This is a genomic window from Dysgonomonas sp. 520, from assembly GCF_010501095.1.
Taxonomy (GTDB): Bacteria; Bacteroidota; Bacteroidia; order Bacteroidales; family Dysgonomonadaceae; genus QVMP01.
Genome location: NZ_QVMP01000004.1, coordinates 115,343 through 156,255, shown reverse-complemented (window position 1 = coordinate 156,255; position 40,913 = coordinate 115,343). Strand labels below are relative to the sequence as shown.

37 protein-coding genes and 2 pseudogenes (1 of these 39 cut by a window edge) are annotated in these 40,913 nt (G+C 39.2%); 27 read left to right on the top strand and 12 right to left on the bottom strand.

Translation table 11 applies throughout. From position 1 onward, the window contains the following. Positions 1 to 112: 112 nt before the first annotated feature. The 12 genes and pseudogenes from D0T56_RS03700 to D0T56_RS03645 form a co-directional block, all read left to right on the top strand. A complete protein-coding gene (locus D0T56_RS03700; protein WP_163318780.1) occupies positions 113 to 508 on the top strand; it encodes a hypothetical protein in 396 nt (131 codons plus the stop codon). Beyond that, complete coding sequence (locus D0T56_RS03695) at positions 505 to 792, top strand: hypothetical protein (protein WP_163318779.1); 288 nt, start codon at positions 505 to 507, stop codon at positions 790 to 792. The genes D0T56_RS03700 and D0T56_RS03695 overlap by 4 nt, the downstream gene beginning before the upstream one ends. A gap of 4 nt (positions 793 to 796) precedes the next feature. After that, the gene (locus tag D0T56_RS03690) at positions 797 to 1,162 is read left to right on the top strand and encodes a hypothetical protein (protein WP_163318778.1); all 366 of its coding nucleotides are present in this window, start codon (positions 797 to 799) and stop codon (positions 1,160 to 1,162) included. Positions 1,163 to 1,166: 4 nt separating this feature from the next. Then, positions 1,167 to 1,448: a hypothetical protein gene (locus D0T56_RS03685; protein ID WP_163318777.1), complete on the top strand. Its 282-nt coding sequence runs from the start codon at positions 1,167 to 1,169 to the stop codon at positions 1,446 to 1,448. 2 nt (positions 1,449 to 1,450) lie between these two features. Then, positions 1,451 to 1,606 (top strand): hypothetical protein, encoded by a 156-nt coding sequence (locus D0T56_RS03680; protein ID WP_163318776.1) that lies wholly within the window; start codon positions 1,451 to 1,453, stop codon positions 1,604 to 1,606. 2 nt (positions 1,607 to 1,608) lie between these two features. Then, the gene (locus tag D0T56_RS03675; RefSeq protein WP_163318775.1) at positions 1,609 to 1,827 is read left to right on the top strand and encodes a hypothetical protein; all 219 of its coding nucleotides are present in this window, start codon (positions 1,609 to 1,611) and stop codon (positions 1,825 to 1,827) included. Beyond that, positions 1,824 to 2,297 (top strand): hypothetical protein, encoded by a 474-nt coding sequence (locus D0T56_RS03670; RefSeq protein ID WP_163318774.1) that lies wholly within the window; start codon positions 1,824 to 1,826, stop codon positions 2,295 to 2,297. The genes D0T56_RS03675 and D0T56_RS03670 overlap by 4 nt, the downstream gene beginning before the upstream one ends. After that, positions 2,284 to 2,814 carry a hypothetical protein gene (locus tag D0T56_RS03665; RefSeq protein WP_163318773.1) on the top strand — a complete coding sequence of 177 codons (531 nt, stop codon included), beginning with the start codon at positions 2,284 to 2,286 and terminating at the stop codon, positions 2,812 to 2,814. The genes D0T56_RS03670 and D0T56_RS03665 overlap by 14 nt, the downstream gene beginning before the upstream one ends. 5 nt (positions 2,815 to 2,819) lie before the next feature. Next, the gene (locus D0T56_RS03660; RefSeq protein ID WP_163318772.1) at positions 2,820 to 3,059 is read left to right on the top strand and encodes a hypothetical protein; all 240 of its coding nucleotides are present in this window, start codon (positions 2,820 to 2,822) and stop codon (positions 3,057 to 3,059) included. A 6-nt stretch (positions 3,060 to 3,065) separates the two neighbouring features. Beyond that, entirely contained in the window at positions 3,066 to 3,656 is a 591-nt protein-coding gene (locus D0T56_RS03655; protein ID WP_163318771.1) for a tyrosine-type recombinase/integrase, read from the top strand. Between the two features lie 130 nt (positions 3,657 to 3,786). Then, on the top strand, positions 3,787 to 4,410 hold the full coding sequence (locus D0T56_RS03650) for a hypothetical protein (RefSeq protein ID WP_163318770.1): 624 nt from the start codon (positions 3,787 to 3,789) through the stop codon (positions 4,408 to 4,410). After that, positions 4,410 to 4,709 (top strand): annotated as a pseudogene (locus D0T56_RS03645) (N-6 DNA methylase); the annotation flags it as partial. The gene D0T56_RS03650 and the pseudogene D0T56_RS03645, both read left to right, overlap by 1 nt. Positions 4,710 to 5,190: 481 nt before the next feature. Here D0T56_RS03645 and D0T56_RS03640 read toward each other — a convergent pair. Further along, positions 5,191 to 7,899, bottom strand: coding sequence for an FG-GAP-like repeat-containing protein (locus D0T56_RS03640; protein WP_163318769.1), 2,709 nt, complete (start codon positions 7,897 to 7,899; stop codon positions 5,191 to 5,193). A 187-nt stretch (positions 7,900 to 8,086) separates the two neighbouring features. On the opposite strand from D0T56_RS03640, the pseudogene D0T56_RS16875 reads away from it, so the two are divergent. From D0T56_RS16875 to D0T56_RS03600, 9 genes and pseudogenes are all read left to right on the top strand, one after another. Beyond that, a pseudogene (locus D0T56_RS16875) lies at positions 8,087 to 8,218 on the top strand (hypothetical protein); the annotation flags it as partial. 93 nt (positions 8,219 to 8,311) lie between these two features. Further along, positions 8,312 to 8,593, top strand: a complete 282-nt coding sequence (locus D0T56_RS16585; RefSeq protein WP_185153829.1) for a hypothetical protein — start codon at positions 8,312 to 8,314, stop codon at positions 8,591 to 8,593. 100 nt (positions 8,594 to 8,693) lie between these two features. Beyond that, positions 8,694 to 9,095, top strand: a complete 402-nt coding sequence (locus D0T56_RS03630; protein WP_163318768.1) for a hypothetical protein — start codon at positions 8,694 to 8,696, stop codon at positions 9,093 to 9,095. Continuing rightward, positions 9,092 to 9,448: a hypothetical protein gene (locus D0T56_RS03625; RefSeq protein WP_163318767.1), complete on the top strand. Its 357-nt coding sequence runs from the start codon at positions 9,092 to 9,094 to the stop codon at positions 9,446 to 9,448. Before D0T56_RS03630 ends, D0T56_RS03625 begins: the two co-directional genes overlap by 4 nt. A 2-nt stretch (positions 9,449 to 9,450) precedes the next feature. Continuing rightward, positions 9,451 to 10,101, top strand: a complete 651-nt coding sequence (locus D0T56_RS03620; RefSeq protein WP_255491020.1) for a hypothetical protein — start codon at positions 9,451 to 9,453, stop codon at positions 10,099 to 10,101. A gap of 173 nt (positions 10,102 to 10,274) precedes the next feature. After that, complete coding sequence (locus D0T56_RS16705) at positions 10,275 to 11,120, top strand: hypothetical protein (RefSeq protein WP_255491019.1); 846 nt, start codon at positions 10,275 to 10,277, stop codon at positions 11,118 to 11,120. A gap of 86 nt (positions 11,121 to 11,206) precedes the next feature. Beyond that, complete coding sequence (locus D0T56_RS03610; RefSeq protein WP_163318766.1) at positions 11,207 to 11,410, top strand: hypothetical protein; 204 nt, start codon at positions 11,207 to 11,209, stop codon at positions 11,408 to 11,410. After that, a complete protein-coding gene (locus D0T56_RS03605; RefSeq protein WP_370458782.1) occupies positions 11,403 to 12,176 on the top strand; it encodes an AbiH family protein in 774 nt (257 codons plus the stop codon). The genes D0T56_RS03610 and D0T56_RS03605 overlap by 8 nt, the downstream gene beginning before the upstream one ends. Positions 12,177 to 12,312: 136 nt before the next feature. Next, the gene (locus tag D0T56_RS03600; protein WP_163318764.1) at positions 12,313 to 13,083 is read left to right on the top strand and encodes an IS982 family transposase; all 771 of its coding nucleotides are present in this window, start codon (positions 12,313 to 12,315) and stop codon (positions 13,081 to 13,083) included. 82 nt (positions 13,084 to 13,165) lie between these two features. Here D0T56_RS03600 and D0T56_RS03595 read toward each other — a convergent pair whose 3' ends face one another. After that, entirely contained in the window at positions 13,166 to 14,584 is a 1,419-nt protein-coding gene (locus D0T56_RS03595; RefSeq protein ID WP_163318763.1) for a T9SS type A sorting domain-containing protein, read from the bottom strand. Positions 14,585 to 15,125: 541 nt separating this feature from the next. After that, complete coding sequence (gene bglX, locus D0T56_RS03590) at positions 15,126 to 17,327, bottom strand: beta-glucosidase BglX (RefSeq protein WP_255491026.1); 2,202 nt, start codon at positions 17,325 to 17,327, stop codon at positions 15,126 to 15,128. A 351-nt stretch (positions 17,328 to 17,678) separates the two neighbouring features. On the opposite strand from bglX, the gene D0T56_RS03585 reads away from it, so the two are divergent. The 6 genes from D0T56_RS03585 (at position 17,679) to D0T56_RS03560 (ending at position 26,032) form a co-directional block, all read left to right on the top strand. Then, complete coding sequence (locus tag D0T56_RS03585) at positions 17,679 to 20,564, top strand: triple tyrosine motif-containing protein (RefSeq protein WP_163318761.1); 2,886 nt, start codon at positions 17,679 to 17,681, stop codon at positions 20,562 to 20,564. A gap of 440 nt (positions 20,565 to 21,004) precedes the next feature. Further along, a complete protein-coding gene (locus tag D0T56_RS03580) occupies positions 21,005 to 21,490 on the top strand; it encodes a low molecular weight protein-tyrosine-phosphatase (RefSeq protein WP_163318760.1) in 486 nt (161 codons plus the stop codon). Positions 21,491 to 21,574: 84 nt separating this feature from the next. Then, the gene (locus tag D0T56_RS03575) at positions 21,575 to 22,219 is read left to right on the top strand and encodes a hypothetical protein (RefSeq protein WP_163318759.1); all 645 of its coding nucleotides are present in this window, start codon (positions 21,575 to 21,577) and stop codon (positions 22,217 to 22,219) included. Between the two features lie 3 nt (positions 22,220 to 22,222). Next, the gene (locus tag D0T56_RS03570; RefSeq protein WP_163318758.1) at positions 22,223 to 23,602 is read left to right on the top strand and encodes a DKNYY domain-containing protein; all 1,380 of its coding nucleotides are present in this window, start codon (positions 22,223 to 22,225) and stop codon (positions 23,600 to 23,602) included. 111 nt (positions 23,603 to 23,713) lie between these two features. Further along, on the top strand, positions 23,714 to 24,493 hold the full coding sequence (locus D0T56_RS03565; protein ID WP_163318757.1) for an SDR family oxidoreductase: 780 nt from the start codon (positions 23,714 to 23,716) through the stop codon (positions 24,491 to 24,493). A 36-nt stretch (positions 24,494 to 24,529) separates the two neighbouring features. Further along, positions 24,530 to 26,032 (top strand): O-antigen translocase, encoded by a 1,503-nt coding sequence (locus tag D0T56_RS03560; RefSeq protein WP_163318756.1) that lies wholly within the window; start codon positions 24,530 to 24,532, stop codon positions 26,030 to 26,032. Between the two features lie 16 nt (positions 26,033 to 26,048). Here D0T56_RS03560 and metH read toward each other — a convergent pair whose 3' ends face one another. From metH to D0T56_RS03515, 9 genes are all read right to left on the bottom strand, one after another. Continuing rightward, on the bottom strand, positions 26,049 to 29,750 hold the full coding sequence (metH, locus tag D0T56_RS03555) for a methionine synthase (protein WP_163318755.1): 3,702 nt from the start codon (positions 29,748 to 29,750) through the stop codon (positions 26,049 to 26,051). Next, entirely contained in the window at positions 29,740 to 31,152 is a 1,413-nt protein-coding gene (locus tag D0T56_RS03550) for a DUF6056 family protein (protein ID WP_163318754.1), read from the bottom strand. The genes metH and D0T56_RS03550 overlap by 11 nt, the downstream gene beginning before the upstream one ends. Positions 31,153 to 31,162: 10 nt before the next feature. Beyond that, positions 31,163 to 32,689: a DUF6056 family protein gene (locus tag D0T56_RS03545; RefSeq protein WP_255491025.1), complete on the bottom strand. Its 1,527-nt coding sequence runs from the start codon at positions 32,687 to 32,689 to the stop codon at positions 31,163 to 31,165. Positions 32,690 to 32,727: 38 nt separating this feature from the next. Beyond that, a complete protein-coding gene (locus tag D0T56_RS03540; protein WP_163318752.1) occupies positions 32,728 to 33,699 on the bottom strand; it encodes a family 16 glycosylhydrolase in 972 nt (323 codons plus the stop codon). A gap of 50 nt (positions 33,700 to 33,749) precedes the next feature. Beyond that, positions 33,750 to 35,048: a glycosyl hydrolase gene (locus D0T56_RS03535; protein ID WP_163318751.1), complete on the bottom strand. Its 1,299-nt coding sequence runs from the start codon at positions 35,046 to 35,048 to the stop codon at positions 33,750 to 33,752. Positions 35,049 to 35,098: 50 nt separating this feature from the next. Next, on the bottom strand, positions 35,099 to 36,145 hold the full coding sequence (locus tag D0T56_RS03530; RefSeq protein WP_163318750.1) for a family 16 glycosylhydrolase: 1,047 nt from the start codon (positions 36,143 to 36,145) through the stop codon (positions 35,099 to 35,101). Between the two features lie 180 nt (positions 36,146 to 36,325). Further along, positions 36,326 to 37,309, bottom strand: coding sequence for an Ig-like domain-containing protein (locus D0T56_RS03525; protein WP_163318749.1), 984 nt, complete (start codon positions 37,307 to 37,309; stop codon positions 36,326 to 36,328). Positions 37,310 to 37,363: 54 nt separating this feature from the next. Then, the gene (locus D0T56_RS03520) at positions 37,364 to 38,941 is read right to left on the bottom strand and encodes a RagB/SusD family nutrient uptake outer membrane protein (protein ID WP_163318748.1); all 1,578 of its coding nucleotides are present in this window, start codon (positions 38,939 to 38,941) and stop codon (positions 37,364 to 37,366) included. Positions 38,942 to 38,983: 42 nt separating this feature from the next. Further along, positions 38,984 to 40,913, bottom strand: the 3' portion of a protein-coding gene (locus D0T56_RS03515) for a TonB-dependent receptor (RefSeq protein WP_163318747.1). 1,244 nt of this gene lie beyond the right edge of the window; the window shows 1,930 of its 3,174 coding nt (coding positions 1,245–3,174); its start codon lies off the right edge, out of view; the stop codon is at positions 38,984 to 38,986.

Genomic DNA, 40,913 nt, shown 5'->3' with positions numbered 1-40,913 from the left:
TGGTTTTGACGATTTAGTCATGATTATTGCTTGCGGTCTGCATAATTTTAGAATTACAAATTCATTGATTTTTAATCATATATAATTTTATTGAATATAATGTCTAATGTATATGAAAGATATAATCAAAAAATTCATGCCTTCATTTCAGCAGGATATTATTTCTGAAAATGAGGATGCTTACCGGAGTGAACTTGATGATCTTGAAGAACAAATTCATCTGATACCAGATAAAGAGCAGTCCACAACAGTTCATGCACACTTTTTCTATGCCGGATGCGATTGGTTTATACTTAGCTGGAACCGTGATGATGATATACTCTATTGTTATGCAATCCTTAACTGTGATGTAGAAATGAGCGAGTTGGGCTATACCCTTCTTTCCGACTTGAAGGAACATGGTCGCATAGAATTGGATTTTTATTGGGAAAAAAAATCTCTGGCTCAGGCTAAATACGATAAATATCCGGAATACTTTCCAGAACCTAAAGAAAATGAAATAATATGAGACAGGCACTATTAAATGATATACATAAATATCTGAAGAGCAAAGAAGGGCGAACTCAGGAAGAGAATGACTTTCTAATGCGTATTGAAAATGAACTACCTTATTTCCACATCACCAGTGTTCATCGTGATGATCTTATACATAAAGGCTTTGATGTCTCGAATGTGCAAGATTGCGATATGGAGACGCTTGCCCGGAAAATGTCGAATGATTACTGCGAACAACTATTCTGGACAAGTCTGGAAATTATTGCTGAAGATGGCTTGGGAATACCCAAAATATAAGATAATGAGATATACAGGAGATAAAGCCCGTGAAGTGTTGAAATACCTTCTTGCGGAAGTCTGTTACAAGCCCGATACAGAATGGGATTTAGGCGAAGAGGGACGGACGGTTTACAGGACACTTGAATATTACCTGGAACACGGATATCCCCGAAAGCCCCGCTATCAATTGGCTGATGGTGATTATGCCGTAAACGAATACGGATTATGTGATGGGCATTATAAGGATAAAAATATGTTCATTGCTTTCGACAATACCTCGGGTAATTGTAATGTCGAGGAGTTCGAGTTTGAAGAAGATGCTCTTAAGTGGCTCAATAATGACTACGAAGGTCCCGAAGATTTCAAAGGTAAAACATCAACATGTTAAGATTATGGCAACATGGACAAAAACAAATGATTATTATAACCGCGAAGTGGTCAAAGAAGATGTATGGAGCCGGAAATGTCGCAGAGGAAGAATCTACGTTATCGACAAAACTCCCTTTACTTACACTTTCAGTTGTGGAGCAAACAGTGACTTTTCCCATACTGGCTGCTTCTTTAGGCATAGTAAAATAACTACGGTAGAACAAGCAATGAACGTGATAGATATCATTGCTGACCGTTGGCTTATAGGTCAAGAGTATTCAGCATTGTTAGAAAAATATAAATAAGTATGGTAACACTTCTATACGAGCCATTTTCCGAAGAACGAAGGATGGTTCGCCGGTGTTGGAATGAACAATATGATTTCATTTCAAATTGGCTTGATTATTTATACCTGATGACCGGACGTGCAGAAACCGGAGATTACAAACTAATTAATCTATAAATATGGAAATCGGCACTCTATTCCGCTACAACAAACATGTTCTGGAAGTTTGTCAGGCAAAAGAAAACGCTTGTTCCGGCTGTATCGGCCTGACCAGACAAGCATCCTGCAAAAAACTTCCATTTTGTATAAAAGGTAAATACTTCCGCCGGTTATCTCCTTTCGAAGTACGTAGAGCCATTAAAAATAAAACAGAAATTTTAGACAGTTATAAACGATGAAAACAAACATAGCCCTGCAGGAAGAGTTCCTGCAGCATCAAATAGAGGTTACAATAACCGAATCCGAAGAAAAGGCACCGGAGTTTATCCCCGACTGCATCAAAAATATAATAATGAACCGGTTGTCAGATGTGCCCGAAGGTCAATTCGAAGCAGAAGAAACAGGCGGTTATTCCGGAACATGGCGCATCATTAAGCCGTTCGATTACAAAACAATTCTACGTGTTGTTATGTGGAAATACAACCACAGTATTGACGAATCATTGACAGAGGAACTATTCATAAAATACTTCGGAGGTTGTGACGGCAGGCACTTCTATTCTAAATGGCGATATACCATCAAATTCGATTTCATGGAAATGATCGGATATTTCCGCAGCAATGGAAACAAAGGGCAGATATTCTGCAATATGGTGATGGAACAAATCAACAAATACGAAAACAGAGAAAGAAATTATGCAGGTAAATAACGAACCCCTCAGAATAAAAGAAGTTGAAGGAGACAGCATCGAACTGAAAATAACTCCCGGAGCATTTCCCATACTGTATCAGCGCAAAATGTATGAATTAGTACATTTATCCGGTATGACAGAACAGCAGGCAAAGGACTACCTCGAAAACAATGCCTTTATCCTCGAACTCTTCTCCGATATAGGAACAGGCATTTTTGCTGTAGAAGCAGAAGCTACTGCAATGACACCCATCCATAACCCTTATACCGGCATGATCGTTCCAAACGATAATCTTCCCGAAGTAGAACCGGACCCGCTTAAATTTCTGGACACATCAATAGGTTTGCTTCAGGATATGAGCGGAGACCTGAGAATCCAAGTATATGACAAGTACGATTTTTCAATTGACCACATGGGCTATCTTGAAGAAGCCATTGAACTTATTGACGAAACTGTCGATAAACTGAATGAAATCAACCTGACAGAAGAAAGGGAAAAACGGGAAAAATCTAAAGCTGAAACTGAACAAATATAATAAATATGCATACAATAATTGAAGAACATTATACCCACCGAATTGAAGCTAAATTCAGTTGTTCCAACCCTGATAAAGAAATCGAAGAAATCCCGTTTCCGGTATATGCATTGATTGTGAACCATCTTGCAGATAATATCCGGAAAGGTAGTTTTGAAGGCAAAGATTGCAGTGAAAATATAGATGACAAACAACGGCATTATTATTCCGGCTCGTGGCGTATTCTCAAACCCACATTAAATTAATTGCCTATGACACGAATCAAAGGACAACTTACAACGGCTGATTACTTACCGATAGAAGAATTCAACAAATTAACAGAAAGCCTGCATCATGACAGGCTTTTTTTGTGGGAACTCTATTGCCGCCTGTCATTTTGTACAGCGCTTAGAGCATCCGATGTGCGCGATCTTAAGTGGAAGGATTTTCTGAATAAGAATAAGCTGGTAAGGACCGAAATAAAAACCCGAAAGACCAGAGAAATAACCTTTCACCCCAGTGTACAGGAAAAACTATCGGAGTTATATGAGTTATTGGAAAATCCTGATGTGAACAATTATGCTATTCTTAACCCCATAACAGGTAAGGCTTATTCTCTGGAGTACATAAACCGGAAACTGAAAACCTTCCGCGTAAAATATAGGTTGCCAATCAAATCTTTTTCATCACATACCTTCAGGAAAACATTTGGGCGGTATGTCTATGAAAAGAATAACAAATCTGCTGAATCCCTGATTCTCTTAAGTACAATATTCCGCCACTCCAGTATTGAAACCACTAAAGTATATATCGGATTGAGGCAAGAAGAAATAAACGGAGTATATAATTCCATCCAGTTTTAATAATCATAGTCATCTAAAAATGAAGCCGTATTGACAAATTGTTGATGTGGCTTTTTTCATTTCCAGCAAACTTCAAACAGTGCTCTTCACTAATCTTTAATACTAATCAGAAATAATTAATAAAGTAAATATGAGTCTATTAATAGGAATAAAACAGACGGATAATATCCGCTATATATCAGTATCAAACGAATACCCCCAAAAGTTTGACAGAATAGTTGCAACCCTAAGAAATTTCTATAAAACATCGGAAAAAGTACAAACTCTCATCAGTCTGGGCAATCTGAACTGGCTCGGCCCCTCTCCACACTATAAAAGTAAAGGAGATGATGATGTCGTAAACTGTGAATCCAAGATTCGTGACAAGAAATTAAGCCCGGGAAAGCACGGTTCAATGACTGTTACAGGTGAAGAGGAGTTTGTCAAGAAGATTGACAAACAGGAACGCGGAAGCCTTAAGTGTTGTTTCCTGTTCGAAAACAATCAGTGGTACATTCTTGTAGGAGGACACAAAGAAAATATATGCACTATTGACCAATCGGTATTGAAAAAAGATAGATTGATGGAAGGCCTGGAAGTCTTCAAATACGATCCGAACTCTGATTATAGCCGATTATCGGCAGAAAAATTCCATTCATGGAACGAAGTAAAACAAAAAGCTGACGAAGCAAGTACCACCTATTATATTTTCCGTAGCGATAAATTACTTACCATTATTACTCCAACCCCTAAAATACCGGAAGCACAAGCATGATATATCCCATTTTAGAAAATAAAATAGCCCAATCAGAACGTGCCTCCATCAACGAAAAGATACTAAATGCAATACAGTGGCAAAAAAAGGATTTTTCCAAAGAAGAGATATACAATTCTTACACGGGTATCGGAGGATTGCATAACCTCAACATGGATGATTATGCCAACTATAATGAATATGCCGAAGCGAAACGGGAATTCGAGATGGGACAATTCTTCACACCTCACAAACTTTGCAGGACGATGGTTGAACTTGTTTCACCGGAACCATCCGAACTCATACTGGATATGTGTTGTGATACTCTTCGTCCGAAAAGTAGAAAGAGCAGGAACTTATCACAACACAATTACAATATGTAATAAAGGACGGAAGTTATATCCGACAATCTATCATGCTAATAGTTATTATGTAGAAAACGGGGATTGCCTAAACTGGAATGCCGAAAGGCTATGAGGTCGGCCTCTGAATATCTGGAACGGCAACGGAGCTTCCGTAGTAGTCCGAGCAAGGGAAAGCCTTGTACATGGCGAAGGGAAGCAGTTAATATTATTTTAATACGTTTAACGGACAATGTGAGAGACATTATGAGAAATCCAGAAAAAGTATTAAACAGTCTTGCTGAACACAGCGAAGATTTTGGGTTCAGTTATGAATGTTTTTACAAAATAAAAATACCGACTTAGATACCGCCCGGGCATAAAAAAGGCGGCAAGTTCAATGTTTTACCGCCTTTTAGCCTATTGTGTTTGTTTATTATAAAGTACAAGAAGGGTTTATTTATTTAACTATTACCTTATAATACTTATCGGCAATAACAACAATGTATATGCCTTTATTCATGGGTTCTTTTGTTTTACCTGCCTTTAGGTCGAGCTGCTTATAAAGCGAACCAACTACTGAATAAATGTATGCGCTTGCATCAGCATCGGTATTTATGTACAATGTATTTTCGCCAACCCAAACCGACGATTTATTAATTTTATAATCTCCGAAAATGCCCAATGTCAAGTCTTTTTCAAGCATAATTTTCCAGGGTTCCGTAATTTGGCTGATTGTATATTTATAGTATGCGTTACCATCTATAAGTTCGCCTACAAGCTCTTCTTCGTCCCCTGAATTTACACCCTCAGCCTTGGCTCTAAATAAATTATTTTCGAAATAAGGGGTGGTAAACGAAAAGTCGTTATTTTCTAACACATAATATACTCCCGGTTCGGGGTCGGTTGTTGCACCTTCCGAATAAAGTATTTCGATGGAGTGAACATTAAAATTTATTATATTATCGGTGTCATCGCATTCGGGCTGTACAGGGTAATTTGCACCATTATCGTTTACACGGATGGCAAAAGCAGTTGTCGCCGACATTAATGCGGCAGCATTATTTACTGTAATTGTTATGGGGGTAAATTCACCGGGATTTACATTTGCAGCAGACGAACCTGTTTCGATAAGGTTTTCGGGCAAACATATTTCGCTATAAAGCGATGCGTATACAGGCGTGGTAAGCACCGATTGTCCTTGATTGAAAACATTTATTGTTATAGTAAGCATGTCGGCAGGCGCATTGTGTGTAAAATCCATCACGCCGGGTGTAGCATTGGGGATCTGGACAAAAACATCTCCGTTTTGATTGATTATTGCTCCCTGCACCAAAAAATTATTATAGGGTTGTTTGTTGTTGGAAAATATGGCGGCAGGAGATACCGGATGCCTTGTAACAGTCATATCTTCGTTAATATTCGTCCCGTTGTATGGCCACTGGTTCCATACCTTGCGGGCGGATGGCCAGGGTTTGGCAGGGTCGCCGGTTTTATAAATACTTACCATACCCTGCAAATTGGAACCATTCCATGGTGCGAAAGCTCTGGTAAGAATAATTTCGGCTTGTCCGTCTTCATCAACATCGGCTACAATAGGGTATTCGGCAACAGTGCCCGAATATGCAATAATGGGGGTAATTAAGTCTTTGTAACTACTTCCATCTTCTTTCAGGCTTTTTATATATAAGTTCTTGTCGTTTCGGCACACAATATCGGCTTTTCCATCTTGGTTAAAATCAAACATAGTAAGCCCCACTGTTTCGGAAAGGTTCGACACAATAGATCTTTGTTTTATATTCCCCGGTTGGGTTGTGTCATACTGGTAAGACGTCATACCAACACCAGTACCTTGTTGATTAAAAACAAAATCGGGATAGCCATTATTATCCAAGTCGCCTACACAAGGAATGGAGATATACCCATTACTAGCCCAAGAAGGAGAGCAAGCAATAATTTTTTTGGTACTTGGGCTCCAAACATAAAATTGAACCCGAACCTGACTGGTTGCGGACAAAGACTGGTAACCAATAACACAAACATCCAACAAGCCATCGTTATCAAAGTCTGCCAGCACGGTAGGGCCATCCATATACCCATTAAAGGCTTCGGGTATATCGGTTGTGTTTGCTCTGATTGTGGTATAGCCCGAAAAATCGGCAGCGGGTTTATATATTATGCTTCCGGCAACTACCTCCTGATAGCCGTCGCCATCAACATCTCCTATGGCAGGCATAAAGTAGCAACCGTCATAGGCTAAATTAACACTTTTACCCAAACGATGTGGATTACCATATCCCGTTCCGCCTGCCTCAAAAAGCATGCGCAATAAAAGAGCCCCAGTTTTGGCATCAAAAATATAAGGACCGGCTATCAGTTCGGCGTTTCCATCGCCATTCAAATCTGCCAGTTGAATAATATAGTGCTCGTTTGTTGACGGAGTTACAGCAAAGCCTGATTTTGATGCACCATCCGGATTGTAGCAGTATATTTTGCTATCGTTGGCCGACTGAATAAATATTTCGCATTTCCCGTCACCGTCAACATCGGCAATTGCTATAGATTGACCATGCGATGCAAAGTTTACCGTATTTACTTCTCTAACCGTATTTTTCTTTACGTTTACAATTACCAATCCATTACACCCAAACGCCTCACTATTAGACTTGAGCCTTGGCACAATTATTTCGGGGCCATCGCCTGTTAGATTGGCAACTAAAGGAGTTGTCATACTGTGTACTCTACTACTTCCATAGTTGGAATGTTCCATTATCGAAAGTGTTTCGGACTCAACCGGGTTAACATAACAATCTGAATTGATAATGTTATCAGGTTTGCCAGAAACCTGAAGGGTTATATTGGCTGTCGACGTATTTCCGTCGCAATTAATTTGGTAGCTAAGCATATCTGCTCCTGTAAATCCGGTGTCGGATATGTAGCTTATTGTCATATCGCCGTTTATGCTAACCGTTCCGTTAGCAGGTTGGCTAATAATTGTAAGTGTTGGGGTAGCACATGGGTATGTGTCGTTTTTCAAAACATTTACAGGTGTCAGTATTTCGCTAATAGCATATGCAACATCATCAACTGCCAAAACTTGCGCAATTGTTTTCTGTACTGTAAATAAACATACCAACGAAAGAATTATAAAGGATAGTTTTATTTTCATAAATTATTCGATATTAAGGAATTGTAAATAGGGTCTAAATTTTACACAAAATAAGGAAGTACTAAGAGTTAAATATTATTGCAAAACAAAAGTAATATTTTCTGTTCAAAAATTACCGTAAATTTCAGAAAAGCGGACATGTCGTTTAAAATCAGCATCATATTGGCTAAATTGTATCAGGAAAAACCTTCATATTGTTAGAAAGATGAAGGACATTAAAGGAAAGAGTAAATGGGCGCAACACATGATTGCCCGCCGTAGGAAAACGATTGCCGTTTGTTTGGATTGTCATCAGAAAATCCATGACGGAAAGCTATAGACTGAAAATATTAATGGAGAGCCGTATACGCAGGAATGTGTACGTACGGTTCGGAGGCGAGTGCTTGGAAACCTGCTATAGAAATATAGTAAGGTGCTTAGCCTACGCAATAAAAATCAATTTGCCAGTGCAGCAAAAATTAGCCCCAAACAAATAGACGAATTAATCCGGTTGGAAGATGAATTCGGATGCACGATTAACCAGAAATGCGGACTTCAGCAGCTGATAGACAAAGGGAAAGCCTATACCGCGATTACGGAAGAACTGGCAGATTTAGCCATCGGCTACGATTACAATCTACCAATCATAATACCGGAATCTGAGTCATGGATACTTCCGGCGGGAGCATTCGGTGAAAGTTGTGGACCCTCCTAACAAATTAAAAACATTATTATTTCAATCAATCTATTCTTAATTGATATTGATTAGTTCCATTATAGACTAAGCATATTATATTACTAGCACCATAATCATTATGCAAATACAACAAATCATTTCTGGTTTTCAAGTAAAGCGGCAACAGCTATCCGTAATAGTAGACAAGGTTCAACGGGGTAAGTTCAGGAATGTGGAAAATATTCCACGGATAAAAACACCTTGTATCATTTCGGATTTATTGCAGCCCATCGTTAATGAGCTGATGTCCGGATTACCAGAACTCAACCTTGATCCAGCTAGTGCCATGAAACTCCATATAAGAGGTGGCTATTACAAAGTTTATAATAGAGAGAATAAAGTAATTGGCCGTTTCTCCTGCAAGTTTGGCAAAAGCGTCAAAGTATATTATGCAAACGCCGAAGGAAATATATTTGGCGAAAACAAAGAGGTCAACAATTTATCGGAATTGGCTGCAATCATCAAAAGTAAAGCCAAATGAAAAGGCCATTAGGTAAAGATGACCTGAAAATTCTATCCGGCATCTTAGGTATTGAGAACGATATATTGATCGGTTTATCCGATAAAGATTTATTGAAGCATTCTCAAGCGAAAGCGCTTCTTATCAAAACAGAATACGATAGGTTGGTACAAGAAGGTAAAAATAAAAAATGCCGTATAATGGCAGACCTGGCAACAAAGTATGGTGTCTCAAAAAGTTATATCGAGATCTTCATATACAATAAAGTAAACGGTAAATCATACTATTGTTCTTGTTGTGGTAGAAAAATTTCCCTTTATCAATCAAAGAAAAACAGTGGCAAATGTAATATTTGTACAAATAAAAACGATTAAGAATGAGTAATAAAGCACATAAAGCTGATCTGATAGCGTCCATCCTGATGTCAAACTGGTTGTGGGTAGTAATAATCCTGGTTATTATTATCGGAATAGTGAAAGCCTGTGTCGGCAGCGATATCGATCCGATGGATAACAGCATCGTCAAAAGCAGGGAAATCGTGGAGCACGTAATCGTAACAGATTCCACCTATAACGGTTTCAGGGTGGTGTATGCAACTAAGAATAGTGTTACACAGGAACGGCTGGCAGAAATAAAAAGCCGGAAAAATATCCGGGATGCATTTGGAAGGCTGAAAAACGATGCGCCTATTCATTTTGGCAGTCTGTTGGAAACTGACATATATGATTTTGCTGAATTTGCTATCCGTTACGATGTCGATCCCGATATACACCTTCACAATATATTCATTGAAGGAAAGGATAAGTGTGATTTATACATCGGCCCCAATCCAAGAATTGAAAATCCGGCTGTCTTTTTCAATGCCGGGACTGAACAGGGAGCACAATATATCAGTCACGAAGATATTTATTGCCGTAGAAGAAAAGAAGACAGAATATATCGCTATTGGAAATGCTATGGAATTCATACAACATCTTCTGTTGACGAACGTTACAGTCATTTTTCCGAAGATGAAAGAGTGTGGTGAAGCTGTTTATTCTCTATATATACCGATAATTATACACTAAAAAATAAAGCTGGTATTTTCTTGTTTCAATATAATTAATACTATAAATTTGCGTTCTTATTTTAAATAAACTGAATGATTATAAGATTATTAATTGACTTCGATATAGATTCCATCATGAAGTAAAAGAAATTATGGCATTGGAAAAGTCGCAAATAAAATTTGCGAAATCAGAGGAAACGGGAGAAATGATCGGTTTTGTCTCACGTCACTCTAAAACGAAGAAATTGAAGGGAGTCCGGGAGGATTCAATATTCGGGAAGAAAATATGCGTATTATCTGAAGACTTAAAAGGTACAGTAGTCCCCAATATTTTATATAATGTCGAACTGAAGAATATGCATCAAAGTAATGGGTATGTTGTAGTTTCTGCCATACCGGCATTGTTTAAAGCCAGAGTCGACACTGTTATTGTCACAAAGAGCATCTATCAGGTAAATGTTTCATTTGGAAATAAAACAATCTACTTCGATCCTCTATCCGGTAAATCACCATCCAGTAAAACCATCGAGGGCGTACTTGGCATTATAAATGAAAGGATGGATATTATTTCTCAAAAGAAAAAAAATGATCAGGACGAAAATTATCCTGATGCAGGAATTGCCACCGATTGTGCTCATTCCTCGAAATACGGATTAACCCGGTTTCGGGGAATAGATTTAAAAACAGGAGAACAGATCTTTCTGAAAGATATTGGCAATAAAACCGTTAATATCGGCGAGTTTTTAGGGGTAGTTACAGCCATCCAATACATTATAGAAAATGATTATTCACCCCGAATTATATATACGGACAGCATAACGGCAATCGCATGGGTCAGAGATAAAAAGACTGCCTCGAAGAAGAATTATCCTGCACTTAAAAAGGCAGAAATCTTGTTGAAAACCATGTCGGAGGAGGTTGATAAAATAGAAATCAGGTACTGGGAGAATGAACGGCTGGGAGAAATCCCTGCCGACTTCGGCAACAAGAAAAAATAGATTTAATACTACTGCTATTGGCATTCACAACCTTGCGGTTTGTTGTATCGGAAAATTTAAGCACTAAAACTTCATAAAGAGAGGTTATGGCAAAAAGAAAAACAGAACTTAATCAATATATCAGTTTACTTGAGAAAGATTATTTGACTTTATTAGAAGATCATTTGACATTACGAGCCCTTAAGCTTGCAGGAATTGAAAAGATGCCCATATATAAGGGAATAGATTCTATTATAAAAGACGGGAGGATTGAAATACATATGAAACCAATAAAAGGAAAATATAAGTAATATAGAACAAGTTGCTTCTTTTAAGAAATCATTGTATGGGACAAAAGCTAGAATTAGATTCAATATAGTGAATAAATTTTTGAAACATATCTCAAGGCTTTCATCAATAAATAATTGGGTAGATATTGAAAATGAATATTATAAATTTCTAAGTAACTTTATAAATCCTCACACAGATTATCTATGTGAAATATCCCAATTAAATTCTGATTTTTCAAAAATAAAAGAACTTTTAGAGTCATATTTACGAATTGTTATAGAGAATTCTAATATACATAAGGATAACAATATTGAAGCTATTATTTATTCGGAATTTGAATTAAAAGATTTTACGGAGACTGGATTTGATGAAATAGCTAAAGTTGAACATGATAAAATACAAAATTTAGGCAAAGAAGATTGGGATAAATTAGGGATATCCCCCTTAACGATGAAAGAAATAGATTTATATAATGATTTAAATCTGAATGAGTTCAAGAAACAATTCTCAAGACCTAACATTGCAAAAAATCATTTTAATTTAACTCCCAATAATACCCTGTTTTTAAATTTTAATTATACAAACACTGAAAAATTATATTTAAATTATAATATTGGAAATCAAGATGTCATCCATATTCATGGGGAACTAGGAAATAATAAAAATCCTATAATATTTGGTTATGGAGACGAATTAGGAAAAGAATATTTAGAAATTGAAAACCTAAATGATAATAGTTATTTGGAGAATATAAAATCAATAAAATATCTTGATACTAATAATTAATTTAAGTTGCTACTTAAAATTTTCTAATAAAAAAGGCCAATCCATTACTTTTGCGGTGCTAACACACAAAACAGGATTGACCATGGTTATAAAAACCGTTGCAATATACGTATTTTTTGATGATATACTCAAATCTATGAATCACAGAGAGCCTGAAAGTCGTAAAACCTGCGATGCTGAAATCATAACCGTAGTTTTGATCGCAGCTCAATATTTCAGTGGTAATATTGAGAAATCTCTTTGTTTTGTACGTTGTACAGGCCTCATGCCAGATATGCTTAGTAAAAGCCGGTTCAATCGAAGGCTGCATAAAATAGGAGAGCTCATTAGCGAACTTTTCTTTCATGTAGGTCAAGCAGTCAAGGAACTGAATATAGGAACGACCTATTGTATAGACAGTTTTCCGGTAAGCGTTTGCCAAAACATACGGATTATCAACTCCAAGCTTGTTAAAGGTAAAAAATATCATGGTTATTGTGCATCCAAACGTACGTATTTTTATGGTTTTAAAGTACATATGATTGTTACCTCGAATGGCACCCCTGTGGAATTTACTTTTACAACAGGCAATAAGCACGACCTGGATGGACTTAAACAACTGCCTGTTAATCTGCCAGAAGGAAGTGAATTGTTGGCTGATTGTGCCTACACGGATTACCTGTTGGAAGAAATGCTTGCTGATAATGGAGTAAACTTGCTAGCTGCCCGAAAGAATAATTCCAAACATCCGCACAATCCATGTACTGAGTATCTGATATCGATTGGAAGAAAAAGAGTGGAAACTGCTTTCTCCGATATTGCTAAGTATATGCCTAAAAAGATTCATGCGGTAACTGATACTGGGTTTTTGATTAAACTTATTGCTTTCATCTGGGCATATACATTCGATAAATTATACAAACTATAAATAGCAACTTGAATTATTTTACTAAAAAACAGGGTGTAACCTGTAACGGTTACACCCTATTGATAGATTTGATAGGAAGTTATTATTTAACTTGCAATTTAGCAGAAGATTGAGCTCCTGAACCATCAATTACACGAACAATATATAATCCGCTAGCCAAACCAGACACATCTACTGTGTTTGTTTTGCTGTTGGTCAATACTTGTTGTCCTTGCAAAGAGAAAATTGCGATTTCGTTTACATCACCCTCTACGTAAACTGTATCGACAGCAGGATTAGGGTAGATTTTTACTTCTGTATTGCTTACGGCATTTGCGATGCCTGTTGTTGTATCTGCCTTACAATCACATCCTACTGTATAAGATTGTATTGGATCAATAAAAGCATTAGTTTCAATAGCGTCTCCGGTAGTTGCATTATAAATCTGCCAAACAAAAGCAGCACCTTCAACTGTCAGAACATCACCTTTTTGTAGAGGACTGTTAAACACCAATGAGGTACTTGTTTCTCCATATTCTTTTTGGTAGTTTCCTGTTGCATCCACTCCATTTATTTTAACATTATTCAAAAGATAACCACTGTTAGCCCATCTTGTGTTTTCATTTTCGTTATAAGGAGCGATATCGAATGTAACAGTCTTTAAGTCAGAAGATGTAGTTGCAGTAGCATAAGCCAGGAATTGTGTTCCATTATTACCTTGAGAAATAATCTTGTTACAGAATTCAGAAAAACCAGTTGCTGTGATATCAATATCCTTATTATTGTTTACTAACATACCTCCACCTGAGATATTTAAATAAGGATTTGATGCTCCACCTTCCCATTTCACTGTTATTGTTTTATCGGTGATGCTTCCATCCGATTCCGGCGTAATAGTTGAAGGTGTAACTGTAAGTCCTTTTGAATAAGCAAGTACAATATCACTTGTCAGGTTTTCTCCTGAAAGTTTAAATGTTTGTACACCTTGCTCCGGACTGAAAGATATTGCATCAACTGTAGTTGTAATAGCTGGTACATTTTGGCAATTACTTCCATAAGTGTACTCAAACTTTATTGTTGGCCATAAATTGTCATCCATTGAAGTTTCATATTCCAAAACACCGTTAATAACAATTTTAGCTCCCTGAGCAATTGTTGCCAAAGGTTTCAATGTTATTTGAGATGCAGATCCATGTGCCTGTGGCGCTTGATCGGGATCTTCCGGTGTTCCGATTGTTCTTTCAAAATAAGGAGCTCCACTTGCATCCCCATCTACTGTAATATCATTGATTATACCATCAACCCATCCCGAATTTCTGAAGTAAGTATTATTGTCTCCATCATAAGGAGCAATACTAATAACAATATTACCTTCACTGTTTGTTTCAAAAGTAATATAAGCAGTTGCTTTAGGATTATTCTCAGGCTTAATCAGATACCCGCAATATTCAGAAGGTATTTGTGCCGACAAGTTTAATACTGTTGCTACAACAAATAGTAATAAAAAGTTAATTTTTTTCATAATCTAATTAATTTAAGTTAGTATTAAGATTGGTTTAGTGTTTTCTATTTTATAAAGTAATCTTGACTCTTTTGACTTTAAATATTCGCATTGAAAAAGTCAAGATTACTCTTATTTATTACTGATGTCAATCGGTAGTTGGGTTTATTATAACAAAATGTTCTTTTCTATTCGACCTGTTTTTACTGTCGCGCCTCCTGCAGATGCCGTCTCGACTGACGGGTTTAAACGTGACATTTGGCTGATTGACGGGGTACCCACACAGCGCAAATAAGCGACACGAACAAAAAGCTGTTTGAGCATAGCCGAACCATTCTGATTTTAACAGTCTTTTGGTGCGAGTTATTTTTTGTTCAGCTTATTAAGCTGTATAGTGGGTCGGCAAGAAGCCTCGGTCACAGAAAGCCTTTTTGATTCCTTTTGAGGCTTTGGTCAATTAACAATCGAGGAGCGTAGGCGACTCAAAAGGGATGCAAGGAATTTTAATTCCGCGCAGGGTATCATATAATATAAAAGAACACTTTTCAACTACTGATTCTCATTATTTATACCAGAACGAAACAGGTGTTCCCGATTGGCTGTCGGTTGAAACCCACACCTGAAATTCTCCAGCCTCGGCACGCTTAACCTTGTCGGCATTCCAAAAAGCTAACTGTTCGTTTGTTAATTCAAACTTGACTGTTTTTGTTTCGCCGGATTTCAATGTTATCTTTTGAAAATCCTTCAATTCACGTACCGGACGGACTAGAGAACCAACTTTATCACGTATATATAACTGAACCACTTCCTGTGCATCAATTTTCCCTGAGTTTGTCACATCACACTCTACTGTTAATGTTTCGTTTCCTGAGATAGTATTTTTTGATAATCTAACATCCGAATAATCGAATGTAGCATACGACAATCCAAAGCCGAATGGGAACAAAGGTTTATCCCCCGCATCAAGATGGTAACTTGTAAAACCAATTGAAGTTTGCAGTGCGCCAACAGGAATATCATCTATCAAGTCGATATTATTTGCCGGACGGCCTGTGTTTTTATGAGCATAATAAACAGGTATTTGTCCAACCATACGGGGAATAGTCACCGGCAATTTGCCCGAAGGAACTGCCTCGCCAAATATTAGGTCAGCCAAAGCGGGGCCTGCCATTATTCCGCCATGAAACGAGAACAACACTGCATCAGCCGTCGACACTTCGTTTCCAATAGTAAGCGGACGACCTGCCATAACAACCATAACAACTGGTTTTCCCGTAGCCTTCAGAGCTGAAATCAGTTCGCCCTGAGCACCCGGCAGACTGATATCCGCCCTGCTGCGAGCCTCTCCCGAAAGAACGGACTCTTCGCCTACGAAAGCTACTACAACATCTGCTTTTTGAGCTGCTTCCACAGCTTTCTTTATTCCTTCCGCACTTTTGTCACGGCTATAAGTCAACCCTTTTTCCGCTACGATATTGTATTTCTTACCATATTCCTTTTTAATTGCAGTGAGAGGAGTTACGCTATGCGCAGGTTCGCCGTCGAAACACCATGTGCCTAACTGGTCGGCTTGAGAATCTAATAACGGGCCCACTACCGCAACAGTTTTTACTCCGTTCAAAGGCAACACATTTTTATCATTTTTCAACAAAACGGCACTTTCAATAGCGGCGTGTTTTGCTTTCTGAAGAGCATCATCCGTGTAGAAAGGCAATTCGTCATATTCCGGTGTGTATGGATTATCAAATAATCCTAACCTGAATTTCAAGCGCAATATGTTACGAACAGCATCATCTACAATGGCTTCCGAAACATTACCCGAATTCACTAAGTCTTTCAAATAGTTTATGTAAGCAAAACTCATCATATCCATATCCACATAGGCATTGGCTGCTATCAGAGCTGCATCCTTCAAATCGGCTGAAAAGCCATGAGGTATCATTTGACCGATAGATTCCCAATCGCTCACCAAAACACCGTCATATTTCCACTCTTTACGCAGAACATCGTAGTTCAAAAATTTGCTGCCCGACGAAGGAACCCCGTTGATATCGTTGAACGAACACATAAATGTTGCTGCATTTGCTTTGATTGCAGCCTCAAACGGAGGAAAGTATACTTCTCTCAGTTGCAACTCCGGAATCCATGTTGTGTTATAATCTTTACCCGATTCGCTTGCTCCATAAGCTGCAAAATGCTTGGCACATGCCGCCATAGATGTTTGGCTGGACAAGTCGTTTCCTTGAAAGCCTTTGATCATTGCAGCACCTATCACCGAAGTCAGGTAAGGATCTTCTCCGCACGACTCGGCAATACGCCCCCAACGAGGATCGCGCGAAACATCAATCATAGGAGCAAACGTCCAGCGTATACCGGCTGCAGATGCTTCTATGGCTGCTACTCTGGCTCCATTTTCAGCCACCTGAGGATTCCAGCTGGCAGCTTGCCCCAACGGTATAGGGAAAATGGTTTTGAAACCGTGGATAACATCGCGGGCAAACACCAAAGGTATTCCCAAGCGAGTTTCCTCTACTGCAATACGTTGAAGTTTGTTTACTGTCTTGGCATCTATTTCGTTCAGAATTGATCCTACTTTTCCTCCACGAATAGAAGAAACCATGTCATCAGACAGTCCCAATCCTGTCAATTGGTTCATCTGACCAATCTTTTCATCCAATGTCATTTTCGACAACAATTCGTCTATTTTCTTTTCTGTCGGGTCTTTCTGTTGAGAAAAAGACAACAAGTGAGAAAATACTATCATTCCGAAAATGAAGATCTTTTTTGTAGTCATAGTTTTAAGTGATATTGTATTTTTTAGTTAAACTTTATTTGTTTCGAGACATATTCGGTTGAAGCAAAATTATTGAAGATCCATAAAACCAAGCCCAAAAACCCACACACAAAAACTCAATTCGGAGACAATAAAAACTCAACATGACCTCTACATACCCATTTTTATATACCTAATAATTAATACATTACAAATGTATCTGCTTTATAACATATTTCATCATGTGTTACACTCAGAAAAAAGACGTAAAATCGTATACGAAAATCGGGCTAAAAAAATCATTTTAACATTTAGTTAATACTAATATCAAAAAGCATTGATATGAAAAAGTTTGCCGTTATATGTTTGGTTATTATTCTATTTCCAATCAACATTTATGCTATCTATCCGTCGGTTCGCAATTTTGAAAAAAGAGACACAAAAGCAGGAACCCAAAGTTGGGACATAATACAATATCAGAACAATTGGATATATTTTGCGAATAATAACGGATTACTCGAGTTCGACGGAAACCGTTGGGCTATTTATCCGATAGGAAATCATACAAATGTCCGCACCTTGTATTATGACAAACAAGAAGACCGAATATATGCCGGAGCTCATAACGAGTTCGGCTATTATGCACGTAACGAATATGGTATATTGTCTTATCATTCGCTTGTGGATAAAATACCTTCTTCCGACAAAGAGTTCAGGGAAATATGGAAAATTCATAAAATAGACGATGCTGTTTTTTTCAGGGGAGAAAATGAAGTATTCTGCTACAAGGCAGACCAGATAAAACGGATAAACTATCCGAACAAAATAGATTGTTCGAACGTAATATATAATATATTGTGGATAGCAAGCGGTAATGACGGTGTATCTATGCTGAACGGAGACATCTTTTTGCCACTTCCGAATTCGGATATACTAAAGGGCAAAAGAATCTGTGCTATTTTGCCATACAGCAAGGACGACATACTCTTTGTTACCGATTTTCATGGCATATTCATTTTCGATGGAGAAAAGGTGATGCCTTTTCAGACCGATATTGATGAGTTTATGAAAGAAAATCAGGTTTTTTGCGCCGCCATCAACGATTCAAAATTGGCCATAGGGACGGTTATGAACGGACTGGTGGTAAAGGATTTGAAGAATAACAGCAATGTGTACTCCAATATACACTCCGGATTGCAAAACAACACCATACTCAGTCTCGCTTTCGACAGGCAAAACAATTTGTGGCTGGGATTGGACAAAGGCATTGACTATGTTATGATTAATTCTCCCATCTACGACCTTTTCGGAAACGATCAGCAATATGGTTCCGGATATGCCTCATTCATTAAGGGGAATACATTATACTTAGGTACGAATCAAGGTTTATATGCCACATCATACCCTTTAAGGACAACGCCCGAACCACTCAACGTACGATTAATAAACCGAATGCAAGGGCAAGTGTGGTGTCTGACCGAAATTGACAATACCCTGTTTTGCGGAACAGACCACGGCTTGTTTATTATAAACGGAAACGAAGCCAAACAATTGCATGGCATCAGCGGAACATGGGCCATAAAGGAACTTAAATCGCATCCGGGACATATAATCGGGTCTTCTTACCAGGGATTTTTCATTTTGAAAAAAGTGAACAACGAATGGAAATTCTCGAACAATATAAACAACTATACCGACAATGGCGGTATGTTCGAGATAGACAACGATGGCAGCATCTGGTTTAGCCACTGGCTGAAGGGCATATCGAAACTGCGATTGAACGATGCGCTGGATAGTGTCGAATCGGAAAGTTTCGGAACAAATAAGGGTTTGTATACAGACCGTGAAAATGCAGTATTCAAAATTGATAATAAAATAATAATATCCAGCAGCGGCGGTTTCTTCGAATATGACAAAACGAACAACAACCTGAAACACTCTGATAAAATGGAGAACCTTTTCAGTATACAGCCGAATTCGGTGAGGCTTTACGAATCTCCCAAAGGCGATATCTGGTGTGTGACCGCCAACTCGCTGAATGTAGCCAATAGGAAACCGAACGGAAACTTTGTTCTGAATACCAGCACATTTTCGTCTCTCAAAGAAAAATTGAATTCGGGATTCGAAAATTTCAACCAGATAAATGATTCAACAATGATTATCAGCACAACCGACGGGTTTGCGTGGCTCGATTTGAAAGGCAGAAGTTCCAATATACCCGACATGTTTAAGGTTGCGATACGAAATATCTTCATCACAAACGAAAACGACTCCATAGTCGGCGGGTATCAAATTGCTCAGAACGAAATACCTGAATTCAGTTACAGCCACAATTCTATCAGGTTTGAATTTGTTGCCCCTGAGTTCAGGAATGACAACTCGGTATCTTACAGCTTCATACTCGAAAATTATGATACAGACTGGTCGCAATACTCGTCTGTCAATGTCAAAGAATATACCAAATTGCCCAAAGGAACATATACATTCAGGGTTAGGGCACAAAGTCAGTTGGGGCAGGAAGTTGTGGAAACCGCTTTCGAGTTCACCATACTTCCGCCGTGGTACGAAAGTCCTCTGGCATTGTTCGTTTACGCTCTATTATCTCTGTTTTTGATTATCCTGTTGTTCCTGTTCGTAAAAAAGAAATCGGAAAAAGGCGCCCGGATGATGGAAGCTCAGAAACAAAAAGAAATGGATGAGCAAGAAGAACGTTTTTTGGAAGAACAAAGAGAGAAGGAAAAAGAAATAATTGCCCTCAAAAATCAGCGTTTGCAGTACGATTTACGGCATAAATCGCAGGAATTGGCAAGTTCGACCATGAATTTGATCCGAAAAAATGAGATTTTGCAAGAAATAAACGAAAATATCGACAAAATTTCTTCTGCGCTGAAAAATTCGGACGAATCGACCGACATAAAGAAGAAGCTGATAAAAATGCAGCATGACATAAAACTCAATATAGAAAGAGACGATAACTGGAAAAAATTTGAGGAAAACTTCGATATGGTTTACGAAAACTACCTGAAAAGGCTTAGCGAACGTTTTTCTTCCCTGACAGTAAATGACAAAAAACTTTGCGCATACCTGAAAATGGGACTAAGTTCGAAAGAGATCGCTCCTTTGTTGAATATGACTTTCAGAAGTGTGGAAATGAGCCGGTACAGGCTTCGCAAGAAGATGGACTTGGAGCGGGATGTGAATTTAACTGATTTTCTGCAAAATTTCTGATGTAGAATTGTTTTTTATCTAATGTCTGTATCTTTGTTTTTCAATTACTGATTGGCTTTAATTATGCTAATCTGTATTTGGATTTTCTATAATAAAAACGTTGGTTTACATTAGTCGTTGTAGGGGCAGGCTTCTAGTCTGCCCGAAAGTAGGGGCGTAAAATTTTACGCCCGAAAAGAAAAATATATACGGGCGAATGTTTATTCGCCCCTACAAAATATCGAAAATAATTCAACGTTTTAAGTAGCGAGAGCAGAAGCAAAATTTGTTTTGATTATGCCGAGTCACGACAACCAACGGTCACAGGAGCGAAGCGTATGTAAAACGACTAATGTAATTGATCGAAGGCAAACTTTCGAAGAAAGTGCGCCAGAAAGAACGTCGAATAAAAAAGATCCTATTTTAACTACTGATTTGCTTTAATTATAAAAAATAGTAAGATGTATCAAGACGAATCGAAACACAAAATCCTCTTTGTTTGCCTCGGCAATATATGCAGATCGCCGGCAGCCGAAGGCATAATGAAGTACCTGATCGAAAAAAACAACCTGAATGACAAGATCGAAATTGATTCGGCCGGAACATCAGGCTACCACAATGGCGAATTGCCCGATTCACGCATGCGCAAGCATGGAAGCAAAAGAGGGTATAAGTTCGACTCGCTTTCCAGAAAGTTCACCGCCAAAGACTTTGACGATTTCGATATGATCATCGCTATGGACGACAGCAACTACCACAACATTCTCCGCTTAGCACCCGATCTCGAATCGGAGAAGAAAGTCTTCCGTATGGTAGATTTTTCGATGAAGTATCAGCACGACCATATCCCCGACCCTTATTATTCGGGTGCGGATGGTTTTGAATTGGTGTTAGACCTGTTGGAAGACGCTTGCAATGGACTGATGAAAGAAATAGTTTCTTCATAAAAGGCCTCCTATCTTTTGCCTACACAAAAGTTCTTTCTATTTTTGTGTCTCGAACATATTTCTATACAATAACTTTACAAGACTATGGTATACGGGCACTATTACAAGACTTTAAAGCGAAAAGACTTACCCGGTGAAACCTGTCCCGGATGTGGCGCAAAAAACAATATGCGGCTTGAAATTGTATCAAAGGTAAGCCATATAATGTTCATCCCATCTTGGTCCGGCGCAAAAATACCTCTGGTATCCTGTGGGGTCTGCGAAAAAAAGTATTATGCTTCCGTGTTTCCCAATATTGCGGAAGAAGCGGAGAATTTACGAAAAAGCACCAATCGTAGGTTTTATCATTTCATAGGGACATTCCTTATTTTGGCGTTCTTCATGTCTATTGCTATATTAATATTCTCGGATTCGAGAGACAGGCAGGAGAGTCTTCTGACTAAAATAGAAAAAATAACAGAAGGGCAGGTAATTGTCTACAAACTCGACAACGGAGAAAAAACATGTATGTATGTGGATGGTGTAAGAGGTGATACTGTTCTTGTTCGTGAAAACCGCCTCTCTACAAATAAAAACGTATCTTACATTGATGAGCCGGAAAATTATACACACGGACAAACCTTCTATACGAAAGTCCAACTCCGGAAAATGCTGAAAGATGAAATTCTGACAAAAATCTATTTATCAACAACATATTATTACTATAACCCCGATTCAATACCCCGATAAATCATGAAAACATTTGAACTTAAAAGTTTTAACAAAAAGGCATTTGCAGCCATACTGATAACCGTTTTTATTATCTTGATACCCATTGCTACAGTTTCCGCTCCCTGGTTCATACAGGGCGGATATGGCACTTACGCACTTATTGCCCTCGGTCTGGTTTTAATTGTAGGAAGTGTTTTGTTAAAAAAGCTGCTTGCGAAAAAATATACAATCAACATCTCGGAAGATAAAATCTCAATATTGCAAAACAACAATTTGATAAATTCTTCTCCACTGAACCAGATTGTTATGCTGAAGAATCGCAAAGTGGTTGATGGTGACGAACTTATTTTTTTCGCATCAGGACAAAGCAATATTTTTGCCAAATTTTACGCAGTTGGACAGACTGAAACAATAACCGCCATAATTGAAGAAATTAAGAATCACCTGAATCTGGAAGTCACAAATAGAAGCGATAAAGCCGGAAATGCCTGGATAGAATATATCAATAAAGACCTTGCGCAAAACAATAGTCAGGAAATAAGAAAAGTACGAGACAGGGAGAAATCTTCGAAGAAGAAGACATCCCTGATTGTTGCCCTCATAGGTATTGTAGTTTTAGGAGCTCTGATACTGCCTTTTTTCATCAACCCGAAAGCATTTTACGAAAACAAGGAAGGTAAAATATATTTTGGTAGCACCGAATTGGTGGGTGTGAAGCCGGAAGAAGCGAGAACAATCAGCTATCATGTGTTGCTCGATTCAACCCATGTTTATTACAAAGACCAGATTCTGGAATGGGCAGACCGTGCAACATTTCAATGCCTGAGGGAACCTTTTTATATGGACAAGAACGGTGTCTATTTCGAGACTTCACACCTATACAAAAAGAACCGGATAGTACCACTGGAAGGAGACTACGACAAAGCAACGTTTCAGTCTGTGGGGAAATATACAACAACTTTCTTTAAGGATAAAAACAGCCTCTATCAGCTTGAAATTCAAATCATAGGAGGTGGCGATCCGCTGAAAAAGATAGAAGTACCGGGATTGGATATTGCATCGTTCGAAAATCTGGAGCATAACTATTGGTATGCCGATAAAAACACAATCTATTTCAGTCCGTGGGATAAAATCCGCCCTTGCCCTGATATTGACCGTGCCTCGTTCGAAATTTTATCATGGAATGTGGCGAAAGATAAAAATCATGTTTTCTATTTAACCCAAAACCTTAAATCGGATAACAAGGAAGCAACAAAAGAGGACGGATATGCGATATTGGAAGGTGCCCATGCCCCCACTTTCGTGAAAATTGACGAGAGAAACTATGCCGATAAGAATACAACTTGGGCTATCAGGAACGAAGGAGAAGAAGTGAACCGACGTGATGATATAAATTATTAATGCCAACGCATGCTGTGTTGGTATAAATTTTATTATACAGAATTTGCCCCCTAAGCTCTAAATGTACTATCGGTATCATATATAATACTTTATTGAAGAACCAAGAAGTATATGCAAATTGAGGGAAAAAACATAATTTTGACAGGAGCTTCTTCCGGAATAGGCAAGGAGCTTCTTTGCCTTTTGTCTTCGTACGAAAATGTGAAGATAATTGCGGTTGCACGACACATAGAAAAAATTCCGGTCATTGAAGATAAGATTATCCCTTTCTCTGCCGATATCGGCAACAAGGAGGGTGTTGACAGTTTATTCAACTTCTCGCAGAAAGTGTTTGGCAATACCGATATTTTCATCGCCAATGCAGGTTTTGCCTATTTGGAGAAACTAAATAAACCCGATTGGCAACACATCGAAACTATTTTTTCCGTCAACGTGTTTTCACCTGTCTATTCTTTAGAGAAATTTATGATGGAAGGAGATTTTCCGAAGACTTTTGTCAGCACCATATCGTGCGTAGCCATGATCTCTTTGCCTGCCTACTCTTTGTATTGTTCAACAAAAGCAGCTTTGCATCATTTCATGGAAACTTACAGGTACGAGCAAAGCAAGAATTTAAACCTCATAAGCGTTTATCCGATAGCAACCAAAACCGATTTTTTTGACAAGGCAACAGGGCAAGAGCAAACGCCTCTTCCTTATCCTGCACAGGGTGTAAATTCGGTGGCAAAAGCCATTGTTAAAGGAATAGAGAAAAACAAAAAGAAGATATTTCCATCCTTATTTTTCAGGTTCATTTATCCTATTGGTAGGGCATTTCCCTTATTCTTAAACATTTACTCGGCAAGAGAAAGAAAAAAGGTTTCGAAATGGCTCGATAAAATTCAGGATTAGTTTATCTTTGTTGTCAAGAAAGTACAATACCAAGTTTTGGATAAACAGAATTCTTCATATAAGCAAATTATAAAATCTACCAGTATATTTGGCGGGTCGCAGTTGATAAACATTATTATCGGATTTGCCAGATCGAAAATTATCGCATTACTGCTTGGCAGTACCGGAGTGGGGCTAATTGGTATATACCAGTCAATTGTTGATATGGTGCGCTCAATTGCTTGCATGGGTATAGACACGGGAGGTATTCGGGAGGTTGCTGCTATCAACAGTACGCACGACCGGACAAAGCTGGAAGAGTTGGTAGCCGTGATAAGATGGTGGATTCTGGGTGCATCCATTTTCGGTTCGCTTGTATGTATAATATTTTGCTACCCAATCAGCATTTGGGCTTTCGAATCGGGAGAATACACATTGCCGATAGCGCTATTGTCGATCGCCGTATTTTTTACCCTGCTAAATCTCGGACAAATAATTGTCATACAAGGCACGAGGCAAATACCGAGCCTTGTTAAAGCAAACATTATATCCAATACATCGAGCCTACTCTTATCTGTCCCCATCTATTACTTTCTAGGATTAAAGGGGATCGCCATATCCTTAGTGTTAGGCAGTATAGCAACTTTCCTGATAACACAAAGATACTATAACAAACTACGAATCAAACATATCCCTACCTCCTCAGCCATTGCTCTGAGGAAAGGAAAAAAGATTCTCAAACTCGGACTTTTTGTTGTTTCGGCAAGTGTATGCGCTACCGTGAGCATGTTTGTCATACGCTCTTTCATCAGCAACAACGTCAGCCTGGAAGCAGCCGGTCTGTTTCAGGCAGTATGGACAATTACAGGGGTTTATCTTATGCTCATACTCCGATCTATGGGTTCTGATTTTTTTCCACGGTTAAGTGGCATTATCAATAAAAATGTCGCCACCCGACGTCTTGTCAATGAGCAAACCTTCATAGTATTGATAGCCGCAACACCCCTTATCGTCGGAATGATCCTTTTCTCGAAACTTGCGTTGATAGCTTTGTATTCACACGAATTTGTATCTGCAACATCATTGTTGCAATGGCAAATTCTGGGCACTTTCCTTAAGGTTATATCATGGCCCATGGGTTTCATTTTGCTGGCCAAGACCAAAGGTACATGGTATCTTTATTCCGAAGTATTATTCTATATTGTATATCTGCTGGCGTCTTACCTGCTATATCCCCACTACGGACTTGATGCTGTGGGAATCGGATATTTACTGTCTTATGCTTTCTACCTGGTTTGTATGCTGATCATGTCGAACCGTTTGTGCCGATTCAGATGGACATCCGAAATATTGTCAATGTCATTAATAAGCTTCTCCTTCATCCTTGTCTCATTCTACATGATGCATCGTTTGGACGGGATTCCGGCTTACCTGACAACTTCGGTCATCTTTATCCTTTCCATCACATATTCCCTTTACAAGCTGAACAAAATAATCAATATAAAGGATATCTTGAAAGATATAAAACTACGTATTCCATTCGGCAGAAATAGAAATTAAATTCATTGAAGATACATCAATTCATCATATTTGCCGCAAGAAATTTCCGTGTTTTGTCGGGTGTTTCACCTCTGTTCTTAATATAAAATTCTGCCTGTTCGTCCGAAATCTGACCAATAGAAAAATATTTCGATTGAGGATGCGCAAAAATTAATCCGCTCACCGAAGCATTAGGATACATCACCCCGTTTTCGGTCAGTTCCACACCAATCTCCTTCGATTGCAAGAGGTCGTCATTCAGCAGGAAGTTGATAGACTGATCGGGGATGGACGGATAACCGACTGCAGGACGTATACCCTGATATTTCAAGGCAAACATTTCTGCAATTGTTATATCTTCATTGGCAGCAAAACCCCAATATTCTTTTCTTATTTTTGCGTGGAGATACTCCGTTGCCGCTTCCGCCAACCGATCGAGCACCGACTTAAGCAACAACACATTATACTCGTCTCCTTGTTGTTCATATTGGCTCAGCAATTCATTTGCTCCAACTCCGGCCGTAACAGTAAATCCTCCAACGAAATCGGTTTTTCCGCTACTTCTTGGCAAAACAAAATCACAAAGCGAAAGATATTCTCCTTTATCATTCTTCTTTTGCTGACGCAACATCGGGAAACAAAGGTCGTTGATGTATATACATTCGTTTTCCGAATATGCTTCGTATATCCCATACACAGCCCTGATGTATTCTGCTTTTTCGTGCACCAGCTTGTCGAGTAATAGCCTCGCATCTTTATACAACTGCATAGCTTCGGCTGCTTTCTCCCGCTCTTCTTCGGCAAAAGAACTCAGCCATGTAGTACGGCAAGCGGCACAGTCATCTACATGCTGAATGGTATGATAACGAGCCGATAAATTCCACGAATGGAAGAAGAATTTCCAGTCGATGTATGGAACAATCTCTTCAATCGGGATGTGTGGAATCACCTGTCTGCCTTGCTTGTTTGGCTTTGGTGCGACATAGTTCGTCCAATCTATTTTCAGAGAATTGTCAATAGCCTCTTTCAGGGGAACAAGCTCAACTTTCCGATCTTCCATCGAATTGCGAAGCCCCTGATATTCATCTTTTATTTCTTTTATATATTCTTCCTTAGACGATGGGCTGATTAGCTTTGCAACAGCCGCCGGAGCCTGCGAAGCATCTTTCACGTAAACCACCGAACCGCTGTTATATTTTGCATCGATCTTGATGGCAGTATGCAATTTAGAAGTTGTTGCACCGCCAATCATCAGGGGAATTGTAAATCCTGCTTTTTCCATTTCGTGAGCCACGATACTCATCTCTTCCAACGATGGTGTAATCAGTCCGCTCAGGCACAATATATCAGGTTTTTCTTCCTTCACTTTTTGTATGATAACTTCAGGCGGAACCATCACGCCCAAGTCGATCACTTCATAATTGTTACATGCCAGAATGATGGACACAATATTTTTACCAATATCATGCACATCGCCTTTCACGGTGGCGATAACCAATTTTCCGGCACTATTCGATCCTTTCGAAGAATCTTTTTGCGCTTCTAAAGTCGGCTGTAAGATTGCAACTGCCCGTTTCATCGTGCGGGCGGTTTTTACCACTTGGGGCAAAAACATCTTCCCCGAACCAAACAAATCGCCCACCTTATTCATTCCTGCCATGAGCGGCTTGTCGATGATATCCACTGCTTTCGGATAAACAGTCAGAGCCTCCGCCAAATCTTCCTCCAGATAATCGGCAATACCTTTCACCAAAGCATACTCTATCCGTTTTTCGAGTGGATATGTACGCCATTCTTCCACTTTGGTTTCTCCTTGTTGGTTCGATTTTTCGTCCTTAATGCGTTCGGCATATTCTATCAGTTGGTCGGTTGCTTCTTCTCGCCTGTTGAAAATAACATCTTCCACCAGATTTCTCAATTCGGAAGGAATATCTTCGTAAGTAACCGATTGTCCCGGATTCACAATTCCCATATCCATGCCTTTCTGAATAGCATAGTAAAGGAATACTGAGTGCATAGCTTCACGAACATAATCATTCCCTCTGAAAGAAAATGACAGATTACTAACACCTCCACTTATTTTTGCATGTGGCAGGTTTTTCTTTATCCAAACAATCGTATCAATGAAGTCTACTGCATAGTTGCGGTGTTCTTCAATCCCTGTGGCTATTGCCAATATATTGGGGTCGAAGATTATATCCAGAGGATTGAAGCCGTCGTTCACGAGCAGCTTGTATGCACGTTCGCAGATCTCGATTCTGCGGGCATAAGTATCAGCCTGACCAGTCTCGTCGAAAGCCATCACAATCACAGCCGCCCCATATTGACGGATCAAACGGGCTTGGCGGAGAAACTCTTCTTCCCCTCCTTTTAATGAGATGGAATTTACGATGGCTTTTCCTTGTACGCATTTCAATCCTGCCTCAAGTACTTCCCACTTAGAAGAGTCTATCATTACGGGCACTCTCGACACATCGGGATCGGACGCCATCAGATTGAGGAAAGTTGTCATTTCCTTCACTCCATCCAGCAAACCTTCATCCATATTGATGTCGATAACCTGAGCTCCGTCTTCAACCTGTTTACGGGCAATGGTAAGAGCTTCTTCGTAATTTTGCTCTTTTATCAGTCGCAAAAACTTTCGTGAGCCGGCAACGTTGCAACGTTCACCTATATTGATAAAGTTTATTTCGGGTTTTGCTTCCAACAATTCCAAACCCGAAAGCCACATATATTTTGCTTTTTCGGAAGGCTTGTGAGGAACAGCTCCTTCTACCAGGCTAACATATTGTGCTATATGATCGGGAGTAGTTCCGCAACATCCACCGAGAATATTGACCAAGCCTTCATCAATATATTCTTTTATCTGGCTTGCCATTATTTGGGGTGTTTCGTCGTATTCTCCAAATTGATTGGGTAAGCCGGCATTGGGATAAGCAGAAATAAACGACGGTGCAAGACGTCCTATTTCTTTCAGAAATGGTTTCATATCCGATGCTCCGAACGAACAGTTTAATCCTACGGAAAGGTAGTCTATATGATTCACCGATGCCAGAAACGCTCCGATTGTTTGCCCCGACAGTGTACGCCCTCCTTTGTCGGAAAGGGTAACGGAAATCATGACAGGTACATCTGCGTTTCTTTCCTTCTTCACTTCTTCGGCAGCAAAGAGTGCCGCCTTGGCATTCAATGTGTCAAATATTGTTTCTATCAACAGCAAGTCTACACCACCATCCAACAAACTCTCGATCTGCTCTTTATACACCTGATGCAAATCGTCGAAAGTCACTGCCCGATAGATTGGGTTTTCTACTTTCGGACTCATAGAGGCTGTTTTATTTGTCGGGCCTATCGAACCTGCCACAAAACGAGGCTTATCAGGATTTTGCTTTGTATATTCGTCCGCAACCTTTCTCGCCAATCGTGCCGATTCTACATTTATTTCCTTCACCAACCCCGACATGTTATAGTCATCCATCGAAATGGCATTGGCGTTGAAAGTGTTTGTTTCTATAATATCTGCCCCTGCGTCAAGATATTTGCGGTGGATAGCTTCAATCACATCGGGGCGAGTGATAGACAGCAGGTCGTTATTCCCTTTCAGCAATATTGTGGAATCCTTGAACCTGTTGCCTCTAAAATCATCTTCGGTGAGTTTATACCGTTGAATCATCGTGCCCATAGCACCATCCAGAATCAGTATTCTATTTTTTAATACTTCTTTTATGTTATTTCGCATGTGAATTTATAATCTTAAAGGATTCGATATCTTTATATTTTGAATAATTTTTATTTAGATAAAAATATTTTGAAGTAGAATCAGATGGAATTTCCATAAAATCCGAGAAATTAGTTTTCAGCATTATAGTTTCGTCGACAACAATATCACGGTTTCCGCTCGCTTTTTCCGCTTCTATCAGGGCATCTCTTCTCTCGTAAACTTTATAAACCCCATAATAAAGTTCTTTGGCCGAACTTATGTACGTAGAACCAAACCAAGCCAAACTGAAAATGACAACAGTATTTTTAATTGCTCTTACAAATCCATTATCTAAATTCAGAGAAGAATATAGCAACAATACCGCTACAATGAAAAAAGTTATAGACCCGAACCATGCCCGGTCGGGAAACTCGGGTGAAGCCAACATAACGAAAGCCGAAATGAAAGCCGAAATGATGAATAGGAAAGACAAATGTAGAACTTTCTTATTCGCATGTTTCGAAAAATAGAGATGTATAAGTATCAATATTGCACAAATAAAAAACAAGTTGAACAGCTGGCGATATATGCCCCCTAAAATGAACTTGAACCTATCGAATAAAATACCAAAATCTAAATTTGCCATAATACCGGAACTGCCCGTCGTATTTTCATACCTGACATAATTTCCCGGAGCTTTAATCATCAAAATATATCCGACAACGGCTCCCGCCAACCCCCACACACACCAATAGGGTATCTTTTCCTTGTTTTCTTTCTTCTTAAGTATTAGGATTGCAACAATCAGGCAGAGCATTCCAAAAGCCGTGTTCTCGTTGGTCCATCCGGCCAATATTCCTCCCAAAAACATATAAGTACATTTCCAATACGAATTATGCTTTTTATCTTCCAGATAGAAACGGCAATAAGGATATATAAAAAATAGGATTATCAATGTACTCCATAGATAATTAGCACTCCCTGTGATCCATAAAATGCAGGCTCCGAAAGAACTCTGAAAAAACCATATCATTATACTGACGAAAAAGAATAACGAGAGGTTATACTCAACCTTTCTATAATTACATATTCTATATATCTGATATATAAACACAGTGAATATCAGACTATTGAATATATCGCACCACGGGTAATTCAAATTCAGCAATATTTGGTCTATGGTATGAGCTACCGTGCGCCCCCCCCATGTCATATAATGAAAATATTGCGATTGGAACAAATCACTTACTCCTTTCAGCCTTTCATGCGTTTCGATATGAAAAATATAAGTCCAATCGTCAGCCCATACAGGATAAATCAAATTGAGAAAAAGGATCAAAGAAAAGACCATTCCTACAAGAAAAAAGAATATAACCTTTCTTGTTCCGGAATTTGATAAAAATCTGAATATACTATTATACTTATCTATAGCTTGCTTCACTTGTGTTATACTATCTTTTTATTGACCGTTCATTTTCAAATCTTACCGCATCCACCCCATGATACCGTTCGTATGCTTTATACATCCAATGGCTGGTATCTTGAGGAAAATCGTACATCTTGGGAAATATCAAGTCTAATCGCCGATGTGCTCTGTCTTCGAAGCGTTCGCCCGAAAATATTATCCTGCTTTTCCCTTCCGATTTTTGTTTCTTCAATTCGGCTTCACGATTATCTATTATCTGCCTTAAATGTACCAACTCTTCCCGACCTTCGACATAAGTATAAACAAACATACCGAACAGGAGCGTTATGCAACACCATTTCCCAATCCGGATATAGATTTTTGAAAAATTCAGGTTCGCATAGATTATTGATACGGCAACTATCATCAACGTAATAATTCCAAACCATGCCCTTGGCTCAAATGTAGGCGACGCCACCATGGCTGCACTTGCTATTAGAGAACCTCCGAAGAAAATGAAAGAAGACAATAGCACTTCTTTCCTGCCTTCTTTTTCGGTGTTGTACCAGAATACAAGTACCAATAAGAAATAGACAAAGACCAAAAGTAGCAGATACTCCATATATCCGTCAATCAGAGCCTGCAATCGTCCCCAATAATAATCAATGCCCAATTCGGCTTTGGTTAGTCCTTGCTCCTTCAGTTCCATGTTGTATCTCACATAGTTTCCCGGAGCCAACACCATTAAAGCAGCACCTATACATGCTCCTGAAAATCCGCTTATTGCCCATTTCTCAACAGATTTCTCTTTCCTCCAAACAAGAAATAAGAATACGGCAATCATACATAGCATAGCCACCACCATATTCTCATTCGTCCATCCGGCTATAACTCCGAAAAAGAAAAACAGTATTATTCTTCCCTTCGAGTCAATCTTTGTCCTTCCCGACCGTTCACGAAAATATTTATAGTAGAAATAAACAAAGACAAGTATGATTGTAGTTCCCCACATATAATTCACACTTCCGGTCAGCCAGATAAGCGTTTCGCCCACATCTGCCTGAAAAAACCATGTGAGCATAATGATCATAAAATAAAGAGACGGGCGAACCTTTCGTCCTATATTGGCAATAGAATAAACCACGGCGGTGAATAAAACAAACATTATGCTGTTCAGCAAATCGCTCCAGAATGGCCCCCACGACAACAATGTTTGCAAGATAACATGAACAACTGTTCTGCCTCCCCATTTCACATAATGGATTGTTTGGGAATAAACCGCATCAAAAAAGCCTCCGACAAGTTCCGACTGCCAATAAATGTAGCTATAATCCCAATCATCCAAATAGATGGGATACAGTACATTTAAAGAATAAATCATGGCAAAAGCAAGCAAAGTGACTGCAAACAAAATCACTTTTCTGCCGGTTGATGAGTTTATATGTTTTATTATTTTGAACGACAATTTATCTATACATTCCGGTTTGTAATTTGCAAAGATACAACAACTTTGCAAAATAATTATATTATGCGCTTTACCATTGTTAAGTAAAAAAATATCCCTGCCTCTCATCACGAGAAACAGGGACACATCAATCAATACTCACAACTCTATTTATTTGTCAATAAATTATCTTCAAATTCTTCTTTCTGATATACTCTAACATAATCGACATACATCTTTGCTTCGTATCCATTTTCTTCGTTCAGTGCGGTTACTTTGTTTATATCCCATATTTGAGTATAATTGCCTCCTACCGCCAGGTTGAACAGGATGAAGAAATCTTTGTTGAAGTAATGTCCGGGAGATGATTCCGTATCGAAACTATTTATTCCCATTTCGAAATATGGCTTCGCATCAGGATATTTGTCCTTATCCAAATACATTCTGATACTATCCCTATCCCAAGTCAGGGTATACAGATGAAAATCGTCATGCAACACATAAGAATTTTCAAATCCTTTGAAATAGTTTGGGTAAGCACCTCCGTTCCAGCTTTGCCCCCAATGGCATGCACCGTTTATAAAATAGTCTTGCACCATTTTACGAATGCCTTCGTCGCTGCCTATCTCCAATATATCCACTTCGCCACATTTGGGCCACCCCACAGACGGATAATCTGCGCCCATCATCCAGAATGCAGGCCATAGTCCATCCCCTGTTTTCGGAACCTTTATGCTGGCTTCAATCTTTCCATATTTGAATGTCTTTCGGTCAATTGAGTTGACACGTCCTGATGTGGCGGTTTTGTCCAGATAGTTTTCTTTTTTTGCCGTCAACACAAGGCATCTCTTTCCTGTATTGGGTTCAATATCTATCGACACATTTTCGGCTTTGTAAAACTGCAATTCCGCATTGCCTCCACCTTGGCCATTTACTTCAATATACCAATTATCAGGACTCAATTTGTCGCCATTGAACAGGTCTTGCCACACAAGTTTATAACCGTCAATTTCTCCCGAACCAACTTCCTTCGTGTTTTCGGCCGATTCGGCTGCAATGGCATCTCCACCGCCTATGCATCCCAAACAAAGTAATGGAAAACAAATTATGATAAACAACAAACATTTAGAGATTCTCATTTTATATAATTATTCGTTCTTCAACTGCTTTTCGTTAGTTAATTAGTTTTTTAGTAGATTTTCAGCCAATTCATATGAACTATACCCTTTGCCAATTTGAGGCGTATTTTATGTTTGCCTTTACCCAATTGCAAATCAGATGTTTCTGTTTTCCAGATATAATCTTCACCTGTGCTTGGCAATGAGATCGTACCTGCGCTTTTGCCGTCTACCTCGACTTCAAACTCCGAATCGGTGAAAGTTGCATAGCGTATATCAACTTTATATTGTTTTTTCTTTGACACTTCTACCTGATATTCTACCCATTGGTTTGTGTAGAAATTGCACAACTCAAGGGTTCCTCCCGACCCGTCGGTGGTTAGACGCATAGAAGGACCTGACACCCAGCCATTAGAGCCAACGCTTTCCGATATGCTGATCGAATTGTAGTGCTCCGCCTCAATTGTTTGCCCTTCTACATAATATGTATTCTTGTCGAGCGTAGACATATTTACAAATACCTCTCCTATTGCAGTCAACCGGGAAGGCAGACTTCTTTCCAGCAATTCCATATACGGTTTCTTCTCTCCTTTTGCCAACCTCGGAATAAACCAGGCATAGCGTTCAATATCAGGATCACACTCCATATAATTGATAATGTCGCACATATATTTCATTTGACCGTCAGGACTAACAGTGGCTCCTTCCCATGCGCAAAACTCTGTCATCCAAATAGGTTTGCCATATTTTTTGAACCGTTCTATGTATGACTTCGTGGCACTGGGATTTGTCATATAACAGTGAATGGAGATACCATCTATATCACTTAGAGGAACCAGTGTGAAAAACTCATCCAACCATTTAATCGGGTCACTGTAGCCTGCCAATGTTCCGTAGTTCATTGCCGGAGAGATGATTTTCATTCCCAACTCTGTGGCCAATGCCCTGAAAGCCGGCCAATATTCAGCTGCTTTCTGCGGGGTCATGTTGGCTTGGTCTGTAAGATTAGGCTCATTAAATGCTAAAATATACTTACACTCAGGATGCGCTGCCTTATAAGCCCTGATTCTGCTCGGACTATAGCCGCCGTTCCATGCCATAGGGAAATAATCTATATTATTGTTTTTGAAAGGCTCCGAATAACTTGCAGATTGATCCGGTCCCCAATTGTAAGACCATGAAATGGCGGGAGCAAGTAGCGTTATGTCTTCAAGCACCTGAAAATTGAAAGACACTCCTCTTTTCTGGCTTTTTCCTTGCGTCACAGGGTCTTTGCCGACACCCGAACCATTATCGTTATCTTTATCGTCATCGCTGCAGCTAAACCCTAATGCTATTGCAGCGAGTATCAATATAAATTTCTTCATCATTTTCATATTCTTTTTCTTCTATTTTTAAGAGTATACCTGAAATATAATTCCTATTGCAATTGATAGACTTTTACCCAATCCACTTTCATCTGAACAGGTTTGTCGAATATGCTGTCATCAACAGTGCCACCCCAAGATCCTCCGATGGCTACATTAAGAATTAGGAAAAATTCATTGTTGAACGGCCAGTCGGCTCTGTTGTCAATGCCCTGAAAGCATGTTGCGGTTTCCACTCCGTCTACAAAAAACTTAATGCAATCAAATCCCCTGTCTTCTTTTTCTATCCATTCTACTCCATAAGTATGAAAAGAGCCTTCCACTCCTTGAAAATAATCCTTGGAGTTCCAGTTTTTTCCGTTCATACCATTTCTGTTGGCTGTATGCAATGCGTGCGATATCATGGTTGGCTCTTTACCCACATGTTCCATGATGTCTATCTCGCCACATCCGGGCCAGCCGCCCCTTGTTCCCAGCATCCAGAACGCCGGCCATGTGCCGTTTCCACTTGGTAAGGATATACGCGCTTCCATTTTTCCGTACGTAAACTGAGCCTTGCCTTTGGTTATTATTCGCCCTGATGTATATTTATTGTTACCTTGATTTTCCTTTTTAGCTTCGATGATCAAATAACCATCTTCCAACCGCACATTATCTGTACGATCTGTATAGTATTGTAATTCCTGGTTTCCCCATCCGTTTCCACCAGTTTCATATCTCCATTTTTCAGTATTCAGTGCTGTCCCGTCAAAATCATCAGACCAAACCAATTTATATTCCTTTTGTGGAACAGTCACTACACACGACGCACTTATAGACCCAACTGTTGCTGTGATGGTTACCTCACCGCTGGTGATGGCTGTTACAATTCCATGGAATACGGTTGCTACATATTCGTCGCTCGACGTCCATACAACGGGTTCGGTGGTTGATGTAGAAAGAGTTGCTACCAAAGTTTCGGTACCACCTATTTCTATTGTTGTTTCTGTTTTGTTTAATGTGATTTTTGCCACTACTTCTTCTTCCTTGTCCGAGTCGGAACAAGAAAGAACAGAAACCAAGCTGATTAGAATAGCCGCTAATAAATACTTATAATTCATGATATCATCTTTGAGATGTTTGTTTCTTCGATCGAAATACGATCATCTTTTTTCTTATAATTTTATTTCTCCTCTCCCATAATTTCTTTATTCCAAATATTATTACAATAGTGTTTAACACTTTGGGAGAGGAGAAATAAAATGTGATTTATGAATGAACTTTACCTATTCTCTTTTCATTTATTTTTTTGGTTTGTAAATGAACAGCGCATCCACTTCAACAGTAGTGCCTGCTACTCCGCCCCCAAGAATTGCTAATACATTCTCGTCAGTCATAGGTTCTCTGTAATATAGTCCCTGACTATTTTGGAAATAAGACATTGGAACATCAAATGCATGCCATTCATTGTCACGAGGGAAGTCTGCATAAGGAGCTATTCCGTCTACAGCATCTTTACCAAGTACTAATTTAGCTCCGTTACTTTTCTTTTTATCATATAATACAAAAGTGTAAGTACTGAAAGTCTGAGCACTCTTAACAGCAACGTGCAAATAATAATCATCTATATTCTTTGTAACACGAGTAAGGTCTATCTCTCCAAACCCAGGACCAACAAAGAATCCTGCTCCCGACCAACCTACATTAGTTACTTTCATAGCAGTCCAGCCTAATTCTTCATAGAAGTTTACACCTGTAGATGAATATGGCTCAAATGTAAGCGCACCTTCCTGATCCCAATAATAAAGATATTTGTTTACATCGTCCGGACGGAAATCCTGAGCAATCTTACCTTCTATTTTTGTAGCTGATACATCATCCAAAATCATAACGAAATAGTCGCTACCATCCAGTGATGGATCTTTTGAGATTGATCCTCTTTGAGTTACAGTTACTGTACAAGTTGCTGTGAAACTACCATATGTAGCCGCAATTGTAGCTGTTCCTTGTTTTATACCGGTTACTACACCATTGTTAACCGATGCGATTGAAGGAGCTGAAGAACTCCATTCTATCTTACCTGTTGATCCTGCAGGGGTCAATGTTGCTACCAAAGTTTCAGATGCTACTTCTTCTACCGAAAGTGTTGTCTTATTCAGGCTTATACCGGTTACAGAGCCACCGCCATTACCACCTCCATCGTCATCGTCACTTCCACACGAAACAAACGATAATGATATTGCTACTAAGCTCATCATTAGGAAAAAAATCTTTCTTGCTTTCATCGTAATTAAATTTTTTGATGTTAATAAAATTCTTTAATTGTGTATTTTAAGTTGTTAATTATATCCGTTGTTTTGTTCCATCGGGTTGAGTTCTATTTCTTTGCTAGGAATAGGAAACAACTCGTGTTTACCTTTTATAAAGTCTGCCATGTGATCTCGAGCGTCATCGCTTTCTTTTTCTTTGTATGCCGTCATTACTTCGTATGCAATTCCCCAACGGCAGAGGTCGAACCAACGATGCCCTTCCATAGCCAGCTCTACACGACGTTCGTGACGAATTGCATTGCGTAGGTCTGATTGATTGGTGTTGGTTGGATGATCCGGTAGGATGTCAGTCCTTTCTCCACGTGCTCTTTGCCGGACTTGATTTAGTGCAGCTACTGCATCTCCCAGATTATTGGCCTCGCAACATGCTTCAGCATACATCAATAATACATCAGAATAGCGAATCACTTTATTGTTTATCGGAGCACGTGTAGCGTGAGCCAATTCGAAATATGACACTTTACCGCCCGGAAGATCATTATACATACCATATTTGCGGTTCAGATAACGTGTTCCCAAGTAAATTTCTTGATCTTCGTTTTCGATATATGCCTTCGGATCAAGTATAGTTGCTCCTAACCTTGGGTCTTCCGGTTCAAACTCGTTGTACAGGTCTTGTGTAGGCTTATTGAAACCCCAACCTCCGCCAAGGAGAGATGAACGTGAACGTGTAAGAATCACAGTGAATGTTCCTCTTGTGAAACCGGCTCCACCTATTCCTCCTCCGCCACCATAGTCGCTTGTAGGATCTTCTGTATATTGAATTTCAAAAACCGACTCATCCATATTTTCACCGTTAAGGGTGAAATTGTCAGAATAGTTTGGCAACAGCCTGTATTGTCCTGATTGGATGATAGAATCTCCCCAACGTTTTGCTTCCGGATAATTTTTCAGATAAAGATTTGTTTTCAATAGCATAGCCTGAGCCGCACCTTTGGTCACACGACCTGTATCAGCTTTCGCATAGTCTGTTTTTACCCACAAAACATCGTTCGCTTCTTCCAGGTCTTTAATAATTTGCACGTAAACATCGTCAGCCGAGGCGCGTGGTTGCTTCCATTTTGTTGACGAGTCTATCACGAAGTCAACTAATGGAACCCCTCCGAATACTCTCACCAAACGGAAATAATACATTGCACGAAGAAACTTCAATTCGCCTATCAACCTGTTCTGAACACGTTCGGTCATGGTTGTGTCGGGTGTCATTACCGGAATTTCCTGCAATCCCAGGTTGCAACGACCTATGCCTTGATATTGAGCACGATAGAAGTCAAGCAGAAAATCATTATTAGGTATTGTCTTGAAGTTTTCCATATCATAAACTACAGACATGTCATTTATATTTTGTCCGCCTTTAAGAGCATCATCCGATACAACATCGCCGATAAACCACTCCGGAAAATATGTGTAATTATATTCCCAAGCCAATGGCACATAAGCCCCGTTTGTTGTATTAATAGCAGTCTGACCTACTGTAAAAAAGTCGTCAAGTTCGGTTACACCGGGAGATGGCGACTCTAACCATGAATCACATGATGTGAACATCAAAGCGAAGATTACGCTGAATATTAAACTATATTTTTTCATTGTTCTTTTGTTTTTTTAAATCCTTCAAATGAGTCCTATTGATTAGAAATCCAGATTAAGTCCGAACATAAATGTTCTCGATTGAGGATAATTTCCATAGTCTACTCCTCCTCCTACTTCAGGGTCATATCCCGAATAGTCTGTGATTGTGAACAAGTTGCTTGCCGAAACATATACACGGCAACGATCTATCTGGAACTTTTGTGTCAATTTTTTCGGAATTGTATAACCTAGCTGAAGGTTTTTCAATCGCATATAAGCACCGCTTTCCACAAACCTGCTCGATGTTTCTTTATTCATCGTACTACCGTTAGGATTTGGGATCGTACCTTCTCTGTTTATAAGTTTTGTCCAATCAACGCCTTGCGATTCCATAGAGCTTTTCATCTGATCCGAATAATCTATCCATACGTTGCGCATTGTAGTACTCAATGTTGCTTCAGATCCTGTACCTTCCGTACGGTGACGCACAGCATTGTAGATTTTGTTTCCTGCAACTCCCTGGAAGAACATTTGCAAATCGAAACCTTTATATTCTGCACCGATATTTATACCGTATGTCAACCAAGGGAAAGGATTGCCCAGGTCGGTTTTGTCTGCGTCGTCTATTTTGCCGTCTCCGTTATGGTCTTTAAACTTCGCATCTCCTGCACCCACACCACTTTCTTTTTTACCTTTATAATAGAATAGGTGCGCTTCAGCTTCTTCATCCGATTTATATATTCCTTCATATTCATAACCCCAGATTGTAAATAACCCCAATCCTTTATCGCTTAACACACGGTCTCCATATACAGGGTTACCTCCATTAAGAGCGGTAAGTTCATTATGTATAAAAGAAATATTTCCTCCAATAGAATATTTTATGTCTGCTATTTTGTTTTGATGGTCTAGCGAAATTTCAATACCTTTGTTGCGAACGGTACCAACATTCGCTATCGGATCGAAGCGGTTTCCAACGTGTGCCGGAGCTTTTACTCCTAGTAGCATATCTTTCGTGTCGCGAATGAAGAAATCTACATTACCACCTAATAATCCTCTGAAGAAACCAAAATCGACGCCGGCACTCCATTGTTCCGTAGTTTCCCATTTTCCACCTTTATTGACATAAGTAAGAATTGCTGCACCATTAGCCAGTTCTTGATTTGGTCCAAAAGGATAACCTGTGAACACATTCGAACCCTGAGTCATTGTTAATACAAAACTGTCGCTAGGCACCTTGTCATTACCAATACGTCCCCATCCGGCACGCACTTTCAAGAAATCTAACCAAGAGATATTTTTCATAAAGTTTTCTTCACTGATACGCCAGGCCAATGCTGTTGACGGAAAATATCCCCACAAGTTATTAGGGAATTTACTAGACCCATCAGCTCTGAAGTTTGCTGTAATTAAATATCTGCTGTCATAAGAATAATGGAGACGACCCAGCAACGAAAACATACGGTCACGTTCAACAGAATCACTTGAATATGTCCTGTCTTCTGTTGTATTAAGCAAGTACCAATTTTGTTTGGTCGGGTTCAGAATAGAAGCACCGGAACCACCCATGCCATACAAATTACGTTCTTCGGCTGTTTGCCCAATCATGGCAGAGAAGCTATGCTTTTTGATATCCGCAGAATAAGTTGCTGTATTTTCAAATATTAAAGTTTGTTCACGACTCATCCCACTCGACAAAAAGTTTTTGTCGGCTTTGTCAAAGTCTGAATATCTGTATGCTTCCAAAAACATTTTGTCTCTGTAATGTGACAAGTCCAGACTTACCGCAGAGCGAAGAGTTAAATTCTTGATAGGTGTCAGTTCTAAATAAATATCACCAACCCAGCGTTCAACTTTATTAGACGGATGATAGCGCTCTACCATCGAAAATGGGTTCATCGCATTTTTGAAGTTTGACGATGCAGAAATCTGACCGCTCAAGTCCTTACCTCTATTGTTAACAGAACCTTCCGGATAGTGAGTAGGATCC

Excerpts from the sequence above, each read along its gene's own strand:
- D0T56_RS03610 (WP_163318766.1), top strand. The coding sequence starts at position 11,207 with ATGGCAAAAAGAAAAACAGAACTTAATCAATATATCAGTTTACTTGAG.
- D0T56_RS03565 (WP_163318757.1), top strand. The coding sequence starts at position 23,714 with ATGCAAATTGAGGGAAAAAACATAATTTTGACAGGAGCTTCTTCCGGA.
- bglX (WP_255491026.1), bottom strand. The coding sequence starts at position 17,327 with ATGATAGTATTTTCTCACTTGTTGTCTTTTTCTCAACAGAAAGACCCG.
- D0T56_RS03600 (WP_163318764.1), top strand. The coding sequence starts at position 12,313 with ATGAATCACAGAGAGCCTGAAAGTCGTAAAACCTGCGATGCTGAAATC.
- D0T56_RS03570 (WP_163318758.1), top strand. The coding sequence starts at position 22,223 with ATGAAAACATTTGAACTTAAAAGTTTTAACAAAAAGGCATTTGCAGCC.
- D0T56_RS03530 (WP_163318750.1), bottom strand. The coding sequence starts at position 36,145 with ATGAATTATAAGTATTTATTAGCGGCTATTCTAATCAGCTTGGTTTCT.
- D0T56_RS03595 (WP_163318763.1), bottom strand. The coding sequence starts at position 14,584 with ATGAAAAAAATTAACTTTTTATTACTATTTGTTGTAGCAACAGTATTA.
- D0T56_RS03680 (WP_163318776.1), top strand. The coding sequence starts at position 1,451 with ATGGTAACACTTCTATACGAGCCATTTTCCGAAGAACGAAGGATGGTT.
- D0T56_RS03625 (WP_163318767.1), top strand. The coding sequence starts at position 9,092 with ATGAAAAGGCCATTAGGTAAAGATGACCTGAAAATTCTATCCGGCATC.
- D0T56_RS03525 (WP_163318749.1), bottom strand. The coding sequence starts at position 37,309 with ATGAAAGCAAGAAAGATTTTTTTCCTAATGATGAGCTTAGTAGCAATA.
- D0T56_RS03540 (WP_163318752.1), bottom strand. The coding sequence starts at position 33,699 with ATGAGAATCTCTAAATGTTTGTTGTTTATCATAATTTGTTTTCCATTA.
- D0T56_RS03685 (WP_163318777.1), top strand. The coding sequence starts at position 1,167 with ATGGCAACATGGACAAAAACAAATGATTATTATAACCGCGAAGTGGTC.
- D0T56_RS03535 (WP_163318751.1), bottom strand. The coding sequence starts at position 35,048 with ATGATGAAGAAATTTATATTGATACTCGCTGCAATAGCATTAGGGTTT.
- D0T56_RS03695 (WP_163318779.1), top strand. The coding sequence starts at position 505 with ATGAGACAGGCACTATTAAATGATATACATAAATATCTGAAGAGCAAA.
- D0T56_RS03690 (WP_163318778.1), top strand. The coding sequence starts at position 797 with ATGAGATATACAGGAGATAAAGCCCGTGAAGTGTTGAAATACCTTCTT.
- D0T56_RS03655 (WP_163318771.1), top strand. The coding sequence starts at position 3,066 with ATGACACGAATCAAAGGACAACTTACAACGGCTGATTACTTACCGATA.
- D0T56_RS03675 (WP_163318775.1), top strand. The coding sequence starts at position 1,609 with ATGGAAATCGGCACTCTATTCCGCTACAACAAACATGTTCTGGAAGTT.
- metH (WP_163318755.1), bottom strand. The coding sequence starts at position 29,750 with ATGCGAAATAACATAAAAGAAGTATTAAAAAATAGAATACTGATTCTG.
- D0T56_RS03545 (WP_255491025.1), bottom strand. The coding sequence starts at position 32,689 with ATGAGAGGCAGGGATATTTTTTTACTTAACAATGGTAAAGCGCATAAT.
- D0T56_RS03575 (WP_163318759.1), top strand. The coding sequence starts at position 21,575 with ATGGTATACGGGCACTATTACAAGACTTTAAAGCGAAAAGACTTACCC.
- D0T56_RS03620 (WP_255491020.1), top strand. The coding sequence starts at position 9,451 with ATGAGTAATAAAGCACATAAAGCTGATCTGATAGCGTCCATCCTGATG.
- D0T56_RS03520 (WP_163318748.1), bottom strand. The coding sequence starts at position 38,941 with ATGAAAAAATATAGTTTAATATTCAGCGTAATCTTCGCTTTGATGTTC.
- D0T56_RS03670 (WP_163318774.1), top strand. The coding sequence starts at position 1,824 with ATGAAAACAAACATAGCCCTGCAGGAAGAGTTCCTGCAGCATCAAATA.
- D0T56_RS03700 (WP_163318780.1), top strand. The coding sequence starts at position 113 with ATGAAAGATATAATCAAAAAATTCATGCCTTCATTTCAGCAGGATATT.
- D0T56_RS16705 (WP_255491019.1), top strand. The coding sequence starts at position 10,275 with ATGGCATTGGAAAAGTCGCAAATAAAATTTGCGAAATCAGAGGAAACG.
- D0T56_RS03665 (WP_163318773.1), top strand. The coding sequence starts at position 2,284 with ATGCAGGTAAATAACGAACCCCTCAGAATAAAAGAAGTTGAAGGAGAC.
- D0T56_RS03640 (WP_163318769.1), bottom strand. The coding sequence starts at position 7,899 with ATGAAAATAAAACTATCCTTTATAATTCTTTCGTTGGTATGTTTATTT.
- D0T56_RS03630 (WP_163318768.1), top strand. The coding sequence starts at position 8,694 with ATGCAAATACAACAAATCATTTCTGGTTTTCAAGTAAAGCGGCAACAG.
- D0T56_RS03585 (WP_163318761.1), top strand. The coding sequence starts at position 17,679 with ATGAAAAAGTTTGCCGTTATATGTTTGGTTATTATTCTATTTCCAATC.
- D0T56_RS03660 (WP_163318772.1), top strand. The coding sequence starts at position 2,820 with ATGCATACAATAATTGAAGAACATTATACCCACCGAATTGAAGCTAAA.
- D0T56_RS03650 (WP_163318770.1), top strand. The coding sequence starts at position 3,787 with ATGAGTCTATTAATAGGAATAAAACAGACGGATAATATCCGCTATATA.
- D0T56_RS03580 (WP_163318760.1), top strand. The coding sequence starts at position 21,005 with ATGTATCAAGACGAATCGAAACACAAAATCCTCTTTGTTTGCCTCGGC.